Origin of the sequence: Bradyrhizobium sp. CCBAU 65884 (assembly GCF_028128835.1) — a bacterium.
GTDB classification, from domain to species: Bacteria; Pseudomonadota; Alphaproteobacteria; order Rhizobiales; family Xanthobacteraceae; genus Bradyrhizobium; species Bradyrhizobium ottawaense.
Genome location: NZ_LBJU01000097.1, coordinates 1 through 55,470, shown reverse-complemented (window position 1 = coordinate 55,470; position 55,470 = coordinate 1). Strand labels below are relative to the sequence as shown.

The following is a 55,470-nucleotide window of genomic DNA, read 5'->3' as shown; positions in this document are numbered from 1 at the left end:
CGCGGTCGAGCGCCAGCACGCCGCGCCAGGCCCAGGGTGTGACGAAGGCGGACAGGCCGATCAGGCCCCAGAACGCCGCCTGCGCTGCGGCCCCGCCGCCGCCGTCGCGCACATAGGCGATCATGAACGTCATGTAGGCGATGTAGCCGGCGCCGAACAGGAAGTAGCCCGCGAGGTAGATCAGCACAGGACGAATCGCGAAGGCGGCGTGGCTGCCTTCCGAGAAACGCGCCCCGCTTTCGATGCGGATCAGGAACAGCGGCGCGGTCATCGCGGCCGAGAGCAGTGTCAGCGCCCACCACACCATCCACCACGAGCCCGGCCCGAAATATTGCAGCGTGAACGGAGCGATCAGCCCCGAGGACAGAATGCCGATGCCGGGACCGGCATAGAACAGGCTGAGCAGGAAATTGGCCCGCTCCGGGCGCGACTGGGCGATGGTCGCAGCGAGCGCGCCGCCGGCGACGAAGCCGGCCGCGGCGCCGAGACCCAGCACGAGGCGCGCCAGGCTCAGCGCGACGAAATTCCCCGTCAGCGCGCAAATGGCGAGCGCGGCGACGCAGGCCAGGGTTCCGCCGCGGATCGCGGCCGCCCAGCCGACGCGCTGGATGAGGCGCGACCCCACCAGCGCGCCCACGAGATAGCCGACGGCGTTGATGGTGTTCATGAATCCGGCGGCCGAATAGGACCAGCCGAGGGTCTCCCGCATGTCGGGCAGCACCAGCGCATAGGCAAAGCGGCCGATGCCGAGCCCGACGGTGGCCGCCAGCGACAGGGTCAGGATCAGCCGCGCGGGATGCGCGTAGGGCAGGACGCGGTCAGGAGCGTGCAAGCGGTTCTCCGGCCTACCCAGTGTGGCAGGCTCCGTCCGCCTTGCACAGCCGCACCCCGGCAATGGTGTCTTGCCAAGAGCGCAACGCCGCTCTAGCACTCCGGCCGGCCGTCATTCCGGGGCGCACGCGAAGCGGGCGAGCCCGGAATCCATAACCCCGGCTGGTGGTTATGGATTCCGGGCCCGCGCCAAGAGGCGCGTCCCGGAATGACGAGAGAGGATCGAGAAGGAAACGACCATGGCGACCCACAAACTGCTGCTGCTTCCCGGCGACGGTATCGGCCCCGAGGTGATGGGCGAGGTGAAGCGGCTGATCGACTGGCTCAATTCGGCCGGGATCGCCAAGTTCGAGACGGATACCGGCCTTGTCGGCGGCTCCGCCTATGACGCGCACAAGGTGTCGATCTCCGAGGGCGACATGGCCAAGGCGCTTGCCGCCGATGCCATCATCTTCGGCGCGGTCGGCGGCCCGAAGTGGGACGCGGTGCCCTACGAGGTGCGCCCGGAAGCCGGCCTGCTGCGCCTGCGCAAGGATCTGGCCTTGTTCGCCAACCTGCGTCCCGCCGTGTGCTACCCGGCGCTGGCGGAAGCCTCCAGCCTGAAGCGCGAGGCCGTCGAAGGCCTCGACATCATGATCGTGCGCGAGCTCACCGGCGGCGTCTATTTCGGCGAGCCCAAGACCATCACCGACCTCGGCAACGGCCAGAAGCGCGCCGTCGATACCCAGGTCTACGACACCTATGAGATCGAGCGCATCGGCCGCGTCGCCTTCGAGCTTGCCAGGAAGCGCAAGAACAAGGTGACGTCGATGGAGAAGCGCAACGTCATGAAGTCGGGCGTGCTCTGGAACGAGGTCATGACCCAGGTCCACAAGCGCGAATACCCTGATGTCACGCTCGAGCACCAGCTCGCCGATTCCGGCGGCATGATGCTGGTGAAATGGCCGAAGCAGTTCGACGTCATCGTCACCGACAATCTGTTCGGCGACATGCTGTCCGACATCGCGGCGATGCTGACGGGCTCGCTCGGCATGCTGCCTTCGGCTTCGCTCGGTGAGGTCGATGTGAAGAGCAAGAAGCGCAAGGCGCTGTACGAGCCCGTGCACGGTTCGGCGCCCGATATCGCAGGCCAGGGCCTCGCCAATCCGATTGCGATGATCTCGTCGTTCGGCATGGCGCTGCGCTACTCCTTCGACATGGGCGCGCTCGCCGACAAGGTCGACGCCGCGATCGCCGCGGTGCTTGCCAGCGGCCTGCGCACCGCCGACATCAAGTCGGAGGGCACCACGGCCGCCTCGACGACGCAGATGGGCGAAGCGATCCTGAAGGAATTGCAGAAGCTGCACGCGTAAGGCGGGCACAGCTCTCGTAGGGTGGGTTAGCCATGTGGACTGCGCGAAGCGCAGACCGCTTGGCGTAACCCACCTCTTTCGTCTCCGCGGAGACAAGCAGTGGTGGATTACGCCTTCGGCTAATCCACCCTACGGCACCTTCCAAAACAAAATGGCCGGGCGTGAGCCCGGCCATTTTGATTCGGTGCCTACCGCTCAGTACAGCGGGAAATTCTGCGGATAGCCGCCGACGTCCTGCGGCGGCGAGAGCGGCTGGCGGTCGATCGGGCGGTTGAGATTCTCGCGGGCGAAGGACGGATAGCCAACCGCCGGTGGGAAGGCGTAGTCGGAGAACTTGCGGTCGCCCGGATTGACCTCGGTGCCGCCGTCGAGCCAGGAGCGCTTGCTGACATAGATGCGGGTGCGGCCCTGCTGGTAGACGGCGTTGGGGCCGCTCGGGCCGTAATAGTGGCGGCCGCGCTCGTCATAGCGCTTGGTCTTGTTGTCAGCCGAGGCCGGCGTCGCAAGGGACAGGGCAATCACAGCGCCCGCCGCAAACAAGGTCGCCAGTTTGGCAGAGAATTTCCAGCTCATCACGTCCCCTTCAGGCGGCGCACCGCCAGTCGATTTCACCCCATACTAGCCCGGCCGGGGTGAGCGCAACTAGGTCTATTGGGTCACACCAGCTCGGAATAATCGTGCGCGCTGGCAAAAGTTGCATCAATACCAGCCACTTGAGCTTGATGCCGGTCAAAGCGCCCCGCGCAATTGCGCGTTGGCGGCGCCCAGCAGCCAGTCCGGCGAGCCCGCGAGGTCGCAAGCACGGCGCTTCAGCTCGGCACGGGCGAACAATTCCGCCAGCTTCGGCTCGTTGCCGGAGGTCAGCAGCGTTAGCCGGTTCAGCGTGCAGGCGATCGCCGCACGCCGGGCGGGCATTGTGTCGCCCTGGCAGGAGAAGCCGGAGATCTGCAAGCCTGGCTCCTCGTTGCGCTTGAGGTAGCCGAGGCAGGCCAGCGTCCCCTTGTCCGCGCCGATCGGCCGGAACAGCGCGACGGGGCCGAATTTCGTCTCGATCAGGCCGGCTTGCTCGAGCGGGGTGGCCGCCCCGAGACCCATCTGGACGGCGAGGTCCGTCGCTACAGGACGGGCCACATCGAACTCGCCGCCTTCCCGATAGATTTCGAGCTCGGCCAGCGGCTGGCCCGCCGCGCTCGCCCAGCGCATCACGTCTTTGCGGCCGCCTTCGGGATGCCGAAAGATGGCGTAAGAGGCTGTTTTTTCAGATGAATCGATCCGGCTAAGGGCGAAAGCCGGGTGCGATCGGTCGGCCGTGCTCCAGCCCGGCTTGTCTGCGGGATCATCGCCGCGCAGCTCGGGCAGCTGACCCAGCGCCGCGAGGGCGAGGATGGCAAACAGAGCGAGCGCCCCCACATAGGCGATCAGGCGCGCCAGCGTGCCGACCACCTCGTCGGCGAAGGCTGCCAGCGTCAGATAGAGATGGGTCCGGGTGGAGATTGCGGCCGTGCTGGCCTCAGGCGACTTCATCCACGTCCCTAAGGCATGGTCCAACGTTGTCTTGAGGCCGGTTCTCGCATAGAAGCGCTGCTCTTCCTGTTTAAGCGTCAGCTTCAGGAACGGGCTTTTTCATCGGAGAGTGAACGATGGGTTACAAAGTCGCAGTCGTCGGCGCGACCGGCAATGTCGGACGGGAAATGCTCAACATCCTCGATGAGCGCAAATTCCCCGCGGACGAGGTCGTGGCGCTGGCGTCGCGCCGCAGCATCGGCGTCGAGGTCTCCTATGGCGACCGCACCCTGAAGTGCAAGGCGCTCGAGCACTTTGATTTCTCCGATGTCGACATCTGCCTGATGTCGGCGGGCGGCGAGGTGTCGAAGGAATGGTCGCCGAAGATCGGCGCCGCCGGCGCCGTCGTGATCGACAATTCCTCGGCCTGGCGCATGGATCCGGACGTGCCGCTGATCGTGCCGGAGGTGAATGCGGCTGCGACCGAAGGCTTCAAGAAGAAGAACATCATCGCCAACCCGAACTGCTCGACCGCGCAGCTCGTGGTCGCGCTCAAGCCGCTGCACGACAAGGCGACCATCAAGCGCGTCGTGGTCTCGACCTATCAATCGGTGTCGGGCGCCGGCAAGGACGGGATGGACGAGCTGTTCTCGCAGACCAAGGCCGTCTACACCAATGACGAGCTGGTCGCGAAGAAGTTCCCCAAGCGCATCGCCTTCAACGTCATCCCCCACATCGACGTCTTCATGGAGGACGGCTACACCAAGGAAGAATGGAAGATGATGGCGGAGACCAAGAAGATTCTTGATCCCAAGATCAAGCTCTCCGCTACTTGTGTGCGCGTGCCCGTGTTCGTCGGCCACTCCGAGGCCGTCAACATCGAGTTCGAGAATCCGATCAGCGCGGACGAAGCGCGCAACATCCTGCGCACGGCGCCCGGCTGCCTCGTCATCGACAAGCAGGAGCCCGGCGGCTACGCCACGCCTTACGAAGCGGCCGGCGAGGACGCGACTTACATCAGCCGCATCCGCGAGGACGCGACGGTGGAGAACGGTCTCGTGCTGTGGTGCGTGTCCGACAACCTCCGCAAGGGCGCAGCCCTCAACGCGATCCAGATCGCGGAAGTGCTGATCAACCGCAAGCTGATCAGCGCGAAGAAGAAGGCGGCCTGACGAACTCTCTCCTGTCGTCCCGGACAAGCGCGCAACAAGCGCGCGCAGATCCGGGACCCATAACCACAGGAAGTGGTTTGGCGCGAAGCTGGTAACTCCGGGTCTTCGCAAAATTATTGCTGCGGCGTATGGGTCCCGGATCTGCGCTTGCGCTTGTCCGGGACGACGATCTCGTTTGACGCGGCAGCTGACGAAATCTCGCCCTACGCCACGCTACGCGCGTTCTTGAATTCCTTGCTCGCCTTGTCCAGCACGAACAGCGATCCCTCCGCGACGCCGAAATAGGCGCCGTGGGTCTGCATCTGGCCGGCATCGACCGCCTTCTGCACGAACGGGAACGTCATCAGGTTTTCCAGGCTGCGGAACACCGCGGCCTTCTCGATGCGCTCGACGAATTGCGCCATGCTCTCATGGTCACGTTGCTCGACCACTTCACCCGGCTTGATGAACATCTGCATCCATTTGCCGATGAAGTCGCCGGGCGTCAGCGGCTCGAGCTTGTCGACGAAGGCGCGGATGCCGCCGCATTGGGCGTGGCCGAGCACCACGATGTGTTTCACCTTCAGCACCGTCACCGCATATTCCAGCGCGGCCGAGACGCCATGCGCGTTGCCGTCGGGCTGATACACCGGCACCAGATTGGCGATGTTGCGGACCACGAACAATTCGCCCGGGCCGACGTCGAAGATCACCTCGGGCGAGACGCGGCTGTCGCAGCAGCCGATCACCATTACTTCCGGCGACTGCCCCTTCACCGACAGGTCGCGGTAGCGGGTCTGCTCGGTCGGCAGCCGCTGGGTGGCGAAGGCCCTGTAGCCTTCCAGCAAATGCTCTGGGAATGCGGTCATGGCCTATGCCTAAACATATACCGCCGAGGCGAACAAGCCTTTCGAATAGGCAGGCCAGATGTTATCGCCTGTGGCTGTTTGCTTGAGCATGATCCTTGCCGGAAAATCGCCGCACAGTTTTCCGGATCGTGCTCTACAACCGCCTGAGGAAACCGGAAGGAACACTTGCATGACCCGCCCGCGCCGCAGCCATCTGTTCATGCCCGGCTCCAACCCCCGCGCGCTGGAAAAGGCGCGCAATCTCGCCGCCGACGGCCTGATCCTCGATCTGGAAGATTCCGTCGCTCCCGACGCCAAGGCGGTGGCGCGCGATGGAATCGCGGCGGCCATCGCGGCCAAGGGGTTCGGCAAGCGCGAGATCCTGATCCGGACCAACGGTCTCGACACGCCCTGGTGGGCCGACGATCTCGCCATGGCCGCCAAGGCCTCGCCCGACGGCATCCTGGTTCCAAAAGTTTCAAGTATCGAAGATCTCGATACGATCGGCCTCCGTCTTACCGAGCTTGGCGCGGCGCCGACGGTGAAGGTCTGGGCCATGATCGAGACCGCGCGCGCCGTGCTGCACGCGGAGGAGCTGGCCGAGGCCGGGCGCGATCAATCGCGGCGCCTCTCCGGCTTCGTGTTCGGCCCGAACGACATCTCACGCGAAACGCGCATCAAGATGCTGCCCGGCCGCGCCGCGATGATCCCGATGATCACGCACTGCATCCTGGCGACGCGCGCCCACGGCCTCGAAATCCTCGACGGCCCCTACAGCGACATCGCCAATTCCGACGGCTTTGCCACCGAATGCGCGCAGGGCCGCGATCTCGGCTTCGACGGCAAGACGCTGATCCACCCCTCGCAGATCGACGCCTGCAACGCGATCTTCACGCCGCCCGAAGAGGAAGTCGCGCGCGCACGAAAAATCATCGCGGCGTTCGAGCTGCCGGAGAACGTCTCGCGCGGCGCGATCCGCTTGGACGGCGCGATGGTGGAGCGGCTGCACGCCGACATGGCCCGGCGCACGATCGCAATCGCGGATGCCATTGCGGCGATGAGCAAGGGCTGAAGCGTCAACTCGAAAAAGCGATATCCGCTTTTCCGCGACAAACGGCCATCTTCTGTTCGCCAAGAGCAGAGGACGGTGCGGCCAATTCCTCGCAATACATCCGATCGATGTTGCGCTGCATGAGCGCATAACAATCGCATGCGACCTTCTCGAGCCGCGCCCGATCGATCTCTACAAACCCGCGCCCGTCGGACGGGACCGCGCCGGCCTCGCGTAGCTTGCTCATCGTCAGGGTTACTGTCGTCCGTCGCACCCCAAGCAGCTGCGCAAGCGCCTCCTGCGTCACCGGAAGCCGGTCATCGGGCACGCGGTCGTGAAGCTGCAGGAGCCACCGCGCCATGCGGCCATCCACCCGGTGCAGCGCGTTGCAAGCGGCTACGTGCTGGAGCTGCAATAACACCGCGCGGGCGTGGACCTGCACCACGTTCCTGATGGCTGTGCTTTGCGCAAAGGCGGCGCGAAATTTGGCGGCGGAAATCAGCGATGCTGTGCCGGCTATGCGAGTAACCGCGGTCACGGATGAAAGCGACGGGCCGAGCACGGAGAACGAGGCCAAAGCGCCTTCCCGTCCCATCAAGGTGGTTGCGACCGTTTGCCCGTCCGGCATATCGAGCATGAAGGCGATTGCGCCGCTATGGGGAAAATAAACCGGGTCGAGCTCATCGCCCGACCGCACCAGGACGGCATCGGGTTCGAACGAGACTTTCTGGAAGTAGGGCGTGAGCAAGCCGAGATCCGCCGGCGGCAACGCCGCCAGTAGCCGATTCCCGATGCCCGCGCGGTGGACGGTCACGATGCTTTCTTGTGAACGGGCACCCAATGAACGACGGGATCGATCTACTTCATTTGCCATGATTATCCGAAATACGAATTGCCCGAAGGGAAACTATCCAAACAGAGCCATTCGTCGAGATCAAGCACGGATAATTGCGGAGACCTTGTCGGCATCCTCCTCGCGCAAACGGGATCTTGCATACATCATACTATTCGCGATCTTTTGCCGCTCGGCGAGGTGCACCACGTGCTGATCGACCAGTGATGGTTGCAGCAGCGCGCGAGTTTAACCTTGTCCCGGCGCGGACCTCTGGGGAGATCTGCTATACCCCCGGGTACAGCGGACATCCTTGCGCCGATCCCAAGGTAGGGATTGATGAGTGTGCGGCGAGCGAAATCTTCTGCGCCGCTCACCGCGGCGCGACTTTGGCCCGGTCGAGCGATTCCAGTGTCGAGGCGTTGGCGCAATAGCCGTGATAGTTCTCCGCGCGGTGCCGTCGGCGAGATCGCGATCGCACTGTCCCTTGTGATTGCACAGCGGGCAGACCCGCTTCCTGTCGGGCAGCAATTGCGGCTGTGCGCGCTGACACCCCGTCGTGCGACGAGTCCTTCTTGCGTCCAACAACGTCATCTCGCGTCTCGACTCCTTCGTCCGACGGACTGTGGCAATCACCCGCATCCGTCGCGCCGCGACCTCTCGGTGCGCGCTCTGAGGTGATGTTGCGCGGAAGCACCTCGTGCGAATGCACGCGTGAATTTGATGTTTCGCGCCTGCCAACGTTGGACGCCGCGTGAAATCAAAGCGTCAGTCGACAACGCTCTCGTCTGCGTCTCGCGCCGAGATCTCGCTCAATACATTAGATGCCTTCTATTTCAGATACCTTCTATTTGGCGATGCTCGCCTGGCTGTTTATTGCACTTCTTGTCTCGTCGGCGTGATGAGACGGGGCATCAATAAGAAAAGACTCCGGGGTACTATGATTCACGATTGGAACGGCACGCGCGTATTTTTGCTCGTGTCCGTATCGATGCTGCTGACCACGACATCGTCATTCGCACAGCAATCCAACGTTCAACCGTCGACCGGACCCGGACAGTCGCTTCCTCCGGTTGCCGTATCTGCGCCGGAGCGCCGCGCTGTGCCTGCCCGGAGGCAACCTTCATCGAATGCAGTGCGCGCGAGGCGCCAGGCCGATCGGCCCGCGAGCGCGCCGGCAGCAAGCGCACCTGCGACGGTCGGCGCGCAGCGGGCCGCGTTGCCGGTACCGTATGTCGGCGGACAAGTCGCGCGAGGTGGCCAGCTCGGCCTGCTCGGCAACAAAGACTACATGGATACGCCATACAGTCTCGCCAGCTATACGGAGAAGACCATCCGTGACCAGCAGGCGACCAGCGTCGCCGAGGTTCTGACCAATTCCGATCCGTCGGTCCGCGCGGCAATCGGCAGCAGCAACCGCTATGACGCACTGACCATTCGCGGCTTCCGGGTCGAGAACAGCGAGATCGCGTTGAACGGGCTGTACGGTCTGGTGCCGGCCTATCGTGTCAACCCGGCGCCGATCGAGCGTATCGAATTGCTCAAGGGCCCGGGCGCGTTCCTCAACGGCATGGCCCCGCAGGGAAGCATCGGCGGTAGCGTCAATGTCGTGACCAAACGTGCTTACGAAGATCTGACGCGCTTGACCGTCGGCTACATGTCGAATGCCCGCTTTGGCACGGAGGTCGACGTGGCGCGCCGCTACGGGGATCAGAAGGAATGGGGCGTCCGGTTCAATGGCGGGTTCAATGGTGGAGACACCACGATCGACCGCCAATCGGTGCGTGACGGTGTCGGTTCGCTCGGTGTCGACTACCGCGGCGAGCGCTTTCGGTGGTCGGCCGATGTCATCTATCAGGACGACTGGATGAAAGCTGCGGCGCGCGGCTATACGCCGGTCAAGGGCATCGCGGTGCCCAATGCGCCGGATCCTCGCATCAATCTCGCCCAGCCCTTCGACTATGCCCGCGCGAAGAGCCTCACGGGGCTGACGCGCGCTGAATACGACCTGTCCAACAACGTCACCATGTTCGGCGCCATCGGCGCCAACCAATTCGGTTATGACAAGCGGGAGGCGCCGGGAGCGACGATCCTCACGACCTCGGGCGACGCACTTTCAACGTCGCGCTTCCAGACCGGGAAGTCCGAGGCCGTGTCTGGCGAAGCCGGTGTTCGGGCGCGCTTCGATACAGGCCCGGTCGGGCATGAAGTCGTGGTCAGCGGCAGTGTCCTGAACCGAACCGACTGGCTCGGTCAGACCAATTACGGGAACTATCTCACCAACATCTACACACCCACGCTGCTGGCGAGCCCCGGCACACCGGTGTCGTCCTTCGCCGAAGGCAAATCCGACTTTCTCGGCCTGCGAAGCGTCGGCGTTGCCGATACGCTCTCGATGATGAACGGGATGCTTCAGGTGACCGTCGGCGCCAGACAGCAGCAGGTCATTGCGAACGGCTTTGATCCCGCGAGCGGTCTGGAGACCGCCCACTATGACCAGAGCGCGACGTCGCCCTCCGTGGCCCTGCTGGTGCGACCGATCAAGGAAGTGTCCTTTTACGCCAGCTACATCGAAGGTCTTTCGCCCGGTCCCACGCCGCCGGCCGGCGCAGCCAACACCAACGCGGTGTTCGCTCCCTTCAAGACCAGGCAATACGAGGTCGGCACCAAGCTCGATCTCGGTCGCTTCGGCGCGAGCCTGGCGGCGTTCCAGATCAGCCTGCCGAGCGGCGTCGTCGATCCCGTCACCAAGATCTACAACCTCGACGGCGAACAGAGAAACCGCGGCGTCGAGCTCAACACCTTCGGCGAAGTGGCGCCGGGGATCCGGGTTCTGGGCGGCGTGACTTATCTCGATGCACGGCTCACGAAGACCGAAGGGCACCTCCATGACGGAAATCATGCGGTCGGTGCTCCGGGCTGGCAGAGCAATCTTGGTATCGAGTGGGATGCGCCCTTCCTGCCTGGGCTGACGGCGACGGCTCGCACGATCTACACCAGCCGGGCCTATGTCAGCACCGACAACATCCAGAGCGTCCCCGCGTGGATGACCTTCGACCTCGGGGCACGCTATGCTACCAGCCTGGCTGGGCGGCCGACCACGTTCCGCGGGTCCGTCACCAATCTGTTCGACAATCGCTACTGGATCGGCAATCCGACCGGCTATGTGATCAGCGGCATGCCGCGGACGCTGTGGCTATCGATGTCGGTTGACTTCTGACGCGGAATGAGCCGGCGTTGCGCCGCCTCACCGCGGCGCGACATCGGCGCGGTCGAGCGATTCCAGCGTCGCGGCATTGCCGCAGTAACCGTGATAATTCTCCGCGGCGGTGCCCTCTGCGAGATCGCGGTCGCATTGTCCCTTGTTGTTGCAGAGCGAGCAGACCCGCTCCATGTCGCGGAGCAGCAGCGGCTGCGCGCGGCCGAGGCCTTCGGCGCTGATGCCGAGCTGCTGCAGCATCATTGGCAGCTCGTCGGCAGAATGCTTGCCGTGGCGGACCAGTTCCTCGAGATCGTCAGGCGCGATCCTCAAGTCGCTCGCGATCCGGTCGAAATCGGCGCGATCGAGCTGCCGCATCTCGTTCAGCTCGCGGCGGTGCTTCAGCCAGCTCGCAAAGGAGTCGATGAGGTCCTGGACGATGGGATATGGCCTGCTTGCGGTGCTCATGGAAAGCTCCCTTCGGACAGCGGAATTGGAGCGAATTAAGCACAATGATGCAGGGGCGCGTTGCGCTGGATCAAACTCGATCGAGCGAGATTGATCGCGTGTCCCGGACGCGGTGCGGCGCGAAGTGCCGCTCCGCAGAGCCGGGACCCATCTCGCCACGTTACTGGGCCCCGGCTCAGCAGCGCATCACCAAGAGGTGCTGCGCAGCGTCCGGGGCACGAGAGCTAAGCAAACCGCTCCGCCGCCCAGGCATACAGGCTGCCGGGAATCGGCTTTTCGCCGCCGCGGCCCTTGGGCGAGATGTGCAGGCCGATAATCTCGGGGCTGGTGACGAGGTCGAGATAGCTCGAGGGATCGAAGAACAGTTTTGGTTCCGCATGCACGGCGTAGAACGACTGCTTCGGCAGCGCGCAAGCGAGCTCGCCGGTGCGGCGCGCGAGCGCGGTGAGTGCCGCGGGGCCGAAGATCGCGACGCGGATATCGGAGAGGCGGTTCGAGCTGCCGCGCAGGCGGCGCATCATGAAGGTGATGCGATGGCGGACCGACAGCCAGTTCGGCGTCAGCTCCTCCTGCTCCATCAGCTCCTCGAAGGCGGCGACGATGCCGTGCCCGGGCGGCAGGTAGATCACGGAATTGCCGAGCTGGCGTGGCCGCTCCCAGGCAAAGTAGGGTTTTGCCGGATCGATCTCGACCGGCTTCAAGAGCAGCACATCGGCGTCGAGCCAGAGGCCGAGATCCTTCGCCATCAGCTTCATGCGGAAGAAATCGCTGAACTGCAGCGTGGTCCAGTCGCGCCAGCTTCCATCCGGTTGTGGCGGCCGCAAGCGTTCCGAGAACGCGTGCGGCAGGATCGCTTCGGCGTCCGCGTTTGCGACGCCGGCGGGCAGGCCGGGAATGGTGTCGAAACTATAGACCGTGACCTTGTGGCCGGCCGCCAGCTGCGAGCGCAGACAGGTCTGGCGCAGCGCATCCATCGGGCCATGCCAGAAGGTGACGATGTCGGGCAGCATGCGGCGAGCTATCCGGGATAAGCGAGGCAAAGAAAAAGCCCCGGCGCAGTCGGCACCGGGGCTGAATGAAGACGCAAGCTCAGGCCCAGGCGCGTTCGCGCTTGAGCTTGTCCTCATAGGTGTCGATCGAGGCCTTCTTCTCCATCGTGAGGCCGATGTCGTCGAGGCCGTTGATCAGGCAGTGCTTGCGGAACGGGTCGATCTCGAACTTGACCTTGCCGCCGTCGGGGCCGCGGATCTCCTGGTTCGGCAGGTCGATCGTCAGCGTCGCATTGGCGCCGCGCTCGGCATCGTCGAACAGCTTGTCGAGGTCTTCCTGGCTGACGCGGATCGGCAGAATGCCGTTCTTGAAGCAGTTGTTGTAGAAGATGTCGCCGAACGAGGTCGAGATCACGCAGCGGATGCCGAAGTCGAGCAGCGCCCAGGGCGCGTGCTCGCGGCTCGAGCCGCAGCCGAAATTGTCGCCGGCAACCAGCACCTTCGCATTGCGATAGGCGGGCTGATTGAGGACGAAATCCGGATTCTCGCTGCCGTCGTCCTTGTAGCGCTGCTCGGAGAAGAGCCCCTTGCCAAGTCCGGTGCGCTTGATGGTCTTGAGGTACTGCTTCGGAATGATCATGTCGGTGTCGACATTGATGATCTTCAGCGGCGCCGCGACGCCTTCCAGCGTGGTGAACTTGTCCATGGTTGCGCTTTCCCGGATGGGTCTAGGGGAACAGGTATTTATCGCGATCGGGGCCGGAATCCTAGGCCGAATTGGGCAGGTCTACTCTGCCTGAGCCTCAATCGCCGCCATATCGTCGTCCGAGAGGCCAAAATGGTGGCCGATCTCGTGGATCAGGACGTGGCGGACGATATGGCCGAGGCTCTCGTCGTGCTCGGCCCAGTAATCCAGGATCGGCCGGCGGTAGAGCCAGACCATGTTGGGCAGCCGCGCCACGTCGCCAAGGCTCTGCTGCGGCAGGCCGACGCCCTGGAACAGGCCGAGCAGGTCGAACTCGCTCTCGCATTCCATTTCGTCCAGGACCTCCTCGGTCGGGAAATCGTCGACGCGGAGGATCACGCCCTCGCACAGCCTACGAAATTCCGCCGGCAGGCGCTCGAAGATGTCGTGTGCCGTCGCTTCCATCTCGGCCAGCGAAGGCGCTTTCAATTCCGTCCACATGAGGCTCTCTTAGCGCGGGTTTCCCGCTGATGCATCCCGCTTTATAAAGCGCGGCGAGGTTGACGGGCGCCGCCAAAACGGGGAGCGTGGGCCTCGAATGGGACGTTTCAGGTGGGCGGAAAAATGCGAGCGAAAACAGCGCTGACGCTACTGTGCATGGGGTTGTTTTCGCCGTTTTGCGTTGGCGCCGAGGCGCAGACCGCCGGCTCCGAGATTCGCCTCGCCCAGGCAGCCTCGCCTGATGCCCCGCCGCCGCGCAAGCGGCCGCCGCGCTTGCGCGTCACGCCCTATTACAGTCCTGACGGCGTCTATCCGCGCTACAATCCCGGTCCCGACGCGGTCCGCGAATGCAACGCGACCTATGTGCAGGAATACCGGCCGAGCGGCACGGTGATCGTGCCGCGGATGAGCTGCTACTGGCGCCGCGGCTGATGCCGGTTCGACGCTCGCGCGCAGCGCGGGAGCCTCAAGGGGGCGTCATGGCGAGATGGTTTGCATTGGCCGTTGTCGTCGCGCTTGCCGCGGGCCTGCCTCGCGCGTCCGCGGCGCCGAGGGTGGCGGAGGCCTCGGCCGGGATCGCCGTCTTCGACGTGCGACGACACGCACGAACCCATGGCATTGCGCGGCCCATCGTGCGCCATGATCCCCGTTATTACGCGCGGCCGGTCCACTACCGTCCTTATCCCTACCGCGTGCCCGCGCCGTTCGTGTTCGGCTACGGGCCGTTCTGGTGACGTCCTAGCCGGCGGGCGCAAATCCCTTGACCAGTAATACGGTCGCCTGCGCGCCCGCCTTGCGGTCGCGCGAAATCTCCTCGTAGTCGGGTGAGTTCGAGAAGGCGAGGAAGGCGGCCTCGTCCGGAAACGACATCATGACCAGCTTGTCGTGCGGCCACGCCCCTTCGAGCACGCGCGGTCGCTCATCGGCAGCGAGCAGCCGCCCATTGTACTTCCTGAACACATCGAAGAACCGCGCCTGATAGCGATCGTAGGCCGCGCGGTCGGTCATCTTCAATTGTGCAATCGCGTAGACGGTCATCTCAAGACTTCCTTCCCTTAGCGGCACAGCGCCGCAGCGCGGCGCCCGCCTCGTTCATTCATGGCGCGTTCACATCGCTGTCCGCAATTTAACCCCGGGAGCGACTGCAATTGAACAGGGATGACGCGGGCCGGGAACGAGCATCGCCACTCCGCTGTCCAGATTCAGGGAGAAGTCCATGCTGAGGAGTTTGGGTCTCCGGGCAGGCCCGATGCGCCTGCTCGGGATTGCAGCTGCGGCGACGCTGATGCTGTCGGCCGGAACCGCGCGTCGTGCTGAAGCGCTGACCTTGATCAATCCGGCGACGTCACCTGCGACGAAGGCCGCGGCCGACGACCTCGTCACGAAGGTTCGCCACGGCGGCGGTGGACATGGCGGTGGCGGGCATTTTCACGGTGGTGGAGGCTTCCGCGGTGGCGGAGGACATATCGGCGGTTTCCGCGGCGGTGGATTCCATGGCGGCCATATCGGCCGCTTCCGTGCTGCGCCGGCCTTCCATGGCGGCGGCTATCGCTATGGCGGCGTTCACCGCTACGGCGGATTTCATCGCTACGGGATCTATCGGCCTCACTACGGCCATCGCCACTTCCACCGGCGCTATTATGTCGGCGGCTATTATCCCTACTACCATCATCCGCGCCGCTGCCGGGTCATCTGGACCTATTACGGCCCGCGCCGCATCTGCCGCTGGCATCGCTGGCACCATCCGTATCGATATTGGTAAGCACGATCGAAGCGAAAAGGGCGCCTTAGCGGCGCCCTTTGTTTATCCGGTGGCCTAAAGCCAATCCTTCAGCTTCCACGATGCTGACTTCCACCGCATCAGGGTCTCGACCTTCCACTGCTTGAACATCGCAGGCGGCCAGCGGCTGAGCTTCGAGATCTCCTCGATCTCGGGCTTGGCGACGATGTGCAGGCGCGGCGCGCGCCGGCGGTGCTGGCGCGTGGCCTCGCCGATCAGGTCGACATATTCAGGCTTGTTGGCCATGGCGCGCGTCCTCGCGAAAACCTCGCGAGGACGAGAGTGTCAGGCGATCGTTTAACGGCGGTTTGCCGCGATCGCTACAATTGCAGGGACCGGCTTAGCGCCAGTCCCTGACGTCGACGAAATGACCCGCGATCGCCGCCGCTGCCGCCATCGCCGGCGACACCAGATGGGTGCGGCCCTTGAAGCCCTGGCGGCCCTCGAAATTGCGGTTCGAGGTCGAGGCGCAGCGCTCTTCCGGGGCCAGCTTGTCCGGGTTCATCGCGAGGCACATCGAGCAACCGGGCTCGCGCCATTCGAAGCCGGCCTTGATGAAGATCTTATCCAGACCTTCGGCTTCGGCCTGCTCCTTCACGAGGCCGGAGCCCGGCACGACCATGGCGTTGACATGCGCTGAGACGGTCTTGCCTTCGGCAATCTTCGCCGCCGCGCGCAAGTCCTCGATGCGGCCATTGGTGCAGGAGCCGATGAAGATGCGGTCGACCTTGATGTCGGTGATCTTGGTGCCCGCGGTGAGGCCCATGTACTTCAGCGCGCGGTGCTTGGAGAGACGCTTGGCCTCGTCCGCGATCTTGTCAGGGTCGGGCACGATGCCGGTCACGGAGATGACGTCCTCAGGGCTGGTGCCCCAGGTCACGATCGGCGGCAGCTTGGCGGCATCGAGGCGCAGCTCGTTGTCGAAATGCGCGCCCTCGTCGGAGCGCAACTTCTCCCAGTAGCGCATCGCCGCGTCCCAGTCGGCGCCCTTCGGGGCTTTGGGGCGGCCGCGCAGGAAGTCGAACGCTTTCTGGTCGGGCGCGACCAGGCCGGCGCGCGCGCCGCCTTCGATCGACATGTTGCAGACCGTCATGCGGCCTTCCATGCTGAGCGCGCTGATGGCGTCGCCGGCGTATTCCAGTACGTAGCCGGTGCCGCCCGCGGTGCCGATCTCGCCGATGATGGCGAGGATGATGTCCTTGCCCGTCACGCCGTCGGGCAATTTGCCATCGACGGTGACGCGCATGTTCTTCGCCTTCTTCTGGATCAGCGTCTGCGTCGCCAGCACGTGCTCGACCTCGCTAGTGCCGATGCCGTGCGCGAGCGCGCCGAACGCGCCATGCGTCGAGGTGTGGCTGTCACCGCAGACGATGGTGGTGCCGGGCAGGGTAAAGCCCTGCTCGGGACCGATGACGTGGACGACACCCTGGCGCTTGTCGAACTCGTTGTAATATTCGATGCCGAATTCCTTGGCGTTCTCGGCCAGCGCCTTGATCTGCTCGATGCTTTCAGGATCGGGATTCGGCTTTGTGCGATCGGTGGTCGGCACGTTGTGGTCGACCACGGCGAGCGTCTTCTCGGGCGCATGAACCTTGCGCCCCGTCGCGCGCAGGCCTTCGAACGCTTGCGGCGAGGTCACCTCGTGCACCAGATGGCGATCGATATAAAGCAGGCAGGTGCCGTCCTCGGCTTCGTGCACCAGATGGTCGTTCCAGATCTTGTCGTACAATGTGGTCGGCTTGGACATGAGCGTCAGCTCCGAAAGAACGTTGTGTCAGCGGATAGGCGCGCGCGGCGCGCGGGCAACAAAATCGTCAGCGCAGCTTTTAGGCTGCGCGCGTAAGCTCTGACGTTGCCGAGGTCGCGAAGCGTCCGAAGAACCGGCCAGGCAGCCGCGAGCGATCGTCGATGACGATGCGCTTGACGGGGGCGAGGCTGGCCGGATCTGGAAACATTCCAAGAATATATAGCAGGCCGAATTGGAAGCGCGAGTGGTTTGACGCGCACGGCTGACGCAACAAAAAAGCGCGGAGCCGAGCCCCGCGCTTTCGAAAACTTGCCTGATGGGGCGGAGCTTACTCGCCGACCGCGGTCTGGCGGTCCTGCTTCTCGACGATGCGGGCCGACTTGCCGCGAAGGCTGCGGAGGTAATAGAGCTTGGCGCGACGCACCTTGCCGCGGCGCACCACCTTGATCGAGTCGATCATCGGCGACATCACCGGGAACACGCGCTCCACGCCCTCGCCGTAGGAGATCTTGCGGACGGTGAAGCTCTCGTTGAGCCCACCGCCGGAACGGCCGATGCAGACGCCTTCATAGGCCTGCACGCGGGTGCGGTCGCCTTCGACGACCTTCACGTTGACGATCACGGTGTCGCCGGGACCGAATTCCGGGATGTCCTTGCCAGCGGACAGCTTGTCGAATTGCTCTTGCTCGAGCTGCTTGATCAGGTTCATGGGTAAATCTCCATCGGCGCGCCCAGCCGCAGATCGGGGGCTGCGCGAAATTCGTCTATCCAGCTATTGCGGATGTGGCCGCTCCTATAAGGCAAGCCGGAGCGTTTGTCACCCGTCTGTCTTGTTTTTTGGCGTTTTTTGGCGTCCCGCCCGATTCGGGGCCTTGGGGGGGATCTGGGCCCATAAATCCGGCCGCCGGGCCGCCGTGAGGGCCTCCGATTGCGCCCGTCGCCAGCTGGCAACCTTGGCGTGGTCGCCCGAGGTCAGGATATCAGGGATCGGAGCGGCCTCGAACAGCTGCGGCCGGGTGTATTGGGGGTATTCGAGCAGGCCGTCGGAGAAGCTCTCCTCGGTTCCCGAGGCCTCCTTGCCCATCACGCCCGGCAGCAGCCGCACGCAGGCGTCGATCAGGGCCAAAGCGGCGATTTCGCCCCCGGACAGCACGTAATCCCCGATCGAGACCTCTTCCAGGCCCCGCCCGTCGATCACCCGCTGGTCGATCCCCTCGAAGCGCCCGCAGACGATCAGGGGGCCGGGGCCCTGGGCGAGCTCTGTGACGCGGGCCTGGGTCAATGGCCGACCCCTCGGGCTCATCAGCAGCCGCGGCCGCTCGGGGGCGATCTCGGCGGCATCGATGGCCGCCGCCAGAACATCCGCCCGCAGCACCATGCCCGGCCCGCCGCCGGCCGGGGTGTCGTCAACGCTGCGGTGGCGGTCGGTGGCGGACGCCCGGATGTCCCGCGCCTCGATCTCCCACAGCCCGGAGGCCAGCGCCCGGCCGGCCAGGCTCACGCCGAGCGGCCCCGGAAACATCTCCGGAAACAGCGTCAGCACCGTCGCGCGCCAGGGTGAGGGGGTTGTCATCGGATCTCAATTCTCGTCGTTCCGGACAAGCGCAGCGCAGATCCGGGACCCATAACCACCGCAGCCAGTTTTGCGATGGCTGGAGCCATCAGCTTAGCCAAAAACCACGGCCTGTGGTTATGGGTCCCCGCGTTCGCGGGGACGACTCGTGGAGGGATCATTGTCATCGCCCTCGATCTCCTGCGGCAGCGCGATCACGACGCGGCCGCCTTTGAGATCGACCTCCGGCACCACTGCGTTCGAGAACGGCAGCAGCATCGTCGTGCCCTTGGGTGGAGCGATCTCGATGATGTCGCCGGCGCCGAAATTATGGATCGCGAGCACGCGGCCGAGCGCATCGCCTTCCGTGGTGACGGCGGCGAGCCCGATCAGGTCGGTGTGGTAATATTCGTCCTCATCCGTCGCGGGCAGTTTTTCGCGCGCGACGTAGAGCTCGATGCCGTTGAGGCGCTCGGCCTCATCGCGGGTCGTGACGCCCTTGAACGTCGCGACCAGATGATCTTTTGCCTCGCGCGCCGTTGCGACCTCGAACTGGCGCTTGCCGTCCTTGGACAGCAGCGGACCGTAGCTCCTGACGGCAAAGGGATCCTCGGTGAAGGTCCACAATTTGACCGCACCGCGCACACCATGCGCGGCGCCGATCCGCGCGACGCAGACCAGCGCCGACATGATTTAGCCTTAGCCCTTCGCGGCGGCTTCGGCCTGCGCCTTGCGCTCCTTGCGCGGCACGGCCTTCTCGGGGTTGTTGCGCGCTTCGCGCTTCTTGACGCCGGCAGCGTCGAGGAAACGCGCCACGCGGTCGGACGGCTGCGCGCCCTTGGCGAGCCAGGCCTTCACCTTGTCCATGTCGAGCTTCAGGCGAGTCTCGTTGTCCTTCGGCAGAAGCGGGTTGAAATAGCCGAGACGCTCGATGAAGCGGCCATCGCGGGGGAAGCGCGAGTCGGCGACGACGACGTGATAGACGGGACGCTTCTTGGTGCCTGCGCGGGCGAGGCGGATAACGACGGACATTCAGTTCTCCTTCAAAGTACAGTTTGTTCGGTTGATTGGTATTTTCGCGCCGCGCGAGACCGTGCGATCCCTCGTGACGAATTCCTCATTTCTTCTTGCCGGGAAAACCGCCGAGGCCCGGCAGCATCGGCTTGCCGCTGAGGCCCGTGAGCCCTGGCACATTCGGCAGGCCCTGACGCAAGCCGGCAGGCAGATCCTTCGGCAAATTGGGCAGACCCTGTCCGCCGCCGCTCTGCATCTTCTCCTGCAGCGCCTTCATCTCTTCCGGCGAGGGCGGCTTCATGCCGCCGCCAAAGCCCATGGCCTGCGCGATGCCGGCGAGCGGGCCGCGCTTGCCCGAGCCCATCGCCTTCATCACGTCAGCCATGTTCCGGTGCATCTTGAGCAGCTTGTTGACCTGCTCGACGCTCTGGCCTGAGCCCGCAGCGATACGCTTCTTGCGGCTGGCCTTGAGCAGATCGGGATGACGGCGCTCGTCGCGCGTCATGGAATCGATCACCGCGACCTGGCGCTTCAAGATCTTGTCGTCGATGCCGGCGGCCGCGATCTGGTTCTTCATCTTGGCGATGCCGGGCATCATGCCCATCAGCCCGCTGATGCCGCCCATGCTGGCCATCTGCAACAGCTGCTCGCGCATGTCGTTGAGGTCGAACTGACCCTTGCGCATGCGCTCGGCGGTGCGCGCGGCCTTCTCCGCGTCGATATTGGCGGCGGCGCGCTCGACCAGCGACACCACGTCGCCCATGCCGAGGATGCGGCCGGCGATACGGTCGGGATGGAAGTCTTCCAGCGCGTCGGTCTTTTCACCGGTGCCGATCAGCTTGATCGGCTTGCCGGTGACCGCGCGCATCGACAGCGCGGCACCGCCGCGGCCGTCGCCGTCGACGCGCGTCAGCACGATGCCGGTGAGGCCGACGCGCTGATCGAACGCGCGGGCGAGGTTCACCGCGTCCTGGCCGGTGAGGGAGTCCGCAACCAGCAGCACTTCATGCGGGTTCGCGGCCGCTTTGATTGCAGCCGCTTCCGCCATCATGTCTTCGTCGAGCGTGGTGCGGCCGGCGGTGTCGAGCAGCACGATGTCGTAGCCGCCGAGCTTGCCGGCTTCCATCGCGCGCTTGGCGATCTGCGGCGGCTGCTGGCCGGCGACGATCGGCAGCGTCGGAATGTCGAGGTCGCGGCCGAGCACGGCCAGCTGCTCCATCGCCGCCGGACGGTAGACGTCGAGCGAGGCCATCAGCACCTTGCGCTTGTCGCGCTGGACCAGGCGGCGGGCGAGCTTTGCGGTGGTGGTCGTCTTGCCCGAGCCCTGCAGGCCGACCATCATGATCGGCACCGGCGGCACGGAATTGACGTCGATGGTCTGGCTTTCGGCGCCGAGCGTGTTGATCAGCTCGTCATGGACGATCTTGACCACCATCTGGCCGGGCGTGACCGACTTGACGACGGTGGCGCCGATCGCCTGCTCGCGCACGCGCTCGGTGAAGCTGCGAACCACCTCGAGCGCGACGTCGGCCTCCAGCAGCGCGCGGCGCACCTCGCGCATCGCGGCATCGACGTCCTTTTCGGTCAGCGCACCGCGCCCCGTCAGACGATCGAGAATTCCGCCAAGCCGTTCCGACAGATTGTCGAACAATGCCGTTGTCCTCTTTTACCTCTCCCCGCTCGCGGGGAGAGGTCGGATCGCCCTTGCGATCCGGGTGAGGGGGTACGGGACCGTCTACGCGCACCATGCGCGGAGAGAGCCCCTCACCCCGACCCTCTCCCCGCAAGAGCGGGGCGAGGGAGAAGAAAGTCCAAACACCTTTACGCCCGAGGGCGCACAGCGCTGTCGGGCGTTGACCTCCGGCCTCGAGGACCAGTCGGCGGGTCGAAAAGAAAGCCTTTCCGAGAAAGTGGCGGGGTTAAACGCCGCTCACGCCCAAAAGTCAAGGAAAGTTAGGGCGCCGGAATGTCTCTGCCAAGGTAACATCTTGAAAATACGTCGCTTTCGACTGCAGGTTCCTTTTCCGTTTGCCTCGCCCATATAGAAGGTGATGACTTACCTCCGCCACCAGTCCTGAAGCCCGCCGTGCCGATCACCCGCCGCCGCCTGTTCGGACTGCTTGCCGGGGCCGGCGCCCTGGTCGGTGTCCCGTCCCTTTGGATGTCCCGCATGAAAACCTACGACGGTCCCGCCTCCGACCATTTCGACGGTCTGAACTTCTTCGATCCGGACGGCGCGCCGCCGAAATCGCTTCGGGAGGTGCTGCGTTGGCAGCTCGGCGGCAAGCGGCAGCGCGCCACCTGGCCCGACTGGGCGCCCAGCCCCCATGCCGACACGCCGCCGGCGCGGGTCGACGGCGACAAGGTGCGGCTCTCCTTCGTCGGGCATGCCAGCTGGCTGATCCAGACCGGCGGCCTCAACATTCTGGTCGACCCCGTCTGGTCGACGCGGGTCTCGCCGGTCGCCTGGGCCGGGCCGAAGCGGCACAACGATCCCGGCATCGCCTTCGAGAAGCTGCCGAAGATCGACGTCGTGCTGGTCTCGCACGGCCATTACGATCATCTCGACATCGCGACGCTGTCGCGGCTCACCAAGAATTTTGCTCCGCGCGTGGTGACCCCGCTCGGCAACGACGTGACGATGCGCAGCTGGGATTCCACGATCAAGGTTGAAGCCTTCGACTGGCATGACCGCGTCGACCTCGGCGGGGGCATCGCCGTGCACCTGGTGCCGACCCGGCACTGGACGGCGCGCGGCATGTTCGATCGCAACAAGGCGCTGTGGGCGAGTTTCGTGCTGGAGACGCCGGCCGGAAAAATCTACGTCGTCTGCGATTCCGGCTATGGCGATGGCCGGCATTTCCGCCGTGTCGCCGAGAAGCATGGGAAGCTGCGACTGGCGATTCTCCCCATCGGCGCCTACGAGCCGCGCTGGTTCATGCGCGACCAGCACATGAATCCGGAGGACGCGGTGAAGGCGCTACGCGATTGCGGCGCCGAGGCCGCGCTCGGGCATCATCACGGCACGTTCCAGCTCACGGATGAGGCGATCGACGCGCCGGCCAAGGCGCTGCTCGAGGCGCTGGATGCTGCGAAGATTCCGCAGGAGAAGTTCGTGGCGATGAAGCCGGGGCAGGTGGTGGAGATTTAGGTCTCGCTGTCGTCCCGGACAAGCGAAGCGAAGCGGAGCGTAGATCCGGGACCCATACCCACAGGGAGTGGTTTGGCGAAGACTCGGAGTGGGAGAGTTGCCTCACACTCCTCCCTGTGGTTATGGGTCCCCGCCTTCGCGGGGACGACCACCGTTGTTTGAGCGGGCAGCGTGCCTCTTTCGGCCTACTGCCCCGCTTTGATCGCCCAGCTCACATTCACCGTCACCGACAGCGTCTCCTCGCCGGGCGCAACCGCGGCTTGCGGTGCTGCCATCGGCGCTGTTGCCATCCGCGCCTTGAACAGCGGCACCGGGGCGCCGCCCTCGGACACGCTGAGCGGAGCGCCCAGCGTGACGCCGGTGGCCTTGGCGTAGATCTCGGCCTTGCGGCGCGCGTCCACGACCGCCTGCTCGCGCGCGTCGTCGAGCAGTTTTGACGCCTGCGTCACCTCGAAGGAGATGTTGCCGATGTCGTTGGCGCCGGCGCTGACCAGCGTGTCGATGATGCCGGCGACCTTGGTCACGTCGCGGATTTTTACGGTGACGCGGTTGCTGGCGCGGAAGCCGACCACCGGGGATGCGCCGGTGGATTTGTTCTGGCCGTATTGCGGTTGCAGCGACAGCCGCGAGGTCTGGTAATCCTTCTCGGCGATGCCGGCGCCCTTCAAAGCCAGCAGCACCTTGCCCATCGCGGCGTTGTTGGCATCGGATGCTTCCTTCGCTGTCTTGGCGTCGTTGGCGACGCCGGCGTCGATCTGCGCGAGATCGGGCGCCGCAGAAATGTTGGCTTCGCCGCTCACCGTAATGGCGGATGGAAAATCATCGGCAAGCGCGGGCGTTGTCAGCAGCGTGGCGGCGAAAACGGCGGCAAGGGACGTAGCAAGTACGGCAGTCTTTTTCATTGGTCTCACTTCAGCGGCACGAAAACGTTGATCACGAGCTTGTCCTCTGCCGTCTTGAGTGGATCGGTGAGGTATTCCTCGATGAAGGTGTCCTTGGCTTCCAGTCTCTTGTCGTCGAGGTGATTGGTGATCGCCTCGTAGGTGTTGTCCATGTTGTCGTAGGAACCGCGATGGACGAATTTCAGCACCTTGCCCTCCGGCGACTTGCCGATGCTCATGTCCTTGGCCAGGTTCTTGGGATCCTGCTCGACCGGGATCTCGGCAAGGAAGGTGAAGCCGGTATCGTCGGTCGAGGTGTAGACGATCATCGCATTGCCGGCATGCTTGATGCTCTGCTTGTCCAGGAGCGTATTCAGCGCCTTGAAAGCGTCGATCAGCGTGTCGAAGGCCGAGTCCCAATTGGCAGTGCCCTTGACCATCACGACCTTCTTCGCCTCGAGCGTGGTTTCCAGGCCGAACGGATCGGCGGTCTGCACCGGGGCAGGTGTTGCCGCCGCCGCCGGCGGCGGGGCCGTGGGGCTGGGTGAGGCACTGGCTGCGGGCGAGGGCGACGTTGTCGGGGCCGGCGACGCGCTGGCGGCAGGCGACGGCGCGGGTGAGGCCGTCGCCGATGGGGCAGGCGAGGCGCTCGCGGCCGGGGCGGGAGAAGCCGATGGGGCCGGCGAGGGACTTGCCGAGGCCGCCGGTGCCGGGCTCGGAGTTTGCGCCAGAACCTCGGGCAGGCCAAGCGACAAGGCCGCTGCCGGGATCAGCGCGGCCAGAGCAAGACGACGAAACCTCATCATTTTTATTCTCCCCAAGGCCTTAACCAAGGCCCTTCATCAGCAAGACCTTGCCCACCAAGGCCTAATCCGGCTTGAGCCCGGCCGCGCATCCCGGTTCGCGACGAACTTTCGCCGTTCTAACACGTGGGTGCCAAATTCGTCCCATGACAGATGCGTCATGGCAGTCCTCCTGGCAGTCCTCCTGGCGCCCGGCGGCAAATCACTGGCCAAGCCGCCAAGGATCGCCATATAAGACAGGCGAAATTCGGGAATTTTCATGAGCGCGCTGGCCAACCACGCATTTGCCAAGATGAACGGCATCGGCAACGAGATCGTCGTTGTCGACATGCGCGATTCCGCAGCAAAGGTGACGCCGGACGACGCCCGCGCGGTGGCGTCCGCGAACGGTGGCGTGGCCTACGACCAGCTCATGGTGCTGCAGAAGCCGCGGCTCGACGGCACCGAAGCCTTCATCCGCATCTACAACAGCGATGGCTCCGAGGCCGGTGCCTGCGGCAACGGCATGCGCTGTGTGGTGCGGCGCATCTTCGAGAAGAACGGGCAGACCGCCGCGACGTTCGAGACGGCGGCCGGCTTGCTCAATGCCTGGCAGGGCCCGGCGCCCGATCTCTACACCGTCGATATGGGCGCGCCGAAGTTCGGCTGGCAGGACATTCCGCTGGCGGAAGAGTTCCGTGATACCCGCTACATCGAATTGCAGATCGGGCCGATCGACAATCCCATCCTGCATTCGCCCTCCGTGTTGAGCATGGGCAATCCGCATGCGATCTTCTGGGTCGACGACGTCGACGCCTATGATCTCGAGCGTTTCGGTCCGCTGCTCGAAAACCACCCGATCTTCCCGGAGCGCGCCAACATCACGCTCGCCCATATCGTCGATGACAAGCACATCACGATCCGCACCTGGGAGCGCGGTGCCGGCCTGACCAGGGCCTGCGGCTCGGCGGCCTGCGCCACGGCCGTCGGTGCGGCCCGCCTGAAGCGGGCCGAGCGCAAGGTCGAGATCACGCTGCCCGGCGGCAAGCTCGGCATCGAATGGCGCGAACGCGACGATCACGTGCTGATGACGGGCACGGCGACCTTCGAATATGAGGGCAGATTCGATCCGGCGCTGTTTGCGCCGGCCGCCTGATGGCCGTCGACGTCGTCACCTTCGGCTGCCGCCTCAATGCTTTCGAGGCCGAAGTGATCCGCCGCGAGGCCGAGGGTGCTGGCCTTTCAGACACCATCGTCATCAACAGTTGCGCCGTCACCAACGAGGCGGTGGCGCAGGCGCGGCAATCGATCCGCAAACTGAAGCGCGAACGGCCCGAGGCGCGCATCGTCGTCACCGGTTGCGCGGCGCAGACGCAAGCTGCGATGTTCGCCGACATGACCGAGGTCGATCGCGTCGTCGGCAATGACGACAAGATGCGGTCATCCACGTGGCGCGAGGCCCGCGATGCCTTCGATCTCGGTGCCGGCGAGAAGATCGCCGTCAGCGACATCATGGCCGTGAGGGAGATGGCGCCGCATCTCATCGACGGCTATACGAGCGGCCTGCCGCGCGTGTTCGTGCAGGTGCAGAACGGCTGCGACCATCGCTGCACCTTCTGCATCATCCCCTATGGCCGCGGCAATTCGCGCTCGGTACCGATGGGCGCGGTGGTCGAGCAGGTGCGGACGCTGGCCGAGCGCGGCCATGCCGAGATCGTGCTGACCGGTGTCGATCTCACCAGCTACGGCACTGACCTTCCGGGCGCGCCGAAGCTCGGCATGCTGACGAAGCAGATCTTGCGGCATGTGCCGGAACTCAGGCGCCTGCGCATCTCCTCGATCGATTCGATCGAGGTGGATGCTGATCTGCTTGACGCCATCGCCGGCGATGCGCGGCTGATGCCGCATCTGCATCTGTCGCTGCAGTCCGGCGACGACATGATCCTGAAGCGGATGAAGCGGCGGCATTCACGGCAGGACGCGATCGCGTTCTGCGAGCAGGTGCGCCGCCTGCGCCCCGATGTGCTGTTCGGTGCCGACATCATCGCGGGTTTCCCGACCGAGACGGAGGAGATGTTTTCGCGCTCGCTCGATCTGGTCGAGGAATGCGGCCTGACATTCCTGCACGTCTTCCCCTATTCACCTCGCCCCGGCACGCCGGCCGCACGGATGCCGCAGGTGGCGGGGCCGGCGATCAAGGAGCGCGCGACGCGGCTGCGGGCAGCTGGCGAGATGGCGCTACGCAAGCGGCTGCAAGCCGAAATCGGTGCCACGCGCGATGTGCTGATCGAGAGTGAGGGCCAGGGCCGCACGGAGCATTACCTGCCGGTGGCGATCGCTGGCGAGCGGGTGGGAAGCGTGGTGTCGCTGCGGATCGTTGGCGGCGATGGTGAGCGACTGACTACTTAGTCGGGCTACGGCGAGTTGGACGCGCTATATCCCCAGCGTCGTCCCTGCGAACGCAGGGACCCATACCGCGTGATTTATCGGTTGCGGATGGTCGCAGTACCGAATTCCGAATCTTCGCCAAACGTCTCCCTTGGTTATGGGTCCCTGCGTTCGCAGGGACGACACCGAGGGTGTGGATATGCCTGCCCAAATAGCGCGCCCCTACGACGCCCTGACCTGCCAGAAGCGCAGCGTCCGCTTTGCATTCTCCGGCGTCATCCGCGCAAAGTGCCCTTGCGCTCTTGCAAGATCGGCCGGCTTCATGGCGCCTGTGGCAAAGCGGCTTTCGAGCACGGCGGTCGTGGTCTCCCAGCTGAGCTGCGCCGCCTTGCACGGCACCAGCAAGCCGTCGTCGCGCAGGCTCTGCATCAGCGGGCGGATCACCTCGACGGTTGATCCGGACAATGCGGCCAGCGCTGCGGCGGTCTCTTCATAGCGCCGCTGCGTGGCGAAACCGAGCAGCGTCGCTTCGCTGAGCTGGCCGGTCGCCTTGAGCATTGCAATCGCCCGCTTGGCACCTTCGAAATCGCGGACGCCCGACATCTCGCGATCGACACCGACGGTGACGGCGGCGATCGCGCTCTGGATTTCCTCGAACAGATGCGGCGGCGCGCGCGACAGCAGGCGGGCGCGCACGGCATCGCTGGCCGAGCGCAGCAATCGGCGGCGCAGTTCCGACGGCAGGTCGACGCGGACGCCGACGCTGACGGCAAGTTCGGGATCGGCCTCGGCCTGCCCGATTATGACGGCGAATCCGTTTCCGGAGACGCGCGCGCCGGGATTGGCAGCGAGCCGCCGGTTGACGCTGGGATAGCGGCGCGCCAGAAGTGCGTCGGTGACGATCTCCTTCAACCACCAGCGGCCGGCGATCGCGAGCAGATGCGGCTCGCCCTTGGATGATGCGATCTTCACCAGCTCGCCGTCGTCGAGGCGGGCGGATTCCTGCAGCACGGGACCGGCGATGCGGATCTCGTCATTGCTGGCGAGGCGGCGGATCACCGAGGGCGGCGCCTGCGCGATCGGCGCCAGCTGCGCGCTGATCTCGGCGAGCGCGATGCGTGCGCCCATGTCGGCAAGCGCGCGCAGCTCGATGGTGCCGATCAGGCGCTCGAGCACCTCGTCGAACAGCGCGATCTGCTCGTCGTCGAAACTGCCTGCGGAGGAGAGGAACAGATCGGTGACGCGCCGGGCGGTTTCCAGGCCCTTTTCCGCCGAGCCTGCGCGAATCGCGGATTCGACCTCTTCGATGATCGATAGCTCAGCCTTGGACATCACGCCTTGCTCGTCCTGAGCGGTTACAGAAGCTTGTTCTAAGCAACCGTCATCATTAGCGCCGAGCGCTGAACGTTTCGTAAACCATGGGCGGAAGGCGAGTGCCGACCCTCATCCTCAGGAGCCCGCAAAGCGGGCGTCTCGAAGGATGGCCGCGGGCGAGATGCGGGCCTTTCTTGGCGGCCTGCTCACCCTGAGGGTCTAAAAGATTATTCCCCGTTCCAGCCGCAGGCGCGGAGCTTTTCGTGCATGTGGGGCGGGGCCGGCGCCACGACGCGGACGGGCTCCTTGTTCCGGGAGATCGGCACCACGATCTCGCGGGAATGCAGATGCAGCTTTGGCTCGCCGAAACGCGGGCCGTTGCCGTAAATGTTATCGCCGAAGATCGGCCAGCCGGTCGCGGCCGAATGCACCCGCAATTGATGGGTCCGCCCGGTCACCGGTTCCATGGCCAGCCAGGTGAAACCGTCACCCCGGCCCATTACTTTCCAGTTCGTGATCGCCTTCTGTCCCTCAGGATCAGGCTTCTGCCACCAGCCCCGTTCGGCGTTGAGCCGGCCGAGCGGCATGTCGATGGTGCCCTCGTCCTCGGCGGGGCCGCCCTCGACCACGGTCCAGTAGGTCTTGCCGATCTTGCCATGCTTGAAGAGGAGGCCGAGCGAGGCCGTTGCCTTGCGGTGGCGGCCGAGCACGAGGCAGCCGGAGGTGTCCTTGTCCAGCCGGTGGGCGAGCACCGGCGGCCGCGGCAGGCCGAAGCAGAGCGCGTCGAACGAGGCCTCCAGATTGGCGCCGCCCTTGGGACCGCGATGCACCGGCAGGCCGGCCGGCTTGTCGATGATCAGCATCAGCCCGTCGCGATGGAGCACGCGGGCCAGAATTTCATCGGCCGTCAATTGGGGAACATCGAGCAATTGCAATACTTTCGGTCAAGACTTTCGTTTGGCAGCCGGAACGGCTAACACACCCCCGCCATGAACGATACCACGTCAGATCCCCCCAAGCTGAGCTGGTGGCGCCGCCTGTCCAACGGGCTGAAGCGCACCTCGTCCTCGCTCGGGACCGCGGTCGCCGACCTCGTCACCAAGCGCAAGCTCGACCGCGCCATGCTCGACGACATCGAGGACGTGCTGCTGCGCGCCGATCTCGGCACGTCAGTCGCGGTGAGGATCGCGGACGCCGTCGGCACCGGACGCTACGACAAGGCGATCTCGGCGGACGAGGTCAAGGACGTCGTCGCCACCGAGGTCGAGAAGGTGCTGGCGCCGGTGGCAAAGCCGCTCGAGATCGATACGGCCAGGAAGCCGTTCGTGATCCTCGTGGTCGGGGTCAACGGCTCGGGCAAGACCACCACCATCGGAAAACTCTCGCAGAAATTCGCCTCCGAAGGCCGCAAGGTGATGCTGGCCGCCGGCGACACGTTTCGCGCTGCGGCGATCGAGCAGCTCAAGGTGTGGGGCGAGCGGACGAAGACGCCCGTGATCGCGGGCGCGCAGGGCTCGGATTCGGCGAGCCTTGCCTTCAACGCGCTGACGGCGGCGAAGGAGCAGAATATCGACGTGCTCCTGATCGACACCGCCGGCCGGCTGCAGAACAAGGCCGAGCTGATGAACGAGCTCGAAAAGGTCGTGCGTGTGATCCGCAAGGTGGATGACACTGCGCCGCATGCCGTGCTGCTTGTGCTCGATGCCACCGTCGGTCAGAACGCGCTGTCGCAGGTCGAGGCCTTCCATCGCACCGCCGGGGTCACCGGCCTCGTGATGACGAAGCTCGACGGCACTGCGCGCGGCGGCATTCTGGTGGCGCTCGCGGAGAAGTTCAAACTGCCGGTGCATTTCATCGGCGTCGGCGAAGGCGTCGACGATCTCGCGCCGTTCACCGCGCGCGACTTCGCCCGCGCCATTGCCGGAATCGAAAGCTGAAGAATGGACAAGACCCAGCCGCATCCGCTGTTCAAGCTGGCGACCGAGCTCGGGCCGCTGCTCGTGTTCTTCTTCGTGAATGCGAAGTTCAATCTGTTCGCGGCGACCGGCGCCTTCATGGTCGCGATCGTGGCGGCGATGGTCGCCTCCTATGTGGTGACGCGCCACATTCCGATCATGGCGATCGTCACGGGCGTGATCGTGCTGGTGTTCGGTACGCTGACGCTGGTGCTGCACGACGAGACCTTCATCAAGCTCAAGCCGACCATCATCTACGGCCTGTTCGCTGCGATCCTCGGCGGCGGCCTGTTGTTCGGCCGCTCCTTCATCGCCGTCATGTTCGACCAGATGTTCAATCTGACGCCGCAGGGCTGGCGCATCCTCACCCTGCGCTGGGCGCTGTTCTTTGCCGGCATGGCGGTGCTGAACGAGATCGTCTGGCGCACCCAGAGCACCGACTTCTGGGTGAACTTCAAGGTGTTCGGCGTGACCCCGTTGACCATGGTCTTCGCCATCGCCCAGATGCCGCTGACCAAGCGCTACCACCTCGAGCCGGCGTCGCTGGAAGCGAGCGAGGCGGACGCGGGGGATGTCAGGAAGGGGTAAGCTCTCGTGTCCCGGACGCGCGAAGCGCGAGCCGGGACCCAGGCTCTTTCCGGCAATGCGGCCGTGGCGAGATGGGCCCCGGCTCTGCAGCGCATCGACGAAGGATCGCTGCGCTGCGTCCGGGGCACGAGCTGCCTTACGAGCCCGCCCCCAGCGCCTTCTCCATCTGCGGCAACAACACGTTGCGCAGATTGTCCGGCGTGATCGGGCCGACCAGCTTGTAGACGATGGTGCCTTCGCGGCCGACGACGAAGGTTTCGGGCACGCCGTAGACGCCCCATTCGATCGAGGCGCGGCCGTTGGCATCCACGCCGACGCGACCGAACGGGTTGCCGTAGCGCCCGAGGAAGCGCCGCGCATTGTCGGACGCGTCCTTGTAGTTGATGCCGACGAGCTGGAAGCGCTTGTCCTTGGCGAACTCGGTCAAAAGCGGCGCCTCGTCATGACAGGGCACGCACCAGGATGCCCAGACATTGACCAGGCTGACCTTGCCCTTGAATGCGGCGGGATCGAGGCCCGGCACCTGCGCATTGTCGATCTGCAATCCCTCGAGCGGCGGCAGCGCCGTCTGCGGCGCGGGACGACCGATCAGCGCGGAGGGAATCCGCGAGGGATCGCCGCTGCCGAGCCGGAACCAGAACAGCAGTGCCAGTGCAATGAACGCAATCAGCGGCAGCACCATCAGGAAAGTGCGGCGCTGCGGCGCTGCGGAGGTCGATTGCTCGTTCATGATGCGTCCATGGCGCTACGGCCGGAGCGGCGGGTGATGCCGCTGCGGTCGAGCTCGCGCAGGCGCTGCGTCTGGTTGCGATAGTCGAGCACGATCCAGCCGATCAGGATCGCGACCACGAGGGCCGCTGCGGCATAGGACGTCACGATGAAGGATGCATAAGGACCGAGCGACATCATCCTGCGGCCCCAATTTCTTTCGACGCGTTTTGTCCGCGCGAACCGGTGCCCATTTCGTTCGAGAACGCGACACGGCTCGCCTGCATCATTTGCAGGGAGCGGACCCGGCGGCGCAGGATTTCGTTGCGCATCGCCGCCAGATGCAGCGTGACGAACAGCAGCGTGAAGGAGATCGCCATCACCAGCAGCGGAATCAGGAACGATTTGTCGAGGGCCGAGCCGCCCATGCGCATCACCGAGGCCGGCTGGTGCAGCGTATTCCACCAGTCGACCGAGAACTTGATGATCGGCAGGTTGAGCGCGCCGACCAGGGTCAGCACCGCGGCGGCGCGTGCGGCGCGCGAGGGATCGTCGACGGCGCGCCACAGCGCCATCAGGCCGAGATACATCAGGAACAGGATCAGCACCGAAGTGAGCCGCGCATCCCACTCCCAATAGGTGCCCCACATCGGCCGGCCCCACAGAGAGCCCGTCAGCAGTGCGAGGAAGGTGAAGGCGGCGCCGATCGGCGCTGCGGCCTTGGCGGCGACGTCGGCGAGCGGATGCCGCCACACCAGCGTGCCCAGCGAGGCGATGCTCATCACGCCCCAGACGAACATCGACAGCCAGGCATTGGGCACGTGGATGAACATGATCTTCACGGTCGCGCCTTGCTGGTAGTCGTCGGGCGCCAGCGCGATTTGATAGAGACCGATTGCAAGAAGGAGCACGGTCGCGGCCGCGAGCCACGGCAGGACCCGCGCTGTCAGCGCGAGGAACCGCGTGGGGTTGGCGAGGTCGATCAGCGTCATGGTACCCTGATAATCATCGGTGGCCGCTCAGGCAATCAGCACGAAAGCGAGGGACGAAAGTTGATCGGGGTCAAGGTCAGTCCAGCGCATCTCAGTCGAGCCCGTGCCGCAGGCTCGCTGCGGCTGCGAAGGGGCCAATCACGAGGCTGACCAGGGACAGCGCGCACAGGATCGAGAACGGTGCGCCGAACGACATCGGACCGACGATCACGGCCTGCGAGGCCGCAACCCCGAAAATCAGCACGGGAATCGACAGCGGCAGCACCAGCACCGCCATCAGCAGCCCGCCGCGGTGCAGGGTCACCGCCAGCGCCGCGCCGATCATGCCGGTGAAGGTCAGGGCCGGGGTGCCCGCCAACAGTGTCAGCGCCACCGCGCCGGTCGCGACCATGTCGAGGTTGAGCAACAGGCCGAGCACGGGGGTTGCGACAATCAGCGGCAGGCCGGCGGCCAGCCAATGCGCCAGCGCCTTGGCGGCGCAGGCGAGTTCCAGCGGCGTCCGGCTCATCGTGATCAGGTCGAGCGAGCCGTCCTCGTGATCGGCCATGAACAGCCGGTCGAGGGTGAGCAGGCTCGCCAGCAGCGCGCCGAGCCAGAGGATGGCCGGCCCCAGCCGCGACAGCAGCGCCAGGTCCGGCCCCACCGCGAACGGCATCAGCACCACCACGGTCAGGAAGAACAGCACGCCAATCAGCGCCCCGCCGCCGACGCGGAGCGCGATCCTGACGTCCCGGCGGACGAGGGCGGAGAGGGCGGTCATGGGGTGGCTCCTGCGGGGCAGGGGCGGACAGGTGGGACCGGGTCCGACCGTGTGGAAATCTGAGGGTCCGTCATCCTCACGCCACACCCCCGATCCGCAGCTCCCGCGAATCGATCCCCAGCGGCGCATGGGTCGCCGCGACGATCAGGCCGCCGCGCGACAGGTGCTCGCGCATCAGGCCGCCGAACATGTTCTGTCCGGTTACGTCCAGCGCATTGGTCGGCTCATCCAGCAGCCAGACCGGGCGGCGCACGGTTAAAAGGCGCGCCAGCGACAACCGGCGGCGCTGGCCGGCCGACAGGAAGCCGGCGGGGAGGTGGGTGGCATGTTCGAGCCCCACCGTGGCGAGGCTCTGGGCGAAGTCAAAACGCTCTCCCCCAAGGAAATCGGCCCAGAATGTCAGGTTTTCGGCCACGCTGAGCGCAGGCTTCAGGGCATCGCGATGGCCGAGATAGTGGCACTGCTCCGGCAGCGTCATTTCAGCGTCGCCGCCGTCCAGTACGATCGTGCCGCCCGCCGGAACCAGCAGGCCCGCGATCAACCGCAGCAACGAGGTCTTGCCCGACCCGTTGCGGCCGACGACCGCCACCGCTTCGCCGGCGACGGCCTCGAAATCGAGCCCGGCAAACACCTCGCGGCCGCCGCGCACGCAAACGATCCCGCGTCCAGAAAGCTGCATCTTGCTTCGTGCCACCCCGCTCAAAGCCGGGCCTCAGGAAAACTTGGGGTAGCGCATGGGAATTTTTGGCTCGCGAATGCTGCGGTACGATTGTGGCTGTGGCGGCGCGGTTAGAAAGCTTCTATAAGCCCGGAACTACTTGATGCAGCAACTCAACCTGCCCCTGCAAGCGGCCCAGCCTGATACGCTAACGGTGTTAAAATACCCTGCCGGGTATAACTAACAATTGGGATTCCTACATGACCTCGCTCGACAGCTTCAAATGCAAAAAGACCCTCAAGGTCGGCGCCAAGACCTATGTCTATTACAGCCTGCCCACGGCCGAGAAGAATGGTCTGAAGGGAATTTCCAAACTTCCCTATTCGATGAAGGTCCTGCTCGAGAACCTCCTGCGCAACGAGGACGGCCGCTCGGTCAAGAAAGAAGACATCGTCGCGGTCTCGAAATGGCTGCGCAAGAAGTCGCTGGAGCATGAGATCGCCTTCCGCCCGGCGCGCGTGCTGATGCAGGACTTCACCGGCGTGCCCGCGGTGGTCGACCTCGCCGCGATGCGCAACGCGATGCAGAAGCTCGGCGGCGATGCCGAGAAGATCAATCCGCTGGTTCCGGTCGATCTCGTCATCGACCATTCCGTGATCGTGAACTTCTTCGGTGACAACAAGGCTTTCGGCAAGAACGTCGCCGAGGAATACAAGCAGAACCAGGAGCGCTACGAGTTCCTGAAGTGGGGCCAGAAGGCGTTCTCGAACTTCTCCGTCGTGCCGCCCGGCACCGGCATCTGCCACCAGGTCAATCTCGAATATCTCTCCCAGACAGTCTGGACCAAGAAGGAGAAGATGACGGTCGGCAAGAAGACCGGCACCTTCGAAGTCGCCTATCCCGATTCGCTGGTCGGCACCGATTCCCACACCACCATGGTCAACGGTCTGGCCGTGCTCGGCTGGGGCGTCGGCGGCATCGAGGCGGAAGCCTGCATGCTCGGCCAGCCGCTGTCGATGCTGCTGCCCAACGTCGTCGGCTTCAAGCTGAAGGGCGCGATGAAGGAGGGCGTCACCGCGACCGACCTCGTGCTCACCGTGACGCAGATGCTGCGCAAGCTCGGCGTGGTCGGCAAGTTCGTCGAGTTCTTCGGCCCGGGCCTCGACAATCTCTCGGTTGCCGACAAGGCGACCATCGCCAACATGGCGCCCGAATACGGCGCAACCTGCGGCTTCTTCCCGGTTGACGCCGCCGCGATCGACTATCTCAAGACCTCCGGCCGTGCGGCGCCGCGCGTCGCGCTGGTGCAGGCCTATGCCAAGGCGCAAGGGCTGTTCCGCACCGCCAAGTCGGCCGATCCGGTGTTCACGGAAACGCTGACGCTCGATCTCGCCGACGTCGTGCCGTCGATGGCCGGTCCGAAGCGTCCCGAAGGCCGCATCGCGCTGCCGTCGGTCGCCGAAGGCTTCTCGCTTGCGCTCGGCACCGAGTACAAGAAGGCCGAGGAACCCAGCAAGCGCTTCGCCGTCGAAGGCAAGGACTTCGAGATCGGCCACGGCGACGTCGTGATCGCCGCCATCACCTCCTGCACCAACACCTCGAACCCGAGCGTGCTGATCGGCGCGGGCCTCCTGGCGCGCAACGCCGCTGCGAAGGGCCTCAAGGCCAAGCCGTGGGTGAAGACCTCGCTCGCCCCGGGCAGCCAGGTCGTGGCCGGCTATCTGGCCGATTCCGGTCTGCAGAAGGATCTCGACAAGGTCGGCTTCAACCTGGTCGGCTTCGGCTGCACCACCTGCATCGGCAATTCAGGTCCGCTGCCTGAGGAGATCTCGAAGTCGATCAACGACAACGGCATCGTCGCCGCGGCCGTGCTCTCCGGCAACCGCAACTTCGAAGGCCGTGTCTCGCCGGACGTGCAGGCGAACTACCTGGCCTCGCCGCCGCTGGTCGTCGCCCACGCGCTCGCGGGCAGCGTCACCAAGAACCTCGCGGTCGAGCCGCTCGGCGAGGGCAAGGACGGCAAGCCGGTGTACCTCAAGGACATCTGGCCGACGACCAAGGAGATCAACGCCTTCATGAAGAAGTTCGTGACCGCGTCGATCTTCAAGAAGAAGTACGCCGACGTGTTCAAGGGCGACACCAACTGGCGCAAGATCAAGACCGTCGAGAGCGAGACCTATCGCTGGAACATGTCTTCGACCTATGTGCAGAACCCGCCTTATTTCGACGGCATGAAGAAGGAGCCGGAGCCGGTCACCGACATCGTCGAGGCGCGCATCCTCGCCATGTTCGGCGACAAGATCACCACCGACCACATCTCGCCGGCCGGTTCGATCAAGCTCACCTCTCCGGCTGGAAAATATCTCAGCGAGCACCAGGTGCGTCCCGCCGACTTCAACCAGTACGGCACGCGTCGCGGTAACCATGAAGTGATGATGCGCGGCACCTTCGCCAACATCCGCATCAAGAACTTCATGCTCAAAGGCGCGGACGGCAACATCCCCGAGGGCGGTCTCACCAAGCACTGGCCCGACGGCGAGCAGATGTCGATCTACGACGCAGCGATGAAGTACCAGCAGGAGCAGGTGCCGCTGGTGGTGTTCGCCGGTGCCGAATACGGCAATGGCTCCTCGCGCGACTGGGCGGCCAAGGGCACCCGCCTGCTCGGCGTGCGCGCCGTGATCTGCCAGAGCTTCGAGCGCATCCATCGCTCCAACCTGGTCGGCATGGGCGTGCTGCCGCTCACCTTCGAGGAGGGCACCTCCTGGTCGTCGCTCGGCCTCAAGGGCGACGAGAAGGTCACGTTGCGTGGCCTGGTCGGCGACCTCAAGCCGCGCCAGAAGCTGACCGCGGAGATCGTCTCCGGCGACGGTTCGCTGCAGCGCGTTTCGCTGCTCTGCCGCATCGATACGCTGGACGAGCTCGACTACTACCGGAACGGCGGTATCCTGCACTACGTGCTGCGCAAGCTCGCGGCCTAAGCGCGAATTTGTGAACGGTGGCTCACCGCGACGTGAGTAGAAGGTTAAACGAAGGCGGCCTATCACAAGGCCGCCTTCGTGCGTTTGCGGCATGCTCCAGATGGGCCCGCCCGGCGGAAAACCTCCTTTCGGACGGTTGGCCTGGACGGTCGTGTGTCGCGCCCCGTAAGACTACGGTGACCATCCGGCGATAAGATCTCCCTTTCCACGAGCAATGGTGTGCGGCGTTCGACATGACAACAATGACGGCTTCTCATCTGGTTTCACGTTGGTCCGGTGCCCTCTGGTCGGGAGCTCTCGGCATCTGTGCGATCGTCGCCGTCATCCGTCCGGCGGAGGCCGATCCCCGCGCCGTCGTCGAATTGTTTACCTCGCAGGGCTGCTCCTCCTGCCCGCCCGCCGACCAGATCATCGGCGATCTCTCCAAAGACCCGTCGATCATCGCGCTGAGCATGCCGATCGACTATTGGGACTATCTGGGCTGGAAGGACACGCTGGCGGATTCGCGCTTCTCTGCACGGCAGCGTGCTTATTCGCGCATGCGCGGCGACCGCGAGGTCTACACGCCGCAGGTCGTAGTCAACGGCTCCACCCATGTCATCGGCAGCGATCGTGCCGGCATCGAGAGCGCGATCGGCAAGACTGACAAGGGCACGGGTGTGATGAGCGTGCCGGTGACGATGTCGCTCGCGGGCAAGCAGATCAACGTGTCGGTGGCGGCGAGCAACGAGCCGGCCGTCTCGCATGGCGAGGTCTGGATCTGCTCGATCGCCAAGTCGGTCCCGATCGCGATCACTCGCGGCGAGAATCGCGGACAGCAGGTCACCTATCACAACGTGGTGCGCAACCTGCTCAAGGTTGGCGACTGGACCGGGCGTTCAGAAAGCTGGACGGTGCCGATCGAGAACCTCACACGCGACGGCGTCGACGGCGCGGTGGTCTATGTCCAGGACGGCAGCCGCGACAAGCCCGGCACGATGCTGGGCGCGGCCTACACGTCGCTGCACTGATTTCAATTCTCTAGCGTCGTACTCACTGCCACCCTCATGGTGAGGCGCGCGCCCTTGCGCGCGTCTACCGGACGATGCTTCGCATCGCCGTGAGAACAATGCAGGCCCCGCTCACGCAGCTCGGCCTCGATCCTTCGAGACGCCGCGCGAAGGACGCGCGGCTCTCGGGATGAGGGATGAGATTGTTGGCGCTGATGAGAGAAGAATTTCGTCGTGCCAGAAACATCCCGACACAAACAAAAAAGGACCAACTTGCGTTGGCCCTCCTTGTCGCGCGTACAGACCCGATCCTGTTCGACCCCGGGGGGCTGGGGGCTGAGGAATCCGGAACCGAAAGGACCGGGTCAACGCACGTGAGTCTTTTCGCAATGCAGGGCGGCAGTCGCTAGGCGGAAAAGCGGCGAGAGTATGATTCCTGCTAACGATCCCGTGACGGTTTGCCGCGAGGGAGTTCTACCATAGCGTGTGCTCCGATTCGTAACTGATTCGACCGGTTGAATCAGGAGCCCCTTGCGGCGCTGGCCGGTTGGCGCAATCATGCAGCTGTCATGATCCAGGTTCCGGGGACGGTCTTCGCGGATTCGGGTCATGCCGTGCGATGAGGAAGCGCTCCATGAGTCTGTCGGAGGATACCGATCCGAGCGAGCTGCGCGCGGCGGCGCGCCCCGCCGCGGCGACGACGCAACTGAGCCGGGTGACGTTCAACCGGCTCGAGCTGCACCGTATTCTCAATCTCTACGGCCGCATGGTCGCCGACGGCGAGTGGCGCGATTATGCCATCGACTTCCTGAGGGATCGCGCCGTGTTCTCGGTCTATCGCCGTGCCTCGGAAGTGCCGATCTACCGCATCGAGAAGGATCCGCGGCTGGCGCGCAAGCAGGGCATGTACAGCGTGATCTCGGCGACCGGCCTGATCCTGCGCCGCGGCCACGAGCTGGAGCGCGTGCTGCTGGTGATCGATCGGAAGCTGGCGGTGGTATAGCCGCACAAACGGTGCCGTAGGGTGGGCAAAGGCGCGCAGCGCCGTGCCCACGTTCTTTCTCTATCGCTGGGAGATGGTGGGCACGCTTACGCTTTGCCCATCCTACGAGGCCTACTTCCCCGGCACCGTCTTCGCGCCCTCGCCGAGGTCGCGCTGCATCATCACCGTATCGAGCCAGCGTCCGAATTTCAGCCCGACATTGGGATGCGTGCCGATCATCTTGAAGCCGCCCCTGGTGTGCACGCCGATCGAGCCGGCATTGGCGGAATCGCCGATCACCGCGATCATCTGGCGGAAGCCGCGCGCCTCGCATTCGGCGACCAGCCGCTCCAGCAGCTTTGATCCGACACCGCGGCGGTGGAAAGAGGGATCGAGATAGATCGAGTTCTCGACCGTGAAGCGGTAGGCCGGGCGCGGGCGGTAGGCGCCGGCATAGGCATAGCCGGCCACGCGGCCGTCGAGGATGGCGACGAAATAGGGATAGCCGCCGTCGACCAGTGCGCGATAACGGCGCGTCATCTCCACGAGGTCAGGCGGCTCCAGCTCGAACGTCGCGGTGCCCTCGCGGACGGCCTGCTGGTAGATGGCGGTGATGGCGGGAAGGTCGGCCTCGGTTGCAGGCCTGATTTCAGGTTCGGACATGGGGCAAGATTAGAGCCTTCCCGCTTCTGCTGAAAGGGGCAACTGTGTTGCCACACCCGTCATTGCGAGCGCAGCGAAGCAATCCAGAAATGCATCCGCGGAGGGACTCTGGATTGCTTCGTCGCAAGGGCTCGCAATGACGAGGAGAGGCCAAGGCTCAAACAAAAACCCCGGCCTTTCGGCCGGGGTTCGTGTCCGTTCGTCCTGGTCTATCGCTTAGTCGCGCTGGCCGAGGAGCTGCAGCAGCAGCGTGAACAGGTTGATGAAGTTCAGGTACAGCGACAGTGCGCCGGTGATGGCCGCACGCTCTGCGATGTCCCCGCCGGCCGAGGCGTAGCCGTAGATGTAGTCGTTCTTCAGCCGCTGGGTATCCCAGGCGGTGAGGCCTGCGAACACCAGCACGCCGACCACCGACACGATGAACTGCAGCATCGAGCTCGCCAGGAACAGGTTCACCAGGCTCGCGATGATGATGCCGATCAGGCCCATGAACAGGAACGAGCCCATGCCGGTCAGGTCACGCTTGGTGGTGTAGCCATAGAGGCTCAGCGCACCGAATGTGGCCGCGGTGATGAAGAACACCCGCACGATCGAGGTGTGCGTGAACACCAGGAAGATCGACGACAGCGAGATACCCATCAGCGCCGCGAACACCCAGAACAGGATCTGGGCGGTCGAGGGAGCCAGACGGTTGATGCCCGCCGAGATCACGAACACCATGGCGAGCGGCGCCAGCATGAACAGCCATTTCAGCGGGCTGACGAACATCGCGTAGCCGAACGGCGTCAGGAACAGCTTGCCGACGCGGACGGCGTCCGCGGTCGGGACATCGGTCACGGCAGCCATGTAGACGCCGAGCGCGGCAAGGCCAGTGATGGCCAGGCCGATGCTCATGTAGTTGTAGATGCGCAGCATATAGGCGCGCAGGCCGGCATCGACCGTCGCGGCGTCAACACGCCCGGCGGCCCTGCCGAAAGGAGAAGCGTAGTTACGGTCTAGGTCCGACATGGTCGAATTCCCGTTGGTTGGTCCGGTCCGGCACGAGGGTCGCCATGCCGCCGGTTCGTCAAACTCTATCTCGGATACCGACGCCAACCGACTAAATTTTGGCTAACAATCGGGGCTCCGAACCCATTCGATATGTGGGAAACTAACACATTCGCTGCAACCTTCCACGCGCGGCTGAATGTCGCCCTTGGCGGCAATCCTGACGCGAACCTGACGAGCAGTCGTGGTTAATCGCAGAAATCGTGCGATTTCGCTCTCGTGCGGCCATCCGCTACATTTTGTCACAAATTCCGCAACACCGTGGCGGGCTTTTTGTTCAACGCCAGCAGCGTGCCCGCGAGCCCGAGCCCGACGGTGACGACGAGCGCGGCCGCGACCACGCCGGCCGCGCTGCCGGCCTGCCAGACGAAACTCAGCGTCATCAGCCGCGTCACGATCATCCAGGCCGCGATGCTGCCGGAGATCACGCCGAATACCGCGGTCGCGAGCCCGATCAGGAGGTATTCGAGCGCATAGGCGCCGAGCAGCCGCAGCCGCGTCGCGCCCAGCGTCTTCAGGATCACCGCATCGTAGACCCGGTGGCGATGGCCGGCGGCGAGCGCGCCGCCGAGCACCAGGATCGCCGAGATCAGGGTCACGGCGCTGGCACCGCGGATCGCCAGCGCCAGATTGGTCACGACAGAGCCGACCGTCTCCATCACCTCGCGCACGCGTACGCTCGTCACCATCGGATAAGCGTCGGCGACCTGCTTGATGATCTTGCCGTCGCCTGCCGCAGTTCCGCCCGTTTCCGTCAGCGTCGCGATGTGGGTGTGGGGGGCGCCCTTGAAGGCGTTCGGCGAGAACACCAGAACGAAGTTGATGCCCATCCCCTGCCAGTCGATGGTGCGCAGATTGCCGATCTTGGCCGGGATGTCGCGGCCAAGCACATTGACCACCACCTCGTCGCCGAGCTTGAGGCCGAGCCCGTCGGCGATCTTCTTTTCCATCGAGACCAGCGGCGGGCCGGAATAATCGGCGCTCCACCATTCGCCCTCGACCACCTTGGAGCCTTTCGGCAGCTCGCCGGTATAGGTCAGGCCGCGGTCGCTCTGCAGCACCCACTCCGAATCGGTGGTCGGCTTGAGCTCCTCGGCGCGCACGCCGCGCGCGGCGACGATGCGCCCGCGCAGCATCGGTACGTCCTCGACCGTTGCGCCCGGCGCGATCCGGCGCAGATAACCGTCGAACTGCTCGGCCTGCGTGCTCGGGATGTCGATGAAGAAGAAGGACGGCGCGCGGTCCGGCAGTGCTGCCAGGAACTGCCGGCGCAGATTGCCGTCGATCTGGGTGATGGTGACGAGCACGGCGAGCCCGAGCCCCAGCGACAGCACCACCGAGGGCGTCAGCGCGCCCGGCCGGTGGATGTTGGCGATCGCCAGCCGCAGCATCGGCAGCCGCGTCCTCGGCAGCCGCCTCGCGATGGCCATCAGCAGGGCGGCGATGCCGCGCAGCAGGGCGAACACGACGACCGAGGAGGCCACGAACACCGCCGCGATGCGCTTGTCGAACGACAATCCGATCACGACCGCGATCAGCAGCGCGATCACGACGGCCATGAACACGAGATAGCCCGCGCGCGGCCGATGCCATTCCGAGCTGATGGTGTCGCGGAACAGCGCGGCCACCGGCACGTCGTGGACGCGCCCGAGCGGCCACAGGCCGAAGGCGAGCGCGGTCAGGAGGCCATAAACGAAGGACAGCGCGAGTTCGTCGGCATGCACGGCCGGCACCACCGGCAGCGGCAGCAGCTTGCCGAACAGGCCGACGATCGCGAACGGCATCGCGGCGCCGAGCGCAAGGCCGATGATCGAGCCGATGCCCGCGAGCAGGAGAACCTGCGCGAGATAGATGCCGAACACGTCGCGCCCGGTGGCGCCCACGGCCTTGAGGGCCGCGATCACTTCGAGCCGGCGGTCGATATGGCTCTTCACGGCATTGGCGACGCCGACACCGCCGACCAGCAGCGCGGCAAGGCCGACCAGCGTCAGGAACTGCGTGAAGCGGTTGATGTTGCGTTCGAGCTGCGGCGAGGCGTTGGAGCGGCTGCGGATCTCCCAGCCCGCCTGCGGCGCGGCGCTCCGCGCGTCCGCGATGAAGGCTTCGGTGGCGCGCTCGTTGTTCGCCGTATCAGGCAACTTCACCCGGTAGACCCAGCGCACCAGGCTGCCGGGCTGGATCAGGCCGGTGGCGCGCAGGCCCGCCTCGCTGATCAGGAAGCGCGGTCCGAAGCCGATGCCGCCGGCGAGCTTGTCGGGCTCGGCTTCGACGGTCGAGCGGATCTGGAAGCTCGCGGAGCCAATGGTGACGCGGTCGCCGGTCTTGAGCGAGAGCCGCGCCAGCAGCGTCGGATCGGCGGCGGCGCCGAACGCGCCGTCGCGCTCCGCGAGCAGGTCGGACATCGCCAGCTGTGGCGCCAGCGTCAGCTGGCCCAGCATCGGATAGGTGTCGTCGATCGCCTTCATCTCGACCAGTGCGAGCTGGCCATCGGCCGCGCGCGCCATGCCGCGCAAGGTCGCGGCGGTCGAGACCGTGCCGCGCGAGCGCAGGAAGGCGACCTCTTCAGGCTTCGCCTCGCGCTGGAACAGCACGAAGGAAACGTCGCCGCCGAGCAGCGTGCGGCCCTCGCGGGCCAAGCCGTCGGAGAGGCTCGCCGACACCGAGCCGACGCCGGCGATCGCCATCACGCCGAGCGCGATGCAGGCGATGAAGACATAGAAACCGCGCAGGCCGCCGCGCAATTCGCGCAGCGCGTAACGCAGCGACAGTGCGACGGCGTTTGGCTTCGCGAACGGTTCGGCCGAGGCGCTCATGCCGGCGCAGACTGCGTGTCGATGCGGCCCGAACGCAGGCGGATCACGCGGTCGCAGCGATGCGCGAGCGAGGAATCGTGCGTGACCAGCACCAGGGTCATGCCGCGCTCGGCATGCTTGCTGAACAGGAGGTCCACGATCTGTTTTCCCGTTGCCTCATCCAGATTGCCGGTCGGCTCGTCCGCGACCAGGATGGCGGGATCCGGTGCCAGCGCGCGGGCGAGCGCGACGCGCTGCTGCTCGCCGCCGGAGAGCTGGGTCGGATAGTGATGCAGGCGGTCGCCGAGCCCGACCGATTGCAGCTCCTGCGCCGCGCGCGTTGCTGCATCGGGATTGCCGGCGAGCTCCAGCGGCACAGCGACGTTCTCCAGCGCCGTCATGGTCGGGATCAGATGAAAGGACTGGAAGACGATGCCGACCTGGCGGCCGCGGAAGCGGGCCAGCGCGTCCTCGTCGAGGGCATTGAAAGGCGTGCCCGATACCACCACCTCTCCACTATCAGGACGCTCCAGCCCCGCCATCACCATCAGCAGCGTGGATTTGCCCGAGCCTGACGGGCCGATCAGGCCGATCGTCTCGCCCGAGGCGACCCGCAAGCTGATATCCTTGAGGATGTGAACGCGTGCCGCGCCCGTACCCAATGAGAGATTGACGTTAGAGATGGCGATGGTGTCCGCCGAGGCGGCGGCGAGCGAAGAGGAATCTATGCGAGTGTCCATGGTCCGGTCATATGGCAACTCCGATGGCGCGGTCGAGAGGCGTTACGGATTGTTCATGCACATAGCCGTGTTGATGCTCGGTTTGATGACGATCGCGACAACGCCGTCGTTGCAGGCTCAGCCGGCGGCCAAACCGATCAAGCTCGTGGTCCTCGGCGATTCCTTGAGTGCGGGCCTTGGCCTCCCGGCCCAGGATTCGTTCCCGGCCAAGCTCAAAAAATCCTTGCATGACAAAGGTATAGCCGTCGACATGACCAACGCCGGCGTGTCCGGCGACACCTCCTCGGGCGGCCGCGACCGGCTCGACTGGTCGGTCCCCGAGGGAACCGACGGCGTCATCGTCGAGCTCGGCGCCAACGACGCCCTGCGCGGCGTCGATCCCGATTTGACGCGGGCCGCACTGACCGACATCGTCCAGCGGCTGAAGGCGCGCAAGATCGCGGTGATGCTGTGCGGCATGCTGGCGCCGCCGAATTACGGCGCCGATTATGCCGCTCGCTTCAATTCGATTTATCCCGATCTGGCGAAGAAATTCGACGTGCCGCTCTATCCGTTCTTTCTCGAGGGCGTTGCGGCCGACGCCAAGCTCAACCAGGCCGACGGCATCCATCCGACTGCGGCCGGCGTCGACATCATCGTCGGCAACATCATGCCCACCGCGGAGGCATTCCTTGGCACGATCACTGAGCAACGCCGTTGAAAAGCGGGCAGCGCCAACCCTCATACCCAGGGTTTTACCGGGGTGAGGCGCGCGATGCTTCGCAGAGTCACACAACTGCGATAGGAATCAGGGTACCGGTGATTCGTCACCGGCTCTAAAATTTGGATATGGTCTGTCCCACGGATCATGCCCAAGCATCGGGAGTGCGAAACGATGCCGCGTTTGTTCACTGGTCTGGAAATCCCGGCCGAAGTCAGCCAGACGCTTTCCAATTTGCGGGGTGGCCTTCCCGGCGCCCGCTGGATCGATCCCGAAAATTATCACGTCACCCTGCGCTTCATCGGCGATATCGACGGCCTGTCCGCCAACGAGATCGCATCGATGCTGTTTCGCGTCGACCGCAAGCCGTTCGAGGTGAAAGTGCAGGGGCTCATGAGCTTCGGCGGCCGCAAGCCGCGCGCAGTCGTTGCGACGATCGCGCCGAGCAAGCCGCTGATGGAATTGCAGGCCGAGCTCGAACGGATGATGCAGCGGATCGGTCTCAACCCCGAGGGACGCAAATACATCCCGCATGTGACGCTGGCCCGTCTGCACGATGCCAGCGATCGCGACGTCGCCGACTATCTCTCGCTGCGCGGCTACTTCCCGAGCAAGGCGTTCATGGCCGAGCGTTTTGTTCTGTTCTCCTCGCGCGCATCGACCGGCGGCGGCCCGTACGTGGTCGAGGATGCCTACGAGTTGTGTGAGTAGGCGGAAAATCGAACGGTGCGGGTCGATCAATTTTGGCGATACGGCTCGCTGGGCCTCAGTATTGCTCTGTACCTCTGGTGCCTTTCCCTCGATGCTTTTTGCGCGCCTGCATGCCAGCGCGGATACGACATCTTGATCGCCGGGCCGTTCGGCCTGTTAGCGTCCGTCACGAATTGGACCTGGCTCGCCAACCCCGTCCTTTTTTCGGCATGGTTTGGTCTCGCAGTCGCGGACAGGATCTCTGACGCGAGATTCTTCGGTGCAGGCCTGGCTGCACTCGTCATCGCGGCATCGTTCCTGCTTCAACGGGAAGTCATGATGAACGAAGCTGGCAACCTCAATCCCATCCGGGCCTATGGGGCCGGGTATTGGGTTTGGTTGTCGAGCATGGCCGTCTGCTGCGTCGGAGGCTGGCGACGGCCGAGCTTTCGGCGCGCAACAAAAATACGGGATGAAGCCCCTGCGGGTCTCTTCCGGCCGCTCTTGCCGAGGACGTCTACGAACTGTGTGAGTGGGGCCGCACCTCGGCGCGTTATCGCAGCGGCGTCACGCTCGACCGGTTGATGTCGGTCTTCGCAAAGTCCTCGCCTTTGAACAGCAGTGGTTCGCCACGGGTCATGGCCAGCGCATAAGAAAAGCAGTCACCGTAATTGAGCGACGCGGCGTGACGCCCTTTTCCGAAACGCCGCCAGGCGCGCCGGGCCGCGTCGGCTTGCACGGCATCGACCGCGACGATCTCAGCGCCGATCTTGACGAGCCAGAGATCGAACTCGCGCCCGCCCGCATCGCCCAGCCGCGTCTCGATCACCATCGTCGCTTCAAGCACCGTCGCCGCGGAAATCAGGCGGATCGGATCGTCCACGATCAGTCGCTCCATATCCGCGGCATCGTCTTCGTCGAGCGCGATTGCCACGATCGCGGATGTGTCGATCACCATCAGCGGGGCAATCCATGATCGTCGTATCCGAGGATTTCTTCAGGCTTGCGGTCGTCCAGGACGCGCATCTCGCTCCAGCGCCGTCTGATCTCGGCAAGGTCTTCAAGCAGCGCGTCCTTGTGTGTTTGAGCGTTGAGCCGGCGCAATCGCTCCTCGATCGCGCGCTTGGTCGCAGTCGTGATGTTCTCCCCCGTCAATTGTGCCAGACTCCGGGCCAATTGCTCGGTTTCGGGGTCCTTGATGCTCAGCGCCATGCTCGGCTCCTTGGTTCCTAGATAGGTATATTCTACCTCAAGGCGCCGCAAGCTGGATTCTGACGGCCCGCTCGGCTGTCGTCCCACCGGGGCATCCGGCCGGTTTCCGCGAAAGAGGTCGCGCATAAGCCGTTGCGCCAATACGCGGTTGCAATTTCCGTCGGTCTCTGGCGGTAAAGGGCCATGCTCTCGACCCCCAGTTCCCCCTTCAGCGAAGCCTATCAGGCCCAGATCGCGTCCGGCGCGATCGAGCCCGATGCTGCGCAAGCCGAAGTCGCCGAAGCCTATGCCGCACTGGACCAGCGGCTCGCGGACTACAAACCGCAGCGCAAGCAGGGCCTGCTTGCCCGCCTGTTCAGCAGTGACAAGGATGAGGCGCCGCGCGGGCTCTACATCCATGGCGAGGTCGGCCGCGGCAAGACCATGCTGATGGATCTGTTCTTCCAGCATGCCTCGGTCGAGCACAAGCGGCGGGCGCATTTCCACGAATTCATGGCGGACGTGCATGAGCGCATCTACGACTATCGCCAGAGCATCGCGCGCGGCGAGATCGCCGACGGCGACGTCATCGCGCTGACCGCGAACGCGATCTTCGAGGAGAGCTGGCTGCTCTGCTTCGACGAATTCCACGTCACCGACATCGCGGATGCGATGATCCTCGGACGCCTGTTCGCGAAGTTGTTCGAGCTCGGCACCGTCGTGGTCGCGACCTCCAACGTCGCACCTGACGATCTCTACAAGGGCGGTCTGAACCGCTCGCTGTTCCTGCCCTTCATCAAGCAGATCACCGACCACATGGACGTCGCGCGGCTCGATGCGCGCACCGATTTCCGGTTGGAAAAACTTCAGGGCGTGCCGATGTGGCTGACGCCAGCGGACGCTGATGCGGACGCGGCGCTCGACCGCGCCTGGTCGCGGATGTCGGGCGGCGCCAAATGCCGCTCGCGCGCCATTTCGATCAAGGGCCGCATCCTGCACGTGCCATGCTCGGCCCACGGCGTGGCGCGGTTCTCGTTTGCCGATCTCTGCGAGAAGCCGCTGGGGGCATCGGACTACCTCAGGCTGGCGCACGACTATCACACCATCCTGGTCGACCATATTCCAGTGATGGACCAGTCCCAGCGCAACGCCGCCAAGCGCTTCATCACGCTGATCGACGCGCTCTATGACAATGCCGTGAAGCTGATGGCCTCGGCCGACGCCAACCCGATCTCGCTCTACCTGGCCCACGAGGGCGTTGAGGCCATGGAGTTCAAGCGGACGGCGTCGCGCCTGATCGAGATGAGCTCGGAATCCTATCTGGCGCTGGCTCACGGCCGCAAGGATTCCACCGCAAGCGGCTCCACCAAGGGGCTGGTGGAGACTTAAGTCCTATTCCTGTCGAAGGTACCGCTGTCATTCCGGGGCGCGACGAAGGTCGCGAGCCCGGAATCCATCGCGCCACAAAGCTCTGCTGCCCGATGGATTCCGGGCCTGCGCCTGTCGGCGCATCCCGGAATGACGGACCGTTATGGCTGCTATCGCGCCAAGCCCGACAATTGGGCATCCGGCGACTTGAACGGGGGAGGCGAAAGGGATAACCACCCTCTCAGTTTTCCCCACCTTACGTGTCTAAAGGACAGGCTCACATGGCGCGCGACAAGATTGCTTTGATTGGCTCCGGTCAGATCGGCGGAACGCTGGCTCATCTCATCGGCCTGAAAGAGCTGGGCGACGTGGTGATGTTCGACATCGCCGAAGGCGTGCCGCAGGGCAAGGCGCTCGACATCGCGCAGTCCTCGCCCGTCGACGGCTTCGATGCCCACTACACCGGCGCGAACTCCTATGAAGCGCTCGACAACGCCAAGGTCTGCATCGTCACCGCCGGCGTGCCGCGCAAGCCCGGCATGAGCCGCGACGATCTTCTCTCCATCAACCTCAAGGTCATGGAGCAGGTCGGCGCCGGCATCAAGAAGTACGCCCCCGACGCCTTCGTCATCTGCATCACCAATCCGCTCGACGCGATGGTCTGGGCGCTGCAGAAGGCTAGCGGCCTGCCGCACAAGAAAGTCGTCGGCATGGCCGGCGTGCTGGATTCGGCGCGCTTCCGCTACTTCCTGGCCGACGAGTTCAACGTCTCGGTCGAGGACGTCACCGCGTTCGTGCTCGGCGGCCATGGCGACACCATGGTGCCGCTGGTGAAGTATTCCACCGTCGCCGGCATTCCGCTGCCGGACCTCGTCAAGATGGGCTGGACCTCGCAGGCGCGCCTCGACGAGATCGTCGACCGCACCCGCAACGGCGGCGCCGAGATCGTCAATCTGCTCAAGACCGGCTCGGCCTTCTACGCGCCGGCCGCCTCGGCGATTGCGATGGCCGAGAGCTATCTGCGGGACAAGAAGCGCGTGTTGCCCTCGGCCGCGTACCTGAACGGCGAATACGGCGTGAAGGACATGTATGTCGGCGTGCCCGTCGTGATCGGCTCCAAGGGCGTCGAGCGCGTCGTCGAGATCGAACTCGCCGGCAAGGACCGCGAGGCCTTCGACAAGTCGGTCGGCGCGGTGCAGGGTCTGGTCGACGCCTGCAAGAAGATCGCCCCCGATCTTCTCGGCCGCTAAGGGTCAAGTACTTCCCGCCGAAGCCCGAAAACCGGTCTTCGGCGGTTTCATTTCCGGGGCCCGGTTGTCGGGACAGGCCCCGGGTCGGCAGTCCAGAGATCGATGTCAAAGAATCCCGGTTGCAGTTCCTGTGGTATATGGTATGCCAGCCACAAGACTGAGGTGGGCCCTAGAGGTCACCGCCCGCGGGTTCAGGGAGCGACCATATGAATATCCATGAATATCAGGCCAAAGCGCTGCTGGGTGAGTTCGGCGTGCCGATCTCCAAGGGCGTGCCGGTCCTTAAAGCCGCCGACGCCGAAGCTGCCGCGAAGGCGCTGCCGGGTCCGGTCTATGTGGTGAAGAGCCAGATCCACGCCGGCGGCCGCGGCAAGGGCAAGTTCAAGGAAGCCTCCGCCGGCGACAAGGGCGGCGTCCGCATCGCCAAGTCGGCCGCAGAGGTCACCGAGTTCGCCAAGCAGATGCTCGGCGCCACGCTGGTGACGATCCAGACCGGCCCCGCCGGCAAGCAGGTCAACCGCCTCTACATCGAGGACGGCTCCGACATCGACAAGGAATTCTACCTCTCGATCCTGGTCGACCGCGAGACCTCGCGCGTCTCCTTCGTCGTCTCGACCGAAGGCGGCGTCAACATCGAGGACGTCGCGCACAACAGCCCCGAGAAGATCGTGACCTTCTCGGTCGATCCCGCCACCGGCATCATGGGCCATCACGGCCGCACAGTTGCGAACGCGCTGAAGCTCTCCGGTGATCTCGCCAAGCAGGCCGAGAAGCTCACCGCGCAGCTCTACGCGGCCTTCGTCGCCAAGGACATGTCGATGCTGGAGATCAACCCGCTGGTGGTGACCAAGCAGGGCCAGCTCCGCGTGCTCGACGCCAAGGTGTCGTTCGACGACAACGCGCTGTTCCGTCACCCCGAAGTGCTCGCGCTGCGCGACGAGACCGAGGAAGACGCCAAGGAAATCGAGGCGTCCAAGTACGACCTCAACTACGTCACCCTCGACGGCAACATCGGCTGCATGGTGAACGGCGCCGGTCTCGCCATGGCGACGATGGACATCATCAAGCTCTACGGCATGGCGCCGGCCAACTTCCTCGACGTCGGCGGCAGCGCCAGCAAGGAGAAGGTCGCGGCCGCGTTCAAGATCATCACCGCCGATCCCAACGTGAAGGGCATCCTGGTCAACATCTTCGGCGGCATCATGAAGTGCGACGTGATCGCCGAGGGCGTTACGGCTGCGGTTCGTGAAGTCGGCCTCAGCGTGCCGCTGGTGGTCCGCCTTGAAGGCACCAATGTCGAGCTCGGCAAGAAGATCATCCGGGAATCCGGCCTGAACGTGGTGCCGGCCGACAATCTCGACGACGCCGCGCAGAAGATCGTGAAGGCCGTCAAGGGAGGCTAAGGCCATGGCCCAGGACCATCTCGCCGCATCATCTCCGCTTCCCGAGCACGCGCGCCTCGCCGCGTTCGCCGGCGAATGGGATGGCGAAGAGGTGGTCTTCCCGTCGCGCTGGACGGCGGGCGGGCCGGCAACTTCGCACGTCGTCGCGCGCATGGACCTGAATGGATTTTATCTGATCCAGGACAGTGTCCAGAAGCGCGACGGCCAGCAGATCTTCGCCACCCACGGCATTTTCACCTACGACCGCGACGACCGGACCTACAAATTGTTCTGGTACGACTCGCTCGGCTATACGCCGCCTTCGCCCGCTTCCGGCGGGTGGGTCGGCAAGACCCTGACGCTGGTGCGCGGCTCGCTCCGCGGCAATGCGCGCCACGTCTACGAAATCATCAATGAGGATTCCTACTCGTTGAAGATCCAGTTCTCGCCGGACGCGGAAGGCTGGGCCGACGTGCTCACCGGCGTCTACCGCCGCATCCACTGACCCTCTCACTCTGTTAGTTTCGCGAAAGCAGACCTCATGTCCATCCTGATCGACAAGAACACCAAGGTCATCTGCCAGGGCTTCACCGGCAAGAACGGCACCTTCCACTCGGAAGCCGCGATTGCCTATGGCACCAAGATGGTCGGCGGCACCTCGCCGGGCAAAGGCGGCGCGACGCATCTGGGCCTGCCGGTGTTCGACACCGTGCGCGATGCGCGTGAGAAGACCGGCGCCGATGCATCGGTGATCTACGTGCCGCCGCCGGGTGCGGCCGACGCGATCTGCGAAGCCATCGACGCCGAGATCCCGCTGATCGTCTGCATCACCGAGGGCATTCCTGTCATCGACATGGTGCGCGTGAAGCGCTCGCTCGCGGCTTCCAAGTCGCGCCTGATCGGGCCGAACTGCCCGGGCGTCATGACCGCCGGCGAGTGCAAGATCGGCATCATGCCCGCCAACATCTTCAAGACCGGCTCGGTCGGCATCGTCTCCCGCTCGGGCACGCTGACCTATGAAGCCGTGTTCCAGACCTCCCAGGAGGGTCTCGGCCAGACCACTGCGGTCGGCATCGGCGGCGACCCGGTCAAGGGAACCGAGTTCATCGACGTCCTGGAAATGCTGCTCGCCGACCCCAAGACCGAGTCGATCATCATGATCGGCGAGATCGGCGGTTCCGCCGAGGAGGACGCCGCCCAGTTCCTCAAGGACGAGGCCAAGCGCGGCCGCAAGAAGCCAATGGTCGGCTTCATCGCCGGTGTCACCGCCCCTCCCGGCCGCCGCATGGGCCATGCCGGTGCGATCATCTCGGGCGGCAAGGGCGACGCCGGTTCCAAGACCGAAGCGATGAAATCGGCTGGGATTACAGTGTCTCCGTCGCCCGCCCGCCTCGGCCATACGCTTGCCGAAAAGTTGAAAGGCTAATTCACTTCTTCGTACTTTTCCGGGCGAAGTTTCGCAGCAAATAGGGTAAAGGGTGCCTGTCGCGCCGAGCCTCTGCCGGGGAGCTCGGTGCCAGCGCCGTTTGTTATGCGCGAACCGAAATCGCCAGGAACTCAAGTATGTCTCGCCAGGACGCGAACGCAGCCTTTGCCTTGTCCTCCTTTTTGCAGGGCACCAACGCCACCTACATCGACGAAATCTACGCCCGCTACGAGAAGGACCCGTCCTCGGTCGACGCCGAGTGGCAGGAGTTCTTCAAGAGCCTGAACGACCAGCCCGCCGACGTCCGGAAGAACGCCGCGGGCCCATCCTGGGAGCGCGCCAACTGGCCGCTGACCCCGCAGGACGATCTCACCTCCGCCCTCGACGGCAACTGGGCCGAAGTCGAGAAGGCGGTCGGTGCCAAGATCGCCGCCAAGGCGCAGGCAAAGGGAGGCGACAAGGGCGCCGGCCTCTCCTCCGCCGACCTGCTCCAGGCGACGCGCGATTCCGTCCGCGCCCTGATGCTGATCCGCTCCTACCGCATGCGCGGTCACTTCCACGCCAAGCTCGATCCGCTCGGCATCGAAGCCCCGCGCAACCGCGAAGAGCTCGATCCGCGCACCTACGGCTTCAGCGAAGCCGATTTCGACCGCAAGATCTTCCTCGATCACGTGCTCGGTCTCGAATACGGCACGCTGCGCGAGATCACCGCGATCTGCGAGCGCACGTATTGCCAGACGCTCGGCGTCGAATTCATGCACATCAGCAACGCCGCGCAGAAGGCCTGGATCCAGGAGCGCATCGAGGGTCCGGACAAGGAGATCTCGTTCACCCGCGAAGGCCGCAGAGCCATCCTGACCAAGCTGGTGGAAGCCGAAGGTTTTGAAAAGTTCTGCGACACCAAGTTCACCGGCACCAAGCGCTTCGGTCTCGACGGCGCTGAATCGCTGATCCCGGCGCTCGAGCAGATCATCAAGCGCGGTGGCAATCTCGGCGTGAAGGAGATCGTGCTGGGCATGCCGCATCGCGGCCGCCTCAACGTGCTGACGCAGGTGATGGGCAAGGCGCACCGCGCCCTGTTCCACGAGTTCAAGGGCGGCTCGGCCAACCCCGACGCGGTCGAAGGCTCGGGCGACGTCAAATATCACCTCGGCGCATCCTCGGACCGCGAGTTCGACGGCAACCGCATCCATCTGTCGCTGACCGCCAATCCCTCGCATCTCGAGATCGTCGATCCCGTCGTGCTCGGCAAGGTGCGTGCGAAGCAGGACCAGCACGGCGATCCGCCGGACATGCGCATCTCCGTCATGCCGCTGCTGATGCACGGCGACGCCGCGTTCGCCGGCCAGGGCGTCGTCGCCGAGTGCTTCGGTCTGTCCGACCTGAAGGGCTACCGCACCGGCGGCTCCGTGCACTTCATCGTCAACAACCAGATCGGCTTCACCACCTATCCGCGTTACTCGCGCTCCTCGCCCTATCCGTCGGATGTGGCGAAGATGATCGACGCGCCGATCTTCCACGTGAACGGCGACGATCCGGAAGCCGTCGTGTTTGCGGCCAAGGTCGCGACCGAGTTCCGGCAGAAGTTCCACAAGCCCGTCGTCATCGACATGTTCTGCTACCGCAGGCATGGCCACAACGAGGGCGACGAGCCGGCCTTCACCCAGCCGGTGATGTACAAGCGCATCGCCGCGCATCCCTCGACGCTCGAGCTCTACGCTCGCCGCCTGATCGGCGAAGGCGTGATGACCCAGGGCGAGGTCGACAAGGCCAAGGCCGACTGGCGCGCCCGGCTTGATGCCGAGTTCGAGGCCGGCACCTCCTACAAGCCGAACAAGGCCGACTGGCTCGACGGCAAGTGGGCGGGCTTCAAGATCGCCGACCAGGAAGAGGACGCCCGCCGCGGCGTCACCGGCGTCGATTTGCCTGTTCTGAAGGACATCGGCCGCAAGATCACCAAGGTGCCGGACGGCTTCCGCGTCCACCGCACCATCCAGCGCTTCCTGGAAAACCGCGCCAAGGCGATCGACGGCAACGCGGGCATCGACTGGGCGACCGGCGAGGCGCTGGCGTTCTGCACGCTGCTGCAGGAAAACCACCACGTCCGCCTGTCCGGACAGGATTCCGAGCGCGGCACCTTCTCGCAGCGCCACTCGGTCCTGATCGACCAGGAGGACGAGAGCCGCTACACGCCGTTCAACCATCTCGGCAACGAGCAGGGCCATTACGAGGTCATCAACTCGCTGCTGTCGGAGGAAGCCGTGCTCGGCTTCGAATACGGCTACTCGCTCGCCGAGCCGAACACGCTGACGCTCTGGGAAGCCCAGTTCGGCGACTTCGCCAACGGCGCGCAGGTCGTGTTCGACCAGTTCATCTCCTCGGGCGAGCGCAAATGGCTGCGCATGTCCGGCCTCGTCTGCCTCCTGCCGCACGGCTATGAGGGGCAGGGACCGGAGCACTCCTCGGCGCGCCTCGAGCGCTACCTGCAGATGTGCGCCGAAGACAACATGCAGGTGGTCTACCCGACCACGCCGGCGAACTACTTCCACGTGCTGCGGCGCCAGCTTCATCGCGAGATCCGCAAGCCGCTGATCGTGATGACGCCGAAGTCGCTGCTGCGTCACAAGCGGGCAGTGTCGCGCATCGAGGAGCTTGCGAAGGACACGACCTTCCACCGCATCCTCTATGATGACGCCCAGATGCTGCCGAACGAAGCCGTCAAGCTCGTTCCGGACGAGAAGGTCCGCCGCATCGTGCTGTGCTCCGGCAAGGTCTATTACGACCTCTACGAGGAGCGCGAGAAGCGCGGCATCGACGACATCTATCTGATGCGCGTCGAGCAGCTCTATCCGGTGCCGCTGAAGGCGCTGGTGGCCGAGCTGTCGCGCTTCAAGAAGGCCGAAGTGGTGTGGTGCCAGGAAGAGCCCCGCAACATGGGTGCCTGGCACTTCATCGAGCCCTATTTGGAATGGGTGCTGAACCAGGTGAACGGCGTGAGCCGGCGTCCGCGTTATGTCGGCCGCGCCGCTTCCGCCGCGACCGCCACTGGTCTGATGTCCAAGCATCAGGCGCAGTTGAAGGCGTTCCTGGACGAAGCACTGAGCTGAACTTTCTTAACTGCGTCATGCCCCGCTCGGAAGAGCGGGGCATCCAGTAGGTCGCGACTGCGAACGTCCCGGCTCGCTGGATGGCTTGCTTTTCGCGGGCCATTGACGACCGACTTATGACCGCACCGGCGATCCCTTAAGGAAAAGACCATGACTGAAATTCGTGTGCCGACGCTCGGCGAATCCGTCACCGAGGCCACCATCGGCCGCTGGTTCAAGAAGGCCGGCGACCCCGTCGCCGTCGACGAGCCCTTGGTGGAGCTCGAGACCGACAAGGTCACCATCGAGGTCCCGGCGCCCTCCGCCGGCACGCTGAGCGAGATCATCGCCGCCGATGGCGCCACCGTCGCGGTCGGCGCGCTGCTCGGCCAGATCACGGAAGGCGCCGCAGGCGCTGCCAAGCCGGCCGCTGCTCCCGCCAAGCCCGCCGCTGCCGCTCCTGCCGCCGCTGCTGCTTCCGCCCCGGCCCCGGCCGCGAAGGC

General features: G+C 64.9%; 56 protein-coding genes and 1 pseudogene (1 of these 57 only partly in view). 24 read left to right on the top strand and 33 right to left on the bottom strand.

Annotated elements, in window-relative coordinates:
- Positions 1–832, bottom strand: the 5' portion of a protein-coding gene (locus XI03_RS08820; RefSeq protein ID WP_271591892.1) for a YbfB/YjiJ family MFS transporter. It extends 359 nt beyond the left edge of the window; 832 of the gene's 1,191 nt are visible here — the first part of the coding sequence; it begins with the start codon at positions 830–832; its stop codon lies off the left edge, out of view.
- 238 nt (positions 833–1,070) lie between these two features.
- Here XI03_RS08820 and leuB point away from each other — a divergent pair, with 238 nt between their 5' ends.
- A complete protein-coding gene (gene leuB, locus XI03_RS08815) occupies positions 1,071–2,183 on the top strand; it encodes a 3-isopropylmalate dehydrogenase (protein WP_038949833.1) in 1,113 nt (370 codons plus the stop codon).
- 195 nt (positions 2,184–2,378) lie between these two features.
- On the opposite strand, the gene XI03_RS08810 is transcribed toward leuB, so the two are convergent.
- On the bottom strand, positions 2,379–2,756 hold the full coding sequence (locus XI03_RS08810) for a hypothetical protein (RefSeq protein ID WP_028139263.1): 378 nt from the start codon (positions 2,754–2,756) through the stop codon (positions 2,379–2,381).
- 156 nt (positions 2,757–2,912) lie between these two features.
- Positions 2,913–3,707 (bottom strand): hypothetical protein, encoded by a 795-nt coding sequence (locus XI03_RS08805; protein WP_271591891.1) that lies wholly within the window; start codon positions 3,705–3,707, stop codon positions 2,913–2,915.
- 116 nt (positions 3,708–3,823) lie between these two features.
- Here XI03_RS08805 and XI03_RS08800 point away from each other — a divergent pair, with 116 nt between their 5' ends.
- Positions 3,824–4,858 (top strand): aspartate-semialdehyde dehydrogenase, encoded by a 1,035-nt coding sequence (locus tag XI03_RS08800; protein ID WP_028139261.1) that lies wholly within the window; start codon positions 3,824–3,826, stop codon positions 4,856–4,858.
- 203 nt (positions 4,859–5,061) lie between these two features.
- On the opposite strand, the gene XI03_RS08795 is transcribed toward XI03_RS08800, so the two are convergent.
- Positions 5,062–5,706, bottom strand: a complete 645-nt coding sequence (locus XI03_RS08795) for a carbonic anhydrase (RefSeq protein WP_271591890.1) — start codon at positions 5,704–5,706, stop codon at positions 5,062–5,064.
- A gap of 169 nt (positions 5,707–5,875) precedes the next feature.
- On the opposite strand from XI03_RS08795, the gene XI03_RS08790 reads away from it, so the two are divergent.
- Positions 5,876–6,757 (top strand): HpcH/HpaI aldolase/citrate lyase family protein, encoded by an 882-nt coding sequence (locus tag XI03_RS08790; protein WP_028139259.1) that lies wholly within the window; start codon positions 5,876–5,878, stop codon positions 6,755–6,757.
- 4 nt (positions 6,758–6,761) lie between these two features.
- Here the strand turns inward: XI03_RS08790 and XI03_RS08785 are convergent, their stop codons facing one another.
- On the bottom strand, positions 6,762–7,610 hold the full coding sequence (locus tag XI03_RS08785) for a Crp/Fnr family transcriptional regulator (protein ID WP_271591889.1): 849 nt from the start codon (positions 7,608–7,610) through the stop codon (positions 6,762–6,764).
- A gap of 331 nt (positions 7,611–7,941) precedes the next feature.
- Positions 7,942–8,123: pseudogene (locus XI03_RS40485) on the bottom strand (hypothetical protein); the annotation flags it as partial.
- 580 nt (positions 8,124–8,703) lie between these two features.
- On the opposite strand from XI03_RS40485, the gene XI03_RS08780 reads away from it, so the two are divergent.
- Complete coding sequence (locus XI03_RS08780; RefSeq protein WP_271591888.1) at positions 8,704–10,788, top strand: TonB-dependent receptor; 2,085 nt, start codon at positions 8,704–8,706, stop codon at positions 10,786–10,788.
- Between the two features lie 27 nt (positions 10,789–10,815).
- On the opposite strand, the gene XI03_RS08775 is transcribed toward XI03_RS08780, so the two are convergent.
- The 4 genes from XI03_RS08775 to XI03_RS08760 form a co-directional block, all read right to left on the bottom strand.
- The gene (locus XI03_RS08775) at positions 10,816–11,235 is read right to left on the bottom strand and encodes a hypothetical protein (protein WP_028139258.1); all 420 of its coding nucleotides are present in this window, start codon (positions 11,233–11,235) and stop codon (positions 10,816–10,818) included.
- Positions 11,236–11,459: 224 nt separating this feature from the next.
- Complete coding sequence (locus tag XI03_RS08770; protein WP_271591887.1) at positions 11,460–12,245, bottom strand: hypothetical protein; 786 nt, start codon at positions 12,243–12,245, stop codon at positions 11,460–11,462.
- A gap of 79 nt (positions 12,246–12,324) precedes the next feature.
- Entirely contained in the window at positions 12,325–12,930 is a 606-nt protein-coding gene (leuD, locus tag XI03_RS08765; protein ID WP_008539074.1) for a 3-isopropylmalate dehydratase small subunit, read from the bottom strand.
- Between the two features lie 81 nt (positions 12,931–13,011).
- Positions 13,012–13,410 carry a metallopeptidase family protein gene (locus XI03_RS08760; RefSeq protein ID WP_028139256.1) on the bottom strand — a complete coding sequence of 133 codons (399 nt, stop codon included), beginning with the start codon at positions 13,408–13,410 and terminating at the stop codon, positions 13,012–13,014.
- Positions 13,411–13,566: 156 nt separating this feature from the next.
- Between XI03_RS08760 and XI03_RS08755 the strand changes: the two genes are divergently transcribed.
- Positions 13,567–13,842, top strand: coding sequence for a hypothetical protein (locus XI03_RS08755; RefSeq protein WP_212477418.1), 276 nt, complete (start codon positions 13,567–13,569; stop codon positions 13,840–13,842).
- Positions 13,843–13,889: 47 nt separating this feature from the next.
- The gene (locus tag XI03_RS08750; protein ID WP_038972637.1) at positions 13,890–14,144 is read left to right on the top strand and encodes a hypothetical protein; all 255 of its coding nucleotides are present in this window, start codon (positions 13,890–13,892) and stop codon (positions 14,142–14,144) included.
- A gap of 4 nt (positions 14,145–14,148) precedes the next feature.
- Here XI03_RS08750 and XI03_RS08745 read toward each other — a convergent pair whose 3' ends face one another.
- Positions 14,149–14,448 carry a DUF1330 domain-containing protein gene (locus XI03_RS08745; RefSeq protein WP_095425494.1) on the bottom strand — a complete coding sequence of 100 codons (300 nt, stop codon included), beginning with the start codon at positions 14,446–14,448 and terminating at the stop codon, positions 14,149–14,151.
- Positions 14,449–14,626: 178 nt separating this feature from the next.
- On the opposite strand from XI03_RS08745, the gene XI03_RS08740 reads away from it, so the two are divergent.
- Positions 14,627–15,172, top strand: a complete 546-nt coding sequence (locus tag XI03_RS08740) for a hypothetical protein (RefSeq protein WP_271591886.1) — start codon at positions 14,627–14,629, stop codon at positions 15,170–15,172.
- 54 nt (positions 15,173–15,226) lie between these two features.
- Here the strand turns inward: XI03_RS08740 and XI03_RS08735 are convergent, their stop codons facing one another.
- The 7 genes from XI03_RS08735 to ffh all read right to left on the bottom strand — a co-directional run bounded on the left by XI03_RS08735 (position 15,227) and on the right by ffh (position 21,154).
- Positions 15,227–15,436, bottom strand: a complete 210-nt coding sequence (locus tag XI03_RS08735) for a hypothetical protein (RefSeq protein ID WP_097669021.1) — start codon at positions 15,434–15,436, stop codon at positions 15,227–15,229.
- 94 nt (positions 15,437–15,530) lie between these two features.
- Positions 15,531–16,937 (bottom strand): 3-isopropylmalate dehydratase large subunit, encoded by a 1,407-nt coding sequence (leuC, locus tag XI03_RS08730; protein WP_028139250.1) that lies wholly within the window; start codon positions 16,935–16,937, stop codon positions 15,531–15,533.
- A 328-nt stretch (positions 16,938–17,265) separates the two neighbouring features.
- Positions 17,266–17,646, bottom strand: a complete 381-nt coding sequence (gene rplS, locus XI03_RS08725) for a 50S ribosomal protein L19 (RefSeq protein ID WP_028139249.1) — start codon at positions 17,644–17,646, stop codon at positions 17,266–17,268.
- A 108-nt stretch (positions 17,647–17,754) separates the two neighbouring features.
- The gene (gene trmD / locus XI03_RS08720; protein ID WP_271591885.1) at positions 17,755–18,510 is read right to left on the bottom strand and encodes a tRNA (guanosine(37)-N1)-methyltransferase TrmD; all 756 of its coding nucleotides are present in this window, start codon (positions 18,508–18,510) and stop codon (positions 17,755–17,757) included.
- Between the two features lie 117 nt (positions 18,511–18,627).
- The gene (gene rimM, locus XI03_RS08715) at positions 18,628–19,179 is read right to left on the bottom strand and encodes a ribosome maturation factor RimM (RefSeq protein ID WP_212428919.1); all 552 of its coding nucleotides are present in this window, start codon (positions 19,177–19,179) and stop codon (positions 18,628–18,630) included.
- Between the two features lie 9 nt (positions 19,180–19,188).
- Positions 19,189–19,521: a 30S ribosomal protein S16 gene (gene rpsP, locus XI03_RS08710; RefSeq protein WP_008133080.1), complete on the bottom strand. Its 333-nt coding sequence runs from the start codon at positions 19,519–19,521 to the stop codon at positions 19,189–19,191.
- A gap of 85 nt (positions 19,522–19,606) precedes the next feature.
- On the bottom strand, positions 19,607–21,154 hold the full coding sequence (gene ffh, locus XI03_RS08705) for a signal recognition particle protein (RefSeq protein ID WP_271591884.1): 1,548 nt from the start codon (positions 21,152–21,154) through the stop codon (positions 19,607–19,609).
- 435 nt (positions 21,155–21,589) lie between these two features.
- On the opposite strand from ffh, the gene XI03_RS08700 reads away from it, so the two are divergent.
- A complete protein-coding gene (locus tag XI03_RS08700; protein ID WP_271591883.1) occupies positions 21,590–22,654 on the top strand; it encodes an MBL fold metallo-hydrolase in 1,065 nt (354 codons plus the stop codon).
- A gap of 185 nt (positions 22,655–22,839) precedes the next feature.
- Here the strand turns inward: XI03_RS08700 and XI03_RS08695 are convergent, their stop codons facing one another.
- Both XI03_RS08695 and XI03_RS08690 read right to left on the bottom strand, forming a co-directional pair.
- On the bottom strand, positions 22,840–23,556 hold the full coding sequence (locus XI03_RS08695) for an SIMPL domain-containing protein (RefSeq protein WP_271591882.1): 717 nt from the start codon (positions 23,554–23,556) through the stop codon (positions 22,840–22,842).
- A 5-nt stretch (positions 23,557–23,561) separates the two neighbouring features.
- Complete coding sequence (locus XI03_RS08690; RefSeq protein WP_271591881.1) at positions 23,562–24,341, bottom strand: GyrI-like domain-containing protein; 780 nt, start codon at positions 24,339–24,341, stop codon at positions 23,562–23,564.
- Positions 24,342–24,597: 256 nt separating this feature from the next.
- Between XI03_RS08690 and dapF the strand changes: the two genes are divergently transcribed.
- On the top strand, positions 24,598–25,473 hold the full coding sequence (gene dapF / locus XI03_RS08685; RefSeq protein ID WP_271591880.1) for a diaminopimelate epimerase: 876 nt from the start codon (positions 24,598–24,600) through the stop codon (positions 25,471–25,473).
- Entirely contained in the window at positions 25,473–26,726 is a 1,254-nt protein-coding gene (gene mtaB, locus XI03_RS08680) for a tRNA (N(6)-L-threonylcarbamoyladenosine(37)-C(2))-methylthiotransferase MtaB (protein WP_271591879.1), read from the top strand. The genes dapF and mtaB overlap by 1 nt, the downstream gene beginning before the upstream one ends.
- Before the next feature lie 201 nt (positions 26,727–26,927).
- Here mtaB and XI03_RS08675 read toward each other — a convergent pair whose 3' ends face one another.
- A complete protein-coding gene (locus XI03_RS08675; RefSeq protein ID WP_271591878.1) occupies positions 26,928–28,037 on the bottom strand; it encodes a DUF2336 domain-containing protein in 1,110 nt (369 codons plus the stop codon).
- Between the two features lie 209 nt (positions 28,038–28,246).
- Complete coding sequence (locus XI03_RS08670) at positions 28,247–28,948, bottom strand: RluA family pseudouridine synthase (RefSeq protein WP_028139239.1); 702 nt, start codon at positions 28,946–28,948, stop codon at positions 28,247–28,249.
- A 60-nt stretch (positions 28,949–29,008) separates the two neighbouring features.
- Here XI03_RS08670 and ftsY point away from each other — a divergent pair, with 60 nt between their 5' ends.
- On the top strand, positions 29,009–29,956 hold the full coding sequence (ftsY, locus tag XI03_RS08665) for a signal recognition particle-docking protein FtsY (RefSeq protein ID WP_028139238.1): 948 nt from the start codon (positions 29,009–29,011) through the stop codon (positions 29,954–29,956).
- Between the two features lie 3 nt (positions 29,957–29,959).
- Complete coding sequence (locus XI03_RS08660) at positions 29,960–30,562, top strand: septation protein A (protein ID WP_028139237.1); 603 nt, start codon at positions 29,960–29,962, stop codon at positions 30,560–30,562.
- A 136-nt stretch (positions 30,563–30,698) separates the two neighbouring features.
- Here the strand turns inward: XI03_RS08660 and XI03_RS08655 are convergent, their stop codons facing one another.
- From XI03_RS08655 to ccmA, 5 genes are all read right to left on the bottom strand, one after another.
- A complete protein-coding gene (locus XI03_RS08655) occupies positions 30,699–31,292 on the bottom strand; it encodes a DsbE family thiol:disulfide interchange protein (protein ID WP_028139236.1) in 594 nt (197 codons plus the stop codon).
- Complete coding sequence (gene ccmD, locus XI03_RS08650) at positions 31,289–31,471, bottom strand: heme exporter protein CcmD (protein WP_018318888.1); 183 nt, start codon at positions 31,469–31,471, stop codon at positions 31,289–31,291. The genes XI03_RS08655 and ccmD overlap by 4 nt, the downstream gene beginning before the upstream one ends.
- Positions 31,468–32,262 (bottom strand): heme ABC transporter permease, encoded by a 795-nt coding sequence (locus XI03_RS08645; RefSeq protein ID WP_271591877.1) that lies wholly within the window; start codon positions 32,260–32,262, stop codon positions 31,468–31,470. The genes ccmD and XI03_RS08645 overlap by 4 nt, the downstream gene beginning before the upstream one ends.
- 91 nt (positions 32,263–32,353) lie before the next feature.
- The gene (ccmB, locus tag XI03_RS08640; RefSeq protein WP_095425485.1) at positions 32,354–33,022 is read right to left on the bottom strand and encodes a heme exporter protein CcmB; all 669 of its coding nucleotides are present in this window, start codon (positions 33,020–33,022) and stop codon (positions 32,354–32,356) included.
- Between the two features lie 76 nt (positions 33,023–33,098).
- Positions 33,099–33,701, bottom strand: a complete 603-nt coding sequence (gene ccmA, locus XI03_RS08635; RefSeq protein ID WP_271591876.1) for a heme ABC exporter ATP-binding protein CcmA — start codon at positions 33,699–33,701, stop codon at positions 33,099–33,101.
- Positions 33,702–33,940: 239 nt separating this feature from the next.
- Between ccmA and acnA the strand changes: the two genes are divergently transcribed.
- The 3 genes from acnA (at position 33,941) to XI03_RS08620 (ending at position 38,653) form a co-directional block, all read left to right on the top strand.
- Complete coding sequence (gene acnA / locus XI03_RS08630) at positions 33,941–36,661, top strand: aconitate hydratase AcnA (protein WP_028139232.1); 2,721 nt, start codon at positions 33,941–33,943, stop codon at positions 36,659–36,661.
- Between the two features lie 233 nt (positions 36,662–36,894).
- Positions 36,895–37,671 (top strand): DUF1223 domain-containing protein, encoded by a 777-nt coding sequence (locus tag XI03_RS08625; RefSeq protein WP_028139231.1) that lies wholly within the window; start codon positions 36,895–36,897, stop codon positions 37,669–37,671.
- Between the two features lie 613 nt (positions 37,672–38,284).
- On the top strand, positions 38,285–38,653 hold the full coding sequence (locus tag XI03_RS08620) for a DUF2794 domain-containing protein (protein WP_028139230.1): 369 nt from the start codon (positions 38,285–38,287) through the stop codon (positions 38,651–38,653).
- 111 nt (positions 38,654–38,764) lie between these two features.
- Here XI03_RS08620 and XI03_RS08615 read toward each other — a convergent pair whose 3' ends face one another.
- From XI03_RS08615 to XI03_RS08600, 4 genes are all read right to left on the bottom strand, one after another.
- Positions 38,765–39,295 (bottom strand): GNAT family N-acetyltransferase, encoded by a 531-nt coding sequence (locus tag XI03_RS08615; RefSeq protein ID WP_028139229.1) that lies wholly within the window; start codon positions 39,293–39,295, stop codon positions 38,765–38,767.
- Between the two features lie 216 nt (positions 39,296–39,511).
- Complete coding sequence (locus XI03_RS08610; protein ID WP_028139228.1) at positions 39,512–40,303, bottom strand: Bax inhibitor-1/YccA family protein; 792 nt, start codon at positions 40,301–40,303, stop codon at positions 39,512–39,514.
- A 281-nt stretch (positions 40,304–40,584) separates the two neighbouring features.
- A complete protein-coding gene (locus XI03_RS08605) occupies positions 40,585–43,155 on the bottom strand; it encodes an ABC transporter permease (RefSeq protein ID WP_028139227.1) in 2,571 nt (856 codons plus the stop codon).
- Positions 43,152–43,874: an ABC transporter ATP-binding protein gene (locus tag XI03_RS08600; RefSeq protein ID WP_028139226.1), complete on the bottom strand. Its 723-nt coding sequence runs from the start codon at positions 43,872–43,874 to the stop codon at positions 43,152–43,154. The genes XI03_RS08605 and XI03_RS08600 overlap by 4 nt, the downstream gene beginning before the upstream one ends.
- Positions 43,875–43,929: 55 nt before the next feature.
- Between XI03_RS08600 and XI03_RS08595 the strand changes: the two genes are divergently transcribed.
- Entirely contained in the window at positions 43,930–44,574 is a 645-nt protein-coding gene (locus XI03_RS08595; protein ID WP_271591899.1) for an arylesterase, read from the top strand.
- Between the two features lie 174 nt (positions 44,575–44,748).
- On the top strand, positions 44,749–45,285 hold the full coding sequence (gene thpR, locus XI03_RS08590; protein WP_028139224.1) for an RNA 2',3'-cyclic phosphodiesterase: 537 nt from the start codon (positions 44,749–44,751) through the stop codon (positions 45,283–45,285).
- A 532-nt stretch (positions 45,286–45,817) separates the two neighbouring features.
- Here the strand turns inward: thpR and XI03_RS08585 are convergent.
- Positions 45,818–46,222, bottom strand: coding sequence for a type II toxin-antitoxin system VapC family toxin (locus XI03_RS08585; protein ID WP_028139223.1), 405 nt, complete (start codon positions 46,220–46,222; stop codon positions 45,818–45,820).
- Positions 46,222–46,476, bottom strand: coding sequence for a type II toxin-antitoxin system VapB family antitoxin (locus XI03_RS08580; RefSeq protein ID WP_028139222.1), 255 nt, complete (start codon positions 46,474–46,476; stop codon positions 46,222–46,224). The genes XI03_RS08585 and XI03_RS08580 overlap by 1 nt, the downstream gene beginning before the upstream one ends.
- Before the next feature lie 183 nt (positions 46,477–46,659).
- Here XI03_RS08580 and zapE point away from each other — a divergent pair, with 183 nt between their 5' ends.
- From zapE to XI03_RS08545, 7 genes are all read left to right on the top strand, one after another.
- Positions 46,660–47,844: a cell division protein ZapE gene (gene zapE, locus XI03_RS08575; RefSeq protein WP_271591875.1), complete on the top strand. Its 1,185-nt coding sequence runs from the start codon at positions 46,660–46,662 to the stop codon at positions 47,842–47,844.
- Between the two features lie 260 nt (positions 47,845–48,104).
- On the top strand, positions 48,105–49,073 hold the full coding sequence (gene mdh / locus XI03_RS08570; RefSeq protein WP_008145224.1) for a malate dehydrogenase: 969 nt from the start codon (positions 48,105–48,107) through the stop codon (positions 49,071–49,073).
- Positions 49,074–49,279: 206 nt separating this feature from the next.
- On the top strand, positions 49,280–50,476 hold the full coding sequence (gene sucC, locus XI03_RS08565) for an ADP-forming succinate--CoA ligase subunit beta (protein WP_038949870.1): 1,197 nt from the start codon (positions 49,280–49,282) through the stop codon (positions 50,474–50,476).
- Positions 50,477–50,480: 4 nt separating this feature from the next.
- Positions 50,481–50,960, top strand: coding sequence for a DUF1579 family protein (locus XI03_RS08560; protein ID WP_038949871.1), 480 nt, complete (start codon positions 50,481–50,483; stop codon positions 50,958–50,960).
- 36 nt (positions 50,961–50,996) lie between these two features.
- Positions 50,997–51,881, top strand: coding sequence for a succinate--CoA ligase subunit alpha (gene sucD, locus XI03_RS08555; RefSeq protein ID WP_028139218.1), 885 nt, complete (start codon positions 50,997–50,999; stop codon positions 51,879–51,881).
- A gap of 137 nt (positions 51,882–52,018) precedes the next feature.
- Positions 52,019–54,988 (top strand): 2-oxoglutarate dehydrogenase E1 component, encoded by a 2,970-nt coding sequence (locus XI03_RS08550; protein WP_028139217.1) that lies wholly within the window; start codon positions 52,019–52,021, stop codon positions 54,986–54,988.
- A 150-nt stretch (positions 54,989–55,138) separates the two neighbouring features.
- A partial coding sequence (locus XI03_RS08545) for a biotin/lipoyl-containing protein (RefSeq protein ID WP_333935622.1) occupies positions 55,139–55,470 on the top strand: 332 nt, incomplete at its 3' end.

What these genes read in the sequence shown, in the direction of transcription:
- XI03_RS08580 (WP_028139222.1), bottom strand. Translation starts at nt 46,476, where the DNA reads ATGGCGCTGAGCATCAAGGACCCCGAAACCGAGCAATTGGCCCGGAGT.
- XI03_RS08550 (WP_028139217.1), top strand. Translation starts at nt 52,019, where the DNA reads ATGTCTCGCCAGGACGCGAACGCAGCCTTTGCCTTGTCCTCCTTTTTG.
- XI03_RS08690 (WP_271591881.1), bottom strand. Translation starts at nt 24,341, where the DNA reads ATGATGAGGTTTCGTCGTCTTGCTCTGGCCGCGCTGATCCCGGCAGCG.
- XI03_RS08760 (WP_028139256.1), bottom strand. Translation starts at nt 13,410, where the DNA reads ATGTGGACGGAATTGAAAGCGCCTTCGCTGGCCGAGATGGAAGCGACG.
- zapE (WP_271591875.1), top strand. Translation starts at nt 46,660, where the DNA reads ATGCTCTCGACCCCCAGTTCCCCCTTCAGCGAAGCCTATCAGGCCCAG.
- rplS (WP_028139249.1), bottom strand. Translation starts at nt 17,646, where the DNA reads ATGAACCTGATCAAGCAGCTCGAGCAAGAGCAATTCGACAAGCTGTCC.
- XI03_RS08745 (WP_095425494.1), bottom strand. Translation starts at nt 14,448, where the DNA reads ATGACCGTCTACGCGATTGCACAATTGAAGATGACCGACCGCGCGGCC.
- XI03_RS08695 (WP_271591882.1), bottom strand. Translation starts at nt 23,556, where the DNA reads ATGAAAAAGACTGCCGTACTTGCTACGTCCCTTGCCGCCGTTTTCGCC.
- ccmD (WP_018318888.1), bottom strand. Translation starts at nt 31,471, where the DNA reads ATGATGTCGCTCGGTCCTTATGCATCCTTCATCGTGACGTCCTATGCC.
- XI03_RS08775 (WP_028139258.1), bottom strand. Translation starts at nt 11,235, where the DNA reads ATGAGCACCGCAAGCAGGCCATATCCCATCGTCCAGGACCTCATCGAC.
- XI03_RS08605 (WP_028139227.1), bottom strand. Translation starts at nt 43,155, where the DNA reads ATGAGCGCCTCGGCCGAACCGTTCGCGAAGCCAAACGCCGTCGCACTG.
- XI03_RS08610 (WP_028139228.1), bottom strand. Translation starts at nt 40,303, where the DNA reads ATGTCGGACCTAGACCGTAACTACGCTTCTCCTTTCGGCAGGGCCGCC.
- XI03_RS08615 (WP_028139229.1), bottom strand. Translation starts at nt 39,295, where the DNA reads ATGTCCGAACCTGAAATCAGGCCTGCAACCGAGGCCGACCTTCCCGCC.
- acnA (WP_028139232.1), top strand. Translation starts at nt 33,941, where the DNA reads ATGACCTCGCTCGACAGCTTCAAATGCAAAAAGACCCTCAAGGTCGGC.
- XI03_RS08740 (WP_271591886.1), top strand. Translation starts at nt 14,627, where the DNA reads ATGCTGAGGAGTTTGGGTCTCCGGGCAGGCCCGATGCGCCTGCTCGGG.
- trmD (WP_271591885.1), bottom strand. Translation starts at nt 18,510, where the DNA reads ATGACAACCCCCTCACCCTGGCGCGCGACGGTGCTGACGCTGTTTCCG.
- ftsY (WP_028139238.1), top strand. Translation starts at nt 29,009, where the DNA reads ATGAACGATACCACGTCAGATCCCCCCAAGCTGAGCTGGTGGCGCCGC.
- thpR (WP_028139224.1), top strand. Translation starts at nt 44,749, where the DNA reads ATGCCGCGTTTGTTCACTGGTCTGGAAATCCCGGCCGAAGTCAGCCAG.
- sucC (WP_038949870.1), top strand. Translation starts at nt 49,280, where the DNA reads ATGAATATCCATGAATATCAGGCCAAAGCGCTGCTGGGTGAGTTCGGC.
- XI03_RS08755 (WP_212477418.1), top strand. Translation starts at nt 13,567, where the DNA reads ATGGGGTTGTTTTCGCCGTTTTGCGTTGGCGCCGAGGCGCAGACCGCC.
- XI03_RS08600 (WP_028139226.1), bottom strand. Translation starts at nt 43,874, where the DNA reads ATGGACACTCGCATAGATTCCTCTTCGCTCGCCGCCGCCTCGGCGGAC.
- XI03_RS08655 (WP_028139236.1), bottom strand. Translation starts at nt 31,292, where the DNA reads ATGAACGAGCAATCGACCTCCGCAGCGCCGCAGCGCCGCACTTTCCTG.
- rimM (WP_212428919.1), bottom strand. Translation starts at nt 19,179, where the DNA reads ATGTCGGCGCTGGTCTGCGTCGCGCGGATCGGCGCCGCGCATGGTGTG.
- XI03_RS08785 (WP_271591889.1), bottom strand. Translation starts at nt 7,610, where the DNA reads ATGGCAAATGAAGTAGATCGATCCCGTCGTTCATTGGGTGCCCGTTCA.
- XI03_RS08800 (WP_028139261.1), top strand. Translation starts at nt 3,824, where the DNA reads ATGGGTTACAAAGTCGCAGTCGTCGGCGCGACCGGCAATGTCGGACGG.
- ccmB (WP_095425485.1), bottom strand. Translation starts at nt 33,022, where the DNA reads ATGACCGCCCTCTCCGCCCTCGTCCGCCGGGACGTCAGGATCGCGCTC.
- leuD (WP_008539074.1), bottom strand. Translation starts at nt 12,930, where the DNA reads ATGGACAAGTTCACCACGCTGGAAGGCGTCGCGGCGCCGCTGAAGATC.
- XI03_RS08770 (WP_271591887.1), bottom strand. Translation starts at nt 12,245, where the DNA reads ATGCTGCCCGACATCGTCACCTTCTGGCATGGCCCGATGGATGCGCTG.
- mdh (WP_008145224.1), top strand. Translation starts at nt 48,105, where the DNA reads ATGGCGCGCGACAAGATTGCTTTGATTGGCTCCGGTCAGATCGGCGGA.
- XI03_RS08660 (WP_028139237.1), top strand. Translation starts at nt 29,960, where the DNA reads ATGGACAAGACCCAGCCGCATCCGCTGTTCAAGCTGGCGACCGAGCTC.
- XI03_RS08735 (WP_097669021.1), bottom strand. Translation starts at nt 15,436, where the DNA reads ATGGCCAACAAGCCTGAATATGTCGACCTGATCGGCGAGGCCACGCGC.
- leuC (WP_028139250.1), bottom strand. Translation starts at nt 16,937, where the DNA reads ATGTCCAAGCCGACCACATTGTACGACAAGATCTGGAACGACCATCTG.
- XI03_RS08625 (WP_028139231.1), top strand. Translation starts at nt 36,895, where the DNA reads ATGACAACAATGACGGCTTCTCATCTGGTTTCACGTTGGTCCGGTGCC.
- XI03_RS08560 (WP_038949871.1), top strand. Translation starts at nt 50,481, where the DNA reads ATGGCCCAGGACCATCTCGCCGCATCATCTCCGCTTCCCGAGCACGCG.
- XI03_RS08750 (WP_038972637.1), top strand. Translation starts at nt 13,890, where the DNA reads ATGGCGAGATGGTTTGCATTGGCCGTTGTCGTCGCGCTTGCCGCGGGC.
- rpsP (WP_008133080.1), bottom strand. Translation starts at nt 19,521, where the DNA reads ATGTCCGTCGTTATCCGCCTCGCCCGCGCAGGCACCAAGAAGCGTCCC.
- XI03_RS08795 (WP_271591890.1), bottom strand. Translation starts at nt 5,706, where the DNA reads ATGACCGCATTCCCAGAGCATTTGCTGGAAGGCTACAGGGCCTTCGCC.
- XI03_RS08595 (WP_271591899.1), top strand. Translation starts at nt 43,930, where the DNA reads ATGCACATAGCCGTGTTGATGCTCGGTTTGATGACGATCGCGACAACG.
- XI03_RS08620 (WP_028139230.1), top strand. Translation starts at nt 38,285, where the DNA reads ATGAGTCTGTCGGAGGATACCGATCCGAGCGAGCTGCGCGCGGCGGCG.
- dapF (WP_271591880.1), top strand. Translation starts at nt 24,598, where the DNA reads ATGAGCGCGCTGGCCAACCACGCATTTGCCAAGATGAACGGCATCGGC.
- ccmA (WP_271591876.1), bottom strand. Translation starts at nt 33,701, where the DNA reads ATGCAGCTTTCTGGACGCGGGATCGTTTGCGTGCGCGGCGGCCGCGAG.
- leuB (WP_038949833.1), top strand. Translation starts at nt 1,071, where the DNA reads ATGGCGACCCACAAACTGCTGCTGCTTCCCGGCGACGGTATCGGCCCC.
- XI03_RS08645 (WP_271591877.1), bottom strand. Translation starts at nt 32,262, where the DNA reads ATGACGCTGATCGACCTCGCCAACCCCACGCGGTTCCTCGCGCTGACA.
- sucD (WP_028139218.1), top strand. Translation starts at nt 50,997, where the DNA reads ATGTCCATCCTGATCGACAAGAACACCAAGGTCATCTGCCAGGGCTTC.
- XI03_RS08675 (WP_271591878.1), bottom strand. Translation starts at nt 28,037, where the DNA reads ATGTCCAAGGCTGAGCTATCGATCATCGAAGAGGTCGAATCCGCGATT.
- XI03_RS08805 (WP_271591891.1), bottom strand. Translation starts at nt 3,707, where the DNA reads ATGAAGTCGCCTGAGGCCAGCACGGCCGCAATCTCCACCCGGACCCAT.
- XI03_RS08790 (WP_028139259.1), top strand. Translation starts at nt 5,876, where the DNA reads ATGACCCGCCCGCGCCGCAGCCATCTGTTCATGCCCGGCTCCAACCCC.
- mtaB (WP_271591879.1), top strand. Translation starts at nt 25,473, where the DNA reads ATGGCCGTCGACGTCGTCACCTTCGGCTGCCGCCTCAATGCTTTCGAG.
- XI03_RS08810 (WP_028139263.1), bottom strand. Translation starts at nt 2,756, where the DNA reads ATGAGCTGGAAATTCTCTGCCAAACTGGCGACCTTGTTTGCGGCGGGC.
- XI03_RS08585 (WP_028139223.1), bottom strand. Translation starts at nt 46,222, where the DNA reads ATGGTGATCGACACATCCGCGATCGTGGCAATCGCGCTCGACGAAGAC.